The sequence below is a fragment of the Ottowia flava genome (assembly GCF_008017535.1).
GTDB classification, from domain to species: Bacteria; Pseudomonadota; Gammaproteobacteria; order Burkholderiales; family Burkholderiaceae_C; genus Ottowia; species Ottowia flava.
Map to the genome: position 1 here is coordinate 1 of NZ_VRUA01000015.1, position 57,242 is coordinate 57,242.

At 67.3% G+C, this 57,242-nt stretch carries 44 protein-coding genes, 2 tRNA genes and 2 pseudogenes (1 of these 48 running past the window's edge); 9 read left to right on the forward strand and 39 right to left on the reverse strand.

The genetic code is table 11. The features are described 5' to 3' along the window. Positions 1-100 precede the first annotated feature (100 nt). A pseudogene (locus FVQ98_RS14195) lies at positions 101-208 on the forward strand (IS481 family transposase); the annotation flags it as partial. Positions 209-779: 571 nt separating this feature from the next. Here FVQ98_RS14195 and FVQ98_RS14200 read toward each other — a convergent pair. The 4 genes from FVQ98_RS14200 to FVQ98_RS14215 all read right to left on the reverse strand — a co-directional run bounded on the left by FVQ98_RS14200 (position 780) and on the right by FVQ98_RS14215 (position 4,046). After that, positions 780-869, reverse strand: a tRNA-Ser gene (locus FVQ98_RS14200). A 78-nt stretch (positions 870-947) separates the two neighbouring features. After that, positions 948-2,297, reverse strand: coding sequence for a serine--tRNA ligase (gene serS, locus FVQ98_RS14205; protein ID WP_147914116.1), 1,350 nt, complete (start codon positions 2,295-2,297; stop codon positions 948-950). Positions 2,298-2,532: 235 nt separating this feature from the next. Beyond that, positions 2,533-3,513, reverse strand: coding sequence for a 4-hydroxy-3-methylbut-2-enyl diphosphate reductase (ispH, locus tag FVQ98_RS14210; RefSeq protein WP_147914193.1), 981 nt, complete (start codon positions 3,511-3,513; stop codon positions 2,533-2,535). Positions 3,514-3,602: 89 nt separating this feature from the next. Then, positions 3,603-4,046: an FKBP-type peptidyl-prolyl cis-trans isomerase gene (locus tag FVQ98_RS14215; RefSeq protein WP_147914117.1), complete on the reverse strand. Its 444-nt coding sequence runs from the start codon at positions 4,044-4,046 to the stop codon at positions 3,603-3,605. Positions 4,047-4,102: 56 nt separating this feature from the next. On the opposite strand from FVQ98_RS14215, the gene radC reads away from it, so the two are divergent. Further along, positions 4,103-4,780, forward strand: coding sequence for a RadC family protein (gene radC / locus FVQ98_RS14220; protein WP_147914118.1), 678 nt, complete (start codon positions 4,103-4,105; stop codon positions 4,778-4,780). A 41-nt stretch (positions 4,781-4,821) separates the two neighbouring features. Then, positions 4,822-5,421: a Smr/MutS family protein gene (locus tag FVQ98_RS14225; protein WP_147914194.1), complete on the forward strand. Its 600-nt coding sequence runs from the start codon at positions 4,822-4,824 to the stop codon at positions 5,419-5,421. 66 nt (positions 5,422-5,487) lie between these two features. On the opposite strand, the gene FVQ98_RS14230 is transcribed toward FVQ98_RS14225, so the two are convergent. From FVQ98_RS14230 to metC, 20 genes are all read right to left on the reverse strand, one after another. After that, positions 5,488-6,741, reverse strand: coding sequence for an MFS transporter (locus tag FVQ98_RS14230; protein WP_255507791.1), 1,254 nt, complete (start codon positions 6,739-6,741; stop codon positions 5,488-5,490). Beyond that, the gene (locus tag FVQ98_RS14235) at positions 6,731-7,141 is read right to left on the reverse strand and encodes a group II truncated hemoglobin (RefSeq protein WP_255507792.1); all 411 of its coding nucleotides are present in this window, start codon (positions 7,139-7,141) and stop codon (positions 6,731-6,733) included. Before FVQ98_RS14235 ends, FVQ98_RS14230 begins: the two co-directional genes overlap by 11 nt. A 108-nt stretch (positions 7,142-7,249) precedes the next feature. After that, on the reverse strand, positions 7,250-8,470 hold the full coding sequence (locus FVQ98_RS14240; RefSeq protein WP_370512964.1) for a patatin-like phospholipase family protein: 1,221 nt from the start codon (positions 8,468-8,470) through the stop codon (positions 7,250-7,252). Between the two features lie 266 nt (positions 8,471-8,736). Next, positions 8,737-10,860, reverse strand: a complete 2,124-nt coding sequence (locus tag FVQ98_RS14245; RefSeq protein WP_370512965.1) for a bifunctional 2',3'-cyclic-nucleotide 2'-phosphodiesterase/3'-nucleotidase — start codon at positions 10,858-10,860, stop codon at positions 8,737-8,739. A 385-nt stretch (positions 10,861-11,245) separates the two neighbouring features. Next, complete coding sequence (locus FVQ98_RS14250; RefSeq protein WP_147914122.1) at positions 11,246-13,768, reverse strand: ABC transporter permease; 2,523 nt, start codon at positions 13,766-13,768, stop codon at positions 11,246-11,248. Between the two features lie 111 nt (positions 13,769-13,879). Further along, a complete protein-coding gene (locus FVQ98_RS14255; RefSeq protein ID WP_147914123.1) occupies positions 13,880-14,737 on the reverse strand; it encodes a formate dehydrogenase accessory sulfurtransferase FdhD in 858 nt (285 codons plus the stop codon). Positions 14,738-14,826: 89 nt separating this feature from the next. Further along, positions 14,827-15,261 carry a hypothetical protein gene (locus FVQ98_RS14260; RefSeq protein ID WP_255507793.1) on the reverse strand — a complete coding sequence of 145 codons (435 nt, stop codon included), beginning with the start codon at positions 15,259-15,261 and terminating at the stop codon, positions 14,827-14,829. A 14-nt stretch (positions 15,262-15,275) separates the two neighbouring features. After that, positions 15,276-16,508 carry a formate dehydrogenase subunit gamma gene (locus FVQ98_RS14265; protein ID WP_147914196.1) on the reverse strand — a complete coding sequence of 411 codons (1,233 nt, stop codon included), beginning with the start codon at positions 16,506-16,508 and terminating at the stop codon, positions 15,276-15,278. Positions 16,509-16,527: 19 nt separating this feature from the next. Beyond that, positions 16,528-16,767, reverse strand: coding sequence for a hypothetical protein (locus FVQ98_RS14270; protein WP_147914124.1), 240 nt, complete (start codon positions 16,765-16,767; stop codon positions 16,528-16,530). Continuing rightward, positions 16,764-17,387 carry a formate dehydrogenase FDH3 subunit beta gene (gene fdh3B / locus FVQ98_RS14275; RefSeq protein WP_147914125.1) on the reverse strand — a complete coding sequence of 208 codons (624 nt, stop codon included), beginning with the start codon at positions 17,385-17,387 and terminating at the stop codon, positions 16,764-16,766. The genes FVQ98_RS14270 and fdh3B overlap by 4 nt, the downstream gene beginning before the upstream one ends. Positions 17,388-17,397: 10 nt before the next feature. After that, the gene (locus tag FVQ98_RS14280) at positions 17,398-20,370 is read right to left on the reverse strand and encodes a formate dehydrogenase subunit alpha (RefSeq protein WP_147914126.1); all 2,973 of its coding nucleotides are present in this window, start codon (positions 20,368-20,370) and stop codon (positions 17,398-17,400) included. Positions 20,371-20,394: 24 nt separating this feature from the next. Further along, complete coding sequence (locus FVQ98_RS14285; protein WP_147914127.1) at positions 20,395-20,607, reverse strand: formate dehydrogenase; 213 nt, start codon at positions 20,605-20,607, stop codon at positions 20,395-20,397. A 211-nt stretch (positions 20,608-20,818) separates the two neighbouring features. Next, entirely contained in the window at positions 20,819-21,436 is a 618-nt protein-coding gene (locus tag FVQ98_RS14290) for a TorD/DmsD family molecular chaperone (protein ID WP_147914128.1), read from the reverse strand. Then, on the reverse strand, positions 21,433-23,541 hold the full coding sequence (locus tag FVQ98_RS14295; RefSeq protein WP_147914197.1) for a 4Fe-4S dicluster domain-containing protein: 2,109 nt from the start codon (positions 23,539-23,541) through the stop codon (positions 21,433-21,435). The genes FVQ98_RS14290 and FVQ98_RS14295 overlap by 4 nt, the downstream gene beginning before the upstream one ends. Further along, positions 23,501-24,289 carry a DUF3306 domain-containing protein gene (locus tag FVQ98_RS14300; RefSeq protein ID WP_147914129.1) on the reverse strand — a complete coding sequence of 263 codons (789 nt, stop codon included), beginning with the start codon at positions 24,287-24,289 and terminating at the stop codon, positions 23,501-23,503. The genes FVQ98_RS14295 and FVQ98_RS14300 overlap by 41 nt, the downstream gene beginning before the upstream one ends. After that, positions 24,279-24,815 carry a DUF3305 domain-containing protein gene (locus FVQ98_RS14305; RefSeq protein WP_147914198.1) on the reverse strand — a complete coding sequence of 179 codons (537 nt, stop codon included), beginning with the start codon at positions 24,813-24,815 and terminating at the stop codon, positions 24,279-24,281. The genes FVQ98_RS14300 and FVQ98_RS14305 overlap by 11 nt, the downstream gene beginning before the upstream one ends. A gap of 156 nt (positions 24,816-24,971) precedes the next feature. Next, the gene (locus tag FVQ98_RS14310; RefSeq protein ID WP_187265747.1) at positions 24,972-25,709 is read right to left on the reverse strand and encodes an enoyl-CoA hydratase/isomerase family protein; all 738 of its coding nucleotides are present in this window, start codon (positions 25,707-25,709) and stop codon (positions 24,972-24,974) included. Positions 25,710-25,806: 97 nt separating this feature from the next. After that, the gene (locus FVQ98_RS14315; protein ID WP_187265748.1) at positions 25,807-27,930 is read right to left on the reverse strand and encodes an acetate--CoA ligase family protein; all 2,124 of its coding nucleotides are present in this window, start codon (positions 27,928-27,930) and stop codon (positions 25,807-25,809) included. A 15-nt stretch (positions 27,931-27,945) separates the two neighbouring features. Further along, positions 27,946-28,935, reverse strand: coding sequence for a Bug family tripartite tricarboxylate transporter substrate binding protein (locus FVQ98_RS14320; RefSeq protein ID WP_147914132.1), 990 nt, complete (start codon positions 28,933-28,935; stop codon positions 27,946-27,948). Between the two features lie 48 nt (positions 28,936-28,983). Next, complete coding sequence (metC, locus tag FVQ98_RS14325; RefSeq protein WP_147914133.1) at positions 28,984-30,177, reverse strand: cystathionine beta-lyase; 1,194 nt, start codon at positions 30,175-30,177, stop codon at positions 28,984-28,986. A 121-nt stretch (positions 30,178-30,298) separates the two neighbouring features. Between metC and FVQ98_RS14330 the strand changes: the two genes are divergently transcribed. Next, entirely contained in the window at positions 30,299-30,757 is a 459-nt protein-coding gene (locus FVQ98_RS14330) for an Lrp/AsnC family transcriptional regulator (protein ID WP_147914134.1), read from the forward strand. Positions 30,758-30,770: 13 nt separating this feature from the next. Here FVQ98_RS14330 and FVQ98_RS14335 read toward each other — a convergent pair whose 3' ends face one another. The 5 genes from FVQ98_RS14335 to FVQ98_RS14355 all read right to left on the reverse strand — a co-directional run bounded on the left by FVQ98_RS14335 (position 30,771) and on the right by FVQ98_RS14355 (position 37,994). Beyond that, positions 30,771-31,760 (reverse strand): Bug family tripartite tricarboxylate transporter substrate binding protein, encoded by a 990-nt coding sequence (locus FVQ98_RS14335; RefSeq protein WP_147914135.1) that lies wholly within the window; start codon positions 31,758-31,760, stop codon positions 30,771-30,773. Positions 31,761-31,887: 127 nt separating this feature from the next. After that, on the reverse strand, positions 31,888-32,715 hold the full coding sequence (locus FVQ98_RS14340) for a hypothetical protein (RefSeq protein WP_147914136.1): 828 nt from the start codon (positions 32,713-32,715) through the stop codon (positions 31,888-31,890). Between the two features lie 57 nt (positions 32,716-32,772). Next, positions 32,773-33,207 carry a hotdog fold thioesterase gene (locus tag FVQ98_RS14345; protein WP_147914137.1) on the reverse strand — a complete coding sequence of 145 codons (435 nt, stop codon included), beginning with the start codon at positions 33,205-33,207 and terminating at the stop codon, positions 32,773-32,775. Positions 33,208-33,216: 9 nt separating this feature from the next. Further along, a complete protein-coding gene (gene fdhF, locus FVQ98_RS14350; protein WP_147914138.1) occupies positions 33,217-36,147 on the reverse strand; it encodes a formate dehydrogenase subunit alpha in 2,931 nt (976 codons plus the stop codon). Next, positions 36,144-37,994 carry an NADH-ubiquinone oxidoreductase-F iron-sulfur binding region domain-containing protein gene (locus tag FVQ98_RS14355; RefSeq protein ID WP_147914139.1) on the reverse strand — a complete coding sequence of 617 codons (1,851 nt, stop codon included), beginning with the start codon at positions 37,992-37,994 and terminating at the stop codon, positions 36,144-36,146. Before FVQ98_RS14355 ends, fdhF begins: the two co-directional genes overlap by 4 nt. Before the next feature lie 308 nt (positions 37,995-38,302). On the opposite strand from FVQ98_RS14355, the gene FVQ98_RS14360 reads away from it, so the two are divergent. Beyond that, complete coding sequence (locus FVQ98_RS14360; RefSeq protein WP_370512966.1) at positions 38,303-39,214, forward strand: transporter substrate-binding domain-containing protein; 912 nt, start codon at positions 38,303-38,305, stop codon at positions 39,212-39,214. A 37-nt stretch (positions 39,215-39,251) separates the two neighbouring features. Here FVQ98_RS14360 and ureG read toward each other — a convergent pair. Beyond that, positions 39,252-39,682, reverse strand: a pseudogene (gene ureG / locus FVQ98_RS14365) (urease accessory protein UreG); the annotation flags it as partial. A 218-nt stretch (positions 39,683-39,900) separates the two neighbouring features. On the opposite strand from ureG, the gene FVQ98_RS14370 reads away from it, so the two are divergent. Then, the gene (locus FVQ98_RS14370; RefSeq protein WP_147914140.1) at positions 39,901-41,451 is read left to right on the forward strand and encodes an NAD(P)H-hydrate dehydratase; all 1,551 of its coding nucleotides are present in this window, start codon (positions 39,901-39,903) and stop codon (positions 41,449-41,451) included. Between the two features lie 40 nt (positions 41,452-41,491). Here the strand turns inward: FVQ98_RS14370 and FVQ98_RS14375 are convergent, their stop codons facing one another. Further along, positions 41,492-42,256 carry an SDR family oxidoreductase gene (locus FVQ98_RS14375; protein WP_147914141.1) on the reverse strand — a complete coding sequence of 255 codons (765 nt, stop codon included), beginning with the start codon at positions 42,254-42,256 and terminating at the stop codon, positions 41,492-41,494. 150 nt (positions 42,257-42,406) lie between these two features. After that, positions 42,407-44,725: a ribonuclease R gene (gene rnr, locus FVQ98_RS14380; RefSeq protein ID WP_147914142.1), complete on the reverse strand. Its 2,319-nt coding sequence runs from the start codon at positions 44,723-44,725 to the stop codon at positions 42,407-42,409. Between the two features lie 36 nt (positions 44,726-44,761). Here rnr and FVQ98_RS14385 point away from each other — a divergent pair. Further along, positions 44,762-44,846 (forward strand) — tRNA-Leu (locus FVQ98_RS14385). 421 nt (positions 44,847-45,267) lie between these two features. Here FVQ98_RS14385 and rimO read toward each other — a convergent pair. The 4 genes from rimO to FVQ98_RS14405 form a co-directional block, all read right to left on the reverse strand. Beyond that, a complete protein-coding gene (rimO, locus tag FVQ98_RS14390; protein WP_147914143.1) occupies positions 45,268-46,689 on the reverse strand; it encodes a 30S ribosomal protein S12 methylthiotransferase RimO in 1,422 nt (473 codons plus the stop codon). A gap of 51 nt (positions 46,690-46,740) precedes the next feature. Continuing rightward, positions 46,741-47,325: a polyhydroxyalkanoate synthesis repressor PhaR gene (phaR, locus tag FVQ98_RS14395; protein WP_147914144.1), complete on the reverse strand. Its 585-nt coding sequence runs from the start codon at positions 47,323-47,325 to the stop codon at positions 46,741-46,743. A 229-nt stretch (positions 47,326-47,554) separates the two neighbouring features. Beyond that, positions 47,555-48,751, reverse strand: coding sequence for an FAD-dependent monooxygenase (locus tag FVQ98_RS14400; protein ID WP_147914145.1), 1,197 nt, complete (start codon positions 48,749-48,751; stop codon positions 47,555-47,557). Between the two features lie 117 nt (positions 48,752-48,868). Beyond that, positions 48,869-51,781 (reverse strand): aconitate hydratase, encoded by a 2,913-nt coding sequence (locus FVQ98_RS14405; protein WP_147914146.1) that lies wholly within the window; start codon positions 51,779-51,781, stop codon positions 48,869-48,871. 311 nt (positions 51,782-52,092) lie between these two features. On the opposite strand from FVQ98_RS14405, the gene trhP reads away from it, so the two are divergent. Further along, on the forward strand, positions 52,093-53,481 hold the full coding sequence (gene trhP / locus FVQ98_RS14410) for a prephenate-dependent tRNA uridine(34) hydroxylase TrhP (protein ID WP_147914147.1): 1,389 nt from the start codon (positions 52,093-52,095) through the stop codon (positions 53,479-53,481). A 308-nt stretch (positions 53,482-53,789) separates the two neighbouring features. After that, positions 53,790-54,623, forward strand: coding sequence for a zinc ribbon domain-containing protein (locus FVQ98_RS20325; protein WP_222707612.1), 834 nt, complete (start codon positions 53,790-53,792; stop codon positions 54,621-54,623). 56 nt (positions 54,624-54,679) lie between these two features. Here the strand turns inward: FVQ98_RS20325 and FVQ98_RS14415 are convergent, their stop codons facing one another. The 3 genes from FVQ98_RS14415 to FVQ98_RS14425 form a co-directional block, all read right to left on the reverse strand. Continuing rightward, positions 54,680-55,693 carry an NADP-dependent oxidoreductase gene (locus FVQ98_RS14415; RefSeq protein ID WP_147914148.1) on the reverse strand — a complete coding sequence of 338 codons (1,014 nt, stop codon included), beginning with the start codon at positions 55,691-55,693 and terminating at the stop codon, positions 54,680-54,682. Further along, the gene (locus FVQ98_RS14420; protein ID WP_147914149.1) at positions 55,690-56,619 is read right to left on the reverse strand and encodes an amidohydrolase family protein; all 930 of its coding nucleotides are present in this window, start codon (positions 56,617-56,619) and stop codon (positions 55,690-55,692) included. Before FVQ98_RS14420 ends, FVQ98_RS14415 begins: the two co-directional genes overlap by 4 nt. A 100-nt stretch (positions 56,620-56,719) precedes the next feature. Further along, positions 56,720-57,242, reverse strand: partial view of a Bug family tripartite tricarboxylate transporter substrate binding protein gene (locus FVQ98_RS14425; RefSeq protein WP_147914150.1) — the 3' portion only. The gene runs 458 nt beyond the window's last position; 523 of the gene's 981 nt are visible here — the last part of the coding sequence; its start codon lies beyond the right edge, outside the window — the gene reads right to left on this strand; its stop codon occupies positions 56,720-56,722.

A 57,242-nucleotide genomic window follows, 5' to 3' on the forward strand; every position in this document is an offset into this window, starting at 1 on the left:
GAGGCAAACTACTACCGGTGACTCGCCAGTCAGGCCACTGCGGTGATGGCCTGACTTAAACCAAACAGCCTCCCCGAATCCCGGGGCGATTCAGCAGCGCTGGAATCATCACTACAACTGACATCGCCCGCATCAGGGTATCAGAGGCGTTGCCCCGATGACCAGACTTAACAGATCAAGAAATAACCTCTTGACGCTTCACGCCTAGCACTTGAGCGGGTGGGACATGCAGCTGACTTCTGTCGTACCAACTGGTCGCGTATGAATCGATGACTTATTCGGCTCGAACGGTTCGTGGACGGGTGCTTACTCAAAACGCTGCGCGAGATCGACGAGTGCGCAAGCGAATTCCTAGTCAGCCGAGCTGCTATCGGCTTTATTCGATGCACCTGATCTTGACGCTGTTCCTAGCTCAAGCGCATCTGCGGCAAACGCGAACATATTCAGTCCCAATCTCGGCCTCTCGGCAACCTTGAGCCGGGCGGAGAAATGACCTCACCTCGCTTCGACAATCGGCCAGCCCTGCCGTCCGTCTCGACTGAGTGTCCCACCGAGATCTATTGCCGATGGCCGAGCTGTCCCAAAGCAACAGCTACTGGTGCATTCGGATTAGGCGACTTCGCGCGCAATGGGAATCGGAGGACGTCTGACCTTTAGGCACCATCACACGCCGTGAAAAAAAGCCACTGCCCGTGACGGACAGTGGCTTTGTTTAATGTGGGATTCAATGTGGGACAAATCCCAAATATCTTCCTAACTTATTGATTTCATTGGGCAACTGGCGGAGAGGGAGGGATTCGAACCCTCGGTAGGGTCGCCCCTACGCCTGATTTCGAGTCAGGTACATTCGACCACTCTGCCACCTCTCCGCAAATTCGTGTCGAACGGGGGATTCTAGCAGGCTTGCAGTCGCCGTTTGCGCTGATCGGCGGAAATTTGCAGCCTGCTTAGGCGCGCAGGACGTCGACGCCACCCAGGTACGGCCGCAGCGCCGCAGGCACGTTGATCGAGCCATCGGCGTTCTGGTGGTTTTCCAACACGGCGACCAAGGCGCGGCCAACCGCCAGGCCGGAGCCATTGAGGGTGTGCACCAGCTCGTTCTTGCCGGCCGCGTTCTTGAAGCGCGCCTGCATGCGGCGCGCCTGGAAGGCTTCGCAGTTGCTGACGGAGCTGATCTCGCGGTAGGTGTCTTGCGCGGGTACCCACACTTCCAGGTCGTAGGTCTTGGTGGCGCCAAAGCCCATGTCGCCGGTGCACAGCAGCACGACGCGGTAGGGCAGCTCCAGCGCCTGCAGCACGGCTTCGGCGTGGCCGACCATGGCTTCAAGGGCGTCGTAGCTGTGGTCGGGGTGGGCGATCTGCACCATCTCGACCTTGTCGAACTGGTGCTGGCGGATCATGCCGCGCGTATCGCGCCCGGCGCTGCCGGCTTCGGAGCGGAAGCACGGCGTGTGCGCCGTCATCTTGATGGGCAGATCTGCCTCGGGCACGATCTCGCCAGCCACCACGCTGGTCAGCGTGACTTCGGACGTGGGGATCAGGTACAGCGCTTCGCCCTCGCCTTCCTGGCCACCCTTCTTGGCGGCGAACAGATCCGCCGCAAACTTGGGCAGTTGGCCCGTGCCCTTCAAGGTGTCGGCGTTGACGATGTAGGGCGTGTAGCACTCGGTGTAGCCGTGCTGTTGGGTCTGCAGGTCCAGCATGAACTGGGCCAGCGCACGGTGCAGGCGGGCGATGGGCCCGCGCATGAAGGTGAAGCGCGAGCCGGCGAGCTTAGCGCCGGTTTCAAAGTCCAAGCCCAGCGGCTCGCCCAGGGCCACGTGGTCCTTGATGGGGAAGTCGAAACTGCGCGGCGCCAGGCCATGCGGCGCCCAGCGGCGCACTTCCTGGTTGGCGCTTTCATCGGCCCCCAAGGGCACGCTGGCGTGCGGCAGATTGGGCACGCTCAGCAACATGTCGTTCATCTCGGCCTGCAGCGCGCTCAACCGCTTCTCAGATACATCTAACTCGAGATTTATCTTCGTGACTTCGCTTTTGGCATGTTCGATGAGAGATTCCGCATTGTCATGATCCTCCGTCGCACGTAGTCGAGCCGCTTGGCCCATAGCAATGCCTACCTGCTTGGACGCCTTATTGCGCTGCGACTGCAGCTCTTCGGTGCGCGTCTGCAGCGTCTTGCGCTCGGCTTCCAGCGACTGGAAAGCGGTGACATCCAAGAAGGGTTGCGGGTTCTTGCGGGCCTGCAGACCAGCAACCACACGGTCCAGGTCTTTGCGAAGGAGAAGGGGATCAAGCATGGCGCCAATTGTAGGTGGCGCCGTGGGCGGGCGCGCCGCGCGGCACGGGCGCAGGCGGGGCTACCGAGCCAACCGCCATCGCGCGCCAGGACCACGCAAGCTGCGCACAACTGCGCACGCCCACACAACTTAATTTCAAATGAAATCGGCCTCTGGCCCTGCAAGGGATTGCGCGGTCAGCTTCTCTATTGATAGCGCTTCGCCGCGCATGGTGACTTGCGCGAAGGCACGCCCGTCAGCGCAGATGTTCCAGATTCACCTCGGCCGCGCCGTCCAAGCGCAGGCCTTTCGGCAGAGGGAATTTCACCGTCTCTTCGATCCCCGCGAGCGACCGGACCGACACCGCGCCCAGCGCGCGCAGCCGCTCGATCACCTGGCGCACCAGAATGTCTGGGGCCGACGCGCCCGCCGTGAGGCCAATGTGGCGCGCACCTTCGACCCATTCGGCCTGCAGCTCATCCGCGCTGTCGATCATGTAGGCGGCGGTTCCCAGCTTCTTGGCGACTTCACGCAGGCGGTTGCTGTTGCTGCTGGTCGGGCTGCCGACGACGATGACCACGTCGACCTGTGGCGACAGCAGCTTGACCGCGTCCTGACGGTTCTGGGTGGCGTAACAAATGTCTTGCTGCTTGGGCTCGCGCACCTGCGGAAAGCGCGCCTTCACGGCGGCGGTGATCTCGGCTGCGTCGTCCACGCTCAGCGTGGTCTGCGTCACCACGGCCAGCAGCGCCTCCTGGGCGGGCTGGATCCGTGCCACGTCTTCCACGTCTTCGACCAGGTGGATGCCGTCGTCCAGCTGGCCCATGGTGCCTTCAACCTCGGGGTGGCCCTTGTGGCCGATCATGATGAATTCGTAGCCTTCACGGCGCAGCTTGGCCACTTCGACGTGCACCTTGCTGACCAGCGGGCAGGTCGCATCGAACACCTGAAAGCCGCGCGCCTCGGCCTCGCGTTCGACGGCCTTGGGCACGCCATGCGCGCTGAACACCAGCGTGGCGCCCGGCGGCACGTCGGCCAGCTCTTCGATGAAGATCGCGCCCTTGGCCTTCAGGTCGTTGACGACGTAGGTGTTGTGCACGATCTCGTGGCGCACGTAGATCGGCGCGCCAAACTTGGCTAGCGCGCGTTCGACGATTTCGATGGCGCGGTCCACGCCGGCGCAGAAGCCGCGCGGCTCGGCCAAAACAATGTCTGCACCCGCCCCCACGCTCCGCATTGGCGTGTCTGCGCTGCCCCCCGCGGGGCCTGCCTTCGCCTTGGGGTGGTCCGGCGGCGAAGGCGGGAAGTTGGTCGCGTCTGACATGTTCACAGCACCCCGATGATCTGCACTTCAAACGTCACCGGCTGGCCGGCCAGCGGGTGGTTGAAGTCCAGGCGCAGCGCGCCGTCGTCGCGCACGGCCTGCACCACGCCGGCAAACTGGCCTTGGCCGTCGGGCGTGGGCAGTTGCACCACGTCACCGATCTCGTACCGCTCGTTCGGATCGCCCATGCTGTCCAGTTCGCGGCGGGCTAACCACTGGACCATGTCCGGGTTGCGCTCGCCAAAGGCGGCGCCGCCCGGCAGGTCAAAGCTGGCGTGGGCGCCCTCTTCCAGGCCGATCAGGCGCTCTTCCATGGCGGGCGACAGCTCACCCGCACCCAGTGTCAGCGTGGCCGGTTTGCCGCCGAAGGTGCTGACGACATCGCCCTGTGGGCCGGCCAGACGGTAATGCAACGTGAGAAAGGAGCCCGGTTCGACGGTGGTCATAAACGTCCCAGATAAACTGCTCCGGATTGTAGGAAACCCCCGGCGTTGACCCGGTCATGACGTTGAAAGACCTTCCGCCCGACGCGCGCCCGCGCGAGAAGCTGCTCGCGCGCGGTCCCGGCGCGCTGTCCGATGCCGAGCTGCTGGCGCTGCTGCTGCGCACCGGCACGGCGGGGCGCGGGGTCTTGCAGATGGCGCAGGAAGTGTTGGACGCCTTTAGCGGCCTGGCGGGCCTGCTGCACGCCAGCGCCAACGATCTCAAGCGCGTCAAGGGCCTGGGCGGCAGCGCCAAACGTGCCGAATTAATGGCGGTGCTGGAACTCGCCCGCCGCGCGCTGGCCGAGCAGCTGCGCACGCGCCCGGTGTTCGAATCGCCCACCGCGGTCAAGGACTACGTGCAGCTGCACCTGGGCCAGCGCCCGCACGAGGTGTTTGCCGTGCTGTTTCTGGACAGCCAGCACCGGCTGATTGCGCTGGAAGAGCTGTTTCGCGGCACGCTGGGCCAAACCAGCGTGTACCCGCGCGAAGTCGCCCTGCGCGCCCTGCACCACCACGCCGCGGCCGTCGTGCTGGCGCACAACCACCCCAGCGGCAGCGTCACGCCCAGCCGCGCCGACGAGGTGCTGACGCAAACGCTTAAGACCGCGCTGGCACTGCTCGACGTGCGCGTGCTGGACCACGTCATCGTGGGGCCAGGCCAGGCGCTGTCGATGGCGGAGCAAGGCCCGTGGTGAAGGCGCGGTCACTGCAGGACCTGAAGCTGATCAAGGCGCAAATGGCGCAGGCGCGCGAGCAGGCCGCGGCCGAAGCCGCGCGCCGCGCCCAAGCCGAGCGCCAGGCACGTGCCGAACAGACCCTGTTCGCGCGCGCCGTCGGTCCTACCCAGCCGCTGCGCGCCCACGGCCGCGTACTGCACACGCCGGCGGCAACGCCGCCTGAACCACGCCAGCGCCAGATCGACGAACAGGCCGTGTTGCGCGAGTCGCTGTCCGATGAGTTTGACACCAGCACACTGTTGCACGTCGATGGCGACCTAAGCTACAGCCGGCCAGGCGTTGGCCCGGACGTGACAGCCAAACTGCGGCGCGGACACTGGGCGGTGCAGCGGCAGATCGATCTGCATGGGTTGCGCACCGACGAAGCACGCGAGGCGCTGGGCCAGTTCCTGCGCGAGGCGCAGCGCGCAGGCGTGCGCTGCGTGCGTGTGGTGCACGGCAAGGGCCTGGGCTCGCCCGGGCGCACACCGGTGCTCAAAGCCAAGGTCCACGGCTGGCTGATCCAGAAAAAGGAGGTGCTGGCCTTCGTGCAGGCCAAGCCGCTGGAAGGCGGTGCGGGCGCCGTGCTGGTGCTGCTGGCGAGTCCTGGGCGGACGTAGCTTGTCCCTGCGTTCATTCAAGAAAATAGTGGCTGTAGCCCATGCGCAGCAAGCGCAGAGAGCTCTCTATTTGGGAGCAATTTCGTTCTTGATGAAGGTTTCTCGCCGCACCTGAAGTGCGCGCCAGATCAGCAGGATCAGCGCCAGCGCGGCCGGCACGGTCAGCGCGGCGAAGGCGATGCGGTAGCTGCCGGTGGCCGAGGCCATCGCGCCGAAGGCGGGCGCGCCGGCCACCACCCCGAAGAAGGTGAACATCAGCGTGCCGCCGGTGGCCACGCTGGCCTGCCCGGGCGGCGCCTGGCGCGCCACTGCCGCCAGGTACACGCCGTTCCAGCCGATGCCTGATGCGCCCAGCAGCGCCACCACGGCCCACACTGCCAGCGTGGGCCACCCGGTTTGCAGCACGGCCACACCCACGCAGCTGAGCGTCATCAACGCCGACAGCAGGATCAACGTGTTGCGCGGGCCCAGGCCGCGGTCGGCCACCACACCCCAGCCGACGCGTGCGAACACCCCCGCGAACTGCGCCACCGCCAGCGCGGCACCGGCGGCGAGGAGCGTCATGCCCAGCACGTCGTGCAGGTAGGTGACGAGGTAGGACGTGGTCGAAATCTGCACCGCCGAATACAGGAACGACACCGCCGCCAACACCGTCAGCGAGCGGTGGCGCGCCACCAGGCGCAGCGGCTCGAACAGCGTGGCCAGCACCAGCGGGCGGCCGGGTTGCCGGTCGGTATCGAGCGGTGCGCGCAACGGCTGCGCCAGCAGCGCACAGCCAGCGCAGGCCAGCGCCACGAAGACCAGCGTCATCTGCCAGCCTGCCGCCAGCGCCGAGCCCGGCACCAGCGCACCGGCCAGCATGCCGCCCAGCGGCACGCCCGTCTGCTTGATGGAAAACACCAGCGACATGCGGTGCGCGGGCGTGGTGCGCGCCAGCAGGTGCGAACTGCCCGGGTTGATCGGCCCGTAGCCCGCGCCCAGCAGGAGCGCGCCCGGCACCAGCAGCGGCAGCCAGCCGCTGGCGCTGAGCAGCAGGCCTGCCGTGCTCATCAACAGCCCGACCTGGCTGGCGCGGATGGCGCCCATGCGCTGCACCATCGGCCCGCCCAGCAGGCTGAAGACCATCGCCGCCAGATAGCACAGCGCGACGTAGACGCCCACCAGTGCGCTCGACACGCCCAGCGCGCCGGCCGCCGCGGGCGCCATGGCGGGCAGCGTGAACATGCCCATCGACGCGATGGCCTGGATGGCGGTGGTGACGATCAGGGTCCACAGCGCACTGGGCGCTGCCGGCGCGGCGGCGGGCGCCTCAGACGCCACGGTTGCGCATCCAGTCCGCCGTCTGGAAGAAGCTGCCGCGCAGCCGTTCGCGCAGCGGCGCGGGCACATCGGTTTCGCCCATGGCTTGGTCCATGCAGGCCAGCCACTGGTCGCGCTCCAGCACGCCAATGGAAAACGGCATGTGCCGCATGCGCAGGCGCGGGTGGCCGAAGCGCTCGACATAGTGGTCGGGCCCGCCCAGCCAGCCGCACAGAAACCAGAACAGCTTTTGCCGCGCATCGGCCAGCGTGCTGCCGTGCGTGGCACGCAGCGCGGCGTAGCCGGGCTCCAGGTCCATCAGGTCGTAAAAGCGCTCGACCAGCGCGTGCACGGCGGGCTCGCCGCCGATCTGCTCGAACGGCGTGAGCTGCTCTGTCGCTGCACCAATTTCCTCAGACAAATCCGCCTCCAGCCCTTGATGGATCAGCGCAATCAGCTACTCAATGCATAGCATGTGCGCAAAGCCTTCATTCTAGGCGTCGGGCGCGTCCTTGCCCGCCGCGCGGTCTTAGCCACCGTCACCGCGGGGCCCATGTGCGCTGGAGGCGGCCTGCGTGGCCGCATCGGCCTCGCGCGCGGCGTCGGCCTGGGCTTCTGGCGTCCAGCGAAAGCGTGTCAGATCGGGCGCCGGCTCGACAGGCTCGGCAACGGGCGCTTCAGACTCCTCATCGGGCATCTCGAAGTCCAGTTTCAGCGGATCGCCGTAGTCGCGGTGCAGGTGGACGGTGCTGCGCTCGCCCACCGCGTCCAAGTGCTTGCGCAGCCACCGCGTGGCGCTTTCCTGGCCGATGGCGAACAGCTGCTCCAGCGTGGCCGGTTGGGGCGTGATCTTGCTGGCCGCGGGCATGTCGGCCAGCACCTTGCCACCGTCGATGCGGTGCACGTGGATCGGCTTGAGGCCCGGGCGCGCGATGCCGCTGGCCACCATTTCATTGACCAAGGCAATGGTGCGCATCTGGGCGATCAGACTGGCGTTGAAGGTCAGGTCGTTCACGCGGTCGGTGATCTCGGCCATGGTGGTGGGCTTGCCCGGGCGGCGCAACGGGTTGATCTGCACCAGCAGGATGTCCTGGCTTTCACCCGATTCCACCAACGGGCCCAGTGCCGGGTTGCTGGCGTAACCGCCGTCCCAGTACAGCTTGCCGTTGATCTCCGGCGCCTGAAACAGCTGCGGCAGACAGGCCGACGCCATCACCGCCTGCGCCGTCAGGCGCCGGCCGCTGAAGATGGCGGCGCGCCCCGTCTCGACGTCGGTCGCGGCGACAAACACGCGCGGCGACTTGAGCCGGCCAATCCGGTCGAAGTCGATCGTCTCGGCGATCAGCTGGCGCAGCGGGTTGATGTCCAGCGGGTTGGTCTGGTAGGGCGAAAAGCGTCCCCACGCGCTGGGCAGCGCGCCCATCACGAGCCGCGCCATACGCGAGGCGCTCTCGCTCATCGCGCCCATGCCCATCACTTTGCGCCACACGTGCGCCAGCGCCGCGCGCGCGCCTTCGGCCGGGTCGTCACCCGCGGCCAGCGCCGTGGCCCAGCCGTGCGCCAGTGCGACGGCGTTGACGGCGCCTGCACTGGTGCCGCTGATGGCGCCAAAGCGCACGCGCCCGTCCAGCAGCAAGGTATCGAGCACGCCCCAGGTGAACGCACCGTGCGCGCCGCCGCCTTGCAGGGCCAGTTGCAGCGTCTTGGTGTTGTCCGAATCGGCCATCCGCCAAGTGAACCACAGCACCATGACGCTGCCCGCCCCGTTGGTCGCGGACGCGGTCCCGACCTACAGAGTGCGGACTCTAATTTGGGGGCAACGCCCCTCTACCGCTGGTTGCCCAGGCCGTGACCTGATTTCAAGCAAAAATCGGCTGTCGCGCTACATCCATCTGCGCAGACAGCTTCTTTTTTTGTAGCGCGACAAAGTTCAACGCAAGCTGCCGACGTCGTGCGTCCGCAGCTTCCCGGGCAGCCAACGCACGGCGCAGCCGTTCCAGCCGCGCCCGCGCGAGCTCACTTGCCCAGGTCGATCCGGTACACCGAATAGCTGCCGGTGCCGCCGTTGATGCCGGTGTCGTCGGCCTTGTCCAAGCTGATGTTGGCCAGGCCTGCGTCCTGCGCCACCTGCAACTCGGCCTTGCCGGACTTGAACAGCACCTTGCCCGCCGTCGTGGCCTTGGCGAAACGCCAGCTGCTGGTGCTGCCGTTGGCCGCGCGCGTGACGTTCTTGCTGGCCTTGGCGAAGTTCAGCACCACCTCGCGGTTGGCGTCGGGCGAAGCCCAGACGATGTCGAAGGTCTTGCCCGTGCCCAGGATGTAGGGCGCGCTGCTGTTGGCACGGTAGTTGTTGGTAGCGACGATGAATTGCTGTGCCGGGTCGATCGGCTGGCCCTTGTAGGTCAGGTTTCTGATGCGCTCTTCGCCCGCCACCGGCTGGTTGACGTTGTACTTCGGCTTGGTCACGTCGATCTCGTACGCGATGTCGGGCGAGGTGAACACGTCGAAGTTGTAGCCCGGGAAGGCGCTGCCGGGTTGCACGCCGGTCTTGCTGTCGTTGATCAGCCACTGGTCCTCGGTCTTGGCCGGGTCGATCCGGTTGAAGCGGTTGGCCGCGTTCTCCAACCACAGCTTGATCTGCGCGCCGTTGACCTTGACAGCGTTGATGGTGTTGTTGTCGTACAGGTACAGGTCGGCCGCGGCGGCCACCGTCAGCTGACCGGCCTTAACGTCGGTGTAATCACTGGCGTTGCCGTAGCCGGCCTTGAACGGCGCGGTGACGGACAGCACCGGCAGGTCCTTGTACTGCGGCAGGTTGGCCTGCACGTAGCGCGCCACGTGGTCCTGCTGCGCCTGGTTGACGATCTGCAGCGCGCCCACGTCGCCCACGTCGGCGAACAGCGAGCTCAGGCGAAAGTCGCTGCTGCCGATGGGCGAGGCGACGTAGGCGCGGGTCTTGTCGTGCAATGCCTGCACGGCGGCGACCACGGCCGCGTCCGGGGCGACGAACTGGCCCTGCCCGGTCTGGGTGGTACGCACCTGCACGTCGGTCTTGGCGCGGTCGATCGACCACTTCTTGGTGCCGGCGTTCCACTGCAGCGCGTAGTTGATGACGCCCAGCGCCTTGCCCCACGAGCTGGCCATGACGGCCGGCACGCCATTGACGGCGCCCTTGGCGTTGTCGGCACCCGCGAACTTGTAGGCCGGTGTAGCGCCGCGGTCGGGGAAGGTGTTGTGCTCATGCCCCATGACGATGCCGTCGATGCCTGGCACGTCCTTGGTGATGTAGAAGCCCGGGTTCTCCATGCCCTGCGAATAGCCGTTGGCGCTCATGCCGCCGTGCAGCAGTACGAAGACCAGGTCAGCGCCCTTGGCACGCACCTCGGGCACGTATTTCCTGGCGGTTTCCACCCCGTCCTGCGTGCTGACCTTACCGTCCAATTTGTCCTTGTCCCAGTTCAAGATGCCGGGCGTGGTGATGCCGATCACGCCGATCTTGATCGGCAGCGTGCCGGGCTTGCCGTCGGCCTGGGTCACGGTCAGCTTGCGCTCCAGGATGACGTAGGGGTCGACCAGCGGCTTGCCCGACTTCAGGCTGGTGACGTTGGCCGTGACGATGGGAAAGCCCGGGCCTTTGTCCTTGCTGCCGATCTTCGGATCGACACCGGCCACATCCAGGCCGCCGCCCAGGATCTGGCTGAGGTACGGCAGCCCGAAGTTGAATTCGTGGTTGCCCAGCGTGCCCGCGTCGTACTTCAGCGTGGCCATCGCCTTGTACATCGTCAGCTGCTGCGAGGCGGGAATCGGCGCGACCTGCGCCTCGTACGTGCCCAGCACCGTGCCCTGGATGGTGTCGCCGTTGTCGACCAGCAGCGTGTTGGCGAACTCCTGGCGCGCCTGGTGAATCAACGTGGCGGTGCGCTCCAGGCCAACGGTGTTGTCGGCCTTGTCCGAGTAGTAGTTGTAGCTGCGCGCGTAGTAGTGCAGGTCGGTCGTTTCCAGCAGCGCCAGCTGCGCCGTGGCGTTCTGGGACGAGCCGGACGAATCGTCGTCGTCACTGCCGCCACACGCAACGAGGCCAATGGCCAGCAGGCTGGCCAGCGCGAGACGGCCGAGAGAAAAAGAAATCAGCTGTGACATGCGACACGCATCCATGGTTTGAAGCAACCGCAGGATGCTGGACGGGCCATGTGACAGCGCGTTGAAACGGCGCAGCGACCGTGTAACCGGTGATGACACGTGCGTCGAGGCGCTGGTCTGCGGTCTTGCTTCTGCACCGAATGGCGCGCGTCGGCGCGGCCACCCTCACGCGCCTCTAAAAGCGATTGGAAATAAAAACAGCGTTCGCCCTACAACCACCTACGCGCATAGCTATTTATTCGTTAGCTTCAGATGGGCTGAACAGAACAACCCGGCTTGGCGAGCCGCGGCGTGCCCGGGAGGGTCAGGGCGCCGACTCCCGCCAGGGTGCGAACACGCCACACCGCGCACGGCGCCCCAGTGATCGCAGCTGGGGCGCCGCCGGCTATTCCGCGGCTTGCCGGAGGGTTTCCACCACCGGCCGGCGCAACACCTCGCGTAGCCCCCACCAACCGGCGCCCAGCGCCAGCACCGCGCCAACCACGCTGCCGGCCAGCGGCACCCAGGGCGAGGCGTGCCATTCAAAGTCGAAGGCGTAGCGCGCCATGGCCCAGCCCACGGCCACCGCGACCACGCTGGCCAGAAAGCCGGCCAGCAGGCCGACGCCGACCAGCTCGGCCCGCTGCACCTGACGCAGCAGTTGGCTGCTGGCGCCCACCGCGCGCATGATGGCAAATTCGCGTGCGCGTTCCTCGCGCGTGGCGCTGACGGCGGCAAACAGCACGATGAGGCCCGCCACCAGGGTGAAGCCGAAGAGAAATTCCACCGCGCGGATCACCTGGTCCAGCACGCGCTGGACCTGGGCGATGGTGGCGCTCATGTCCACGTTGGTGATGTTGGGGAAGTCGCGCACCAGCGCGTTGTCGAAGCCCGGTTGGTTCGGCGCGCGGTAGGCCGCGATGTAGGTCACGGGCAGATCGGCCATGGCCGCCTGCGGGAACATGACGAAGAAGTTGACGTGCATCGACGCCCAGTCCACCTTGCGCAGGGAGGTGATTCGGCCTTCGAGCGGCATGCCGCCGACGTCGAAGCGCATGCGGTCGCCCAGCTTCAGGCCGAGCGTCGTGGCCAAGCCTTCTTCTACGCTGACGGCATCGGCCTCGCCCGGCTGCCAGCGGCCGCCGACGACCTCGTTGTGTGGCGGCGCTTCGGCCGCGTTGGACAGGTTGAACTCGCGGTCGACCAGGCGCTTGGCGCGCTCCTCGGCGTAGTCGTCCATCGAGACGGCGCGCCCGTTCACCGCCACCAGCCGCCCACGGAACATCGGGTACCAGTTGAGCCGCTGCACGCCGGCCTTGTCCAGCGCGGCGCGGAAGGCCTCGCTCTGGTCGGGCATGACGTTGATGACGAAGCGGTTGGGCGCGTCGGCCGGCGTGGCGGCGCGCCAGCTGCTGATCAGGTCGGTGCGCAGCAGCACCAGCAGCACCAGCGCCAGCAAGCCCACGGCCAGGCTGCTGACCTGCACCACCGCATACGCCGGCCGTGCCGAAATCTGGCGCGTGGCCAGTGCCAGCCAGCGCGGGGCGCGCGCTTCATTCACAACGCGACGCAGCAGTTTGACGGCGACCCAGGACAGCGCGGCAAACACCGCCACCGCGCCGGCAAAGCCGCCCACGGCGATCAGCCCCAGCTTCAGGTCAGCGCTGACGGCCAACAGCAGGGCGGCAAAGCCCGCCACGCCCAGGCCCAGCACGGCAAGCGATGCGGCCTTCAGCCCGCCAACGTCGCGCCGGATCACGCGCAGCGGAGGCACTTGCGCCAGCTGCAGCACCGGCGGCAGGCCGAACGCCATCAGCAGCGTGAGCCCGATGCCCACGCCGAACAGCACCGGCCAGAAGCTGGCACCGGGCAACGCAGCTTCGACCAGCCCTGCCAGCAGCCATACGAAGACGTAATGCACCGCAAAGCCGATCAGCACGCCCAGCAGGCTGGCCGCCAGGCCGATCAGCAGGAATTCGACCGTGTACGCACCCGCGATGGCGCGCTGCGGCAGGCCGAGCACACGCAGCATGGCGCAGTCGTCCAGGTGCCGCGCCGCAAAGCCGCGCGCAGCCAGCGCCACCGCCACCGCCGACAGCAACGCCGCCAGCAGCGCGACCAAGTTGAGGAATTTCTCGGCCCGGTCCAGCGTCTGGCGCATTTCGGGGCGGCCGCTTTCCAGCGATTCCAGCCGCACGCCGTGCACCTCAGGCTTTTTCAGCTCGGCCTCGGCCCAGGTCTGATAACGCTTGACGGCCTCGGGCGCGCCGGCCACGGCCAGGCGCCAGGTGATGCGGCTGGCGGGCTGCACGAGGCCCGTGGCGGGCAAGTCGGCCTCGTTGATCAGCACCCGCGGCGCGAAGCTCATGAAGCCGGAGCCTCGGTCCGGCTCCTGCGCGATCAATTGGCCGATGCGGAAGTCGGTGTCGCCCAGCAGCACGCTGTCGCCCAGCTTCAGGCCCAGTGCCTCCAGCAACGCGGCATCGACCCAGGCCTGCTTGGGTTGCGGAATGGTGCTGACCGGTGTGCCGACCAGGTCGCCCGTGGCCTGCGTCAGCCGCACCTGGCCACGCAGCGGGTAACCGGCCCCGACAGCCTTGAGCGCAACGAGCCGGGTCGCGCCGCCTTGCGCATCCGCCGCGCGGCCCATGGTGGGGAAGCTGAGCGTCTGCGCCGTTTGCAGGCCCAGGGTGCGCGCCTGCGCGGCCCATTGCGGGGTGGGCGCGTTGTCGCTGACGATGACGGCGTCGCCGCCCAGCAGCTGGCGCGCGTCGCGCTGCAGACCGCCTTGCAGCCGGTCGGAGAAAAAGCCGACCGCCGTCAGCGCAGCCACGGCCAGCGTGACGGCGACCATGACCAGGCGCAACTCGCCCGAACGCAGGTCGCGCCACAGCGTGCGCCAGCCCAGGGTCCACAAGGAAATGTTCATGCACGCACCTTAGCGCAAGCCGGCTGGGGCATGGCCATGGAATGGGCTCGGCTGGCCGGCAGAATTTTGAATAAAACAGCGCTTCTGCCCTACACCCACCTGCGCAAGCAGCTACTCTTTCAATAGTGCATCGTGGGCGGGTACCGCGTCCCACACCAAGCGCTCAGGTGCGCTGTAGCAAAGAAAGCGCTTGTTGATGGCCCGCCCGATGGCGCACAGACCCAGGCGCTGGGCGACTTCCAGCCCCATCTGCGTGATCCCGCTGCGCGAGACGACCAGGGGCACGCCCATCTGCGCCGACTTGATGACCATCTCGCTGGTCAGCCGGCCGGTGGTGTAGAACAGCTTGTCGCCGCCCTGCTGCACCGCCGGCGGCTGCAGCCACATCCAGCCAGCGATGGTGTCGATGGCGTTGTGGCGGCCTACGTCTTCGACGAAGAGCAGCATCTGATCGCCCTGGAACAGCGCGCACGCATGCACCGAGCCGGCCGACTTGTAGGTGCTTTCCTGCAGGCGGATGGCGTTCAGCACCGCGTACAGCGTGGTCTGCGTCAGCCGCGCATCGCCCAGGCAGATCTGGTCGACGTTGGCCATCAGGTCGCCAAACACGCTGCCTTGCCCGCAGCCCGTGGTCACCACCCGCTTGGCGGTGCGCTCTTCGATGTGTTCGATGCCGCCGCGCGTTTTGACGGCGGCGGCGCCCACCTCCCAGTCGACGGTGATGGATGCGATGTCGTCCAGCGAAGCCACCAGGTGCTGGTTGCGCAGGTAGCCCAGCACCAGCCATTCGGGGTGCGCGCCCAGCGTCATCAGCGTGACCAGTTCACGCTTGTCGACGTAGACGGTCAGGGCGCGTTCGGCGGGGATCGAGGCGTCCTGCTCCTCACCCCGTTCATTGACGGCGCGGATGTCCTGCGTCAGCAGGGATCGCGCGTGGCTCAGGTGAGGCAATCGGGAATTCGGTGACATGCGTGCTGGCCACAAAATGACAGGCCGCCCCGGCAATGCCGACGCGGCCTGACGGTGCGGATGGGTCGCAGTCTAGCGCCGAACGCGGCTCACTTGGTGGTGGATGACGCGGACGCGGGAGGAGCCACGCTGGCCGGCGCAGACGCCGCGTTGGCCACCTCGGCCTGCGTCTGCGGCGTGGTGACGGGAGGCGTGCCGACCGCCGCCGCCGACGAGTGCGCACCGGCCGCTTCCAGCGGCTTCGGCGCTTCCGGCGTGTAAACGAAAGGACCGGGGTCGGTACACGGCGGTGTGGTCAGGGCCGGCTGCACAGTCTTGCCGGCGGCCGCCGCACCGGCGCGGTACTTGGCCGCCACGCGGTCCTGGGCATTGCACAGCTGAAAGCCGTCCACCTTGGCCTGCCAGGCGGACTTGGCGGCGGCTTCGGCCGCCTTGGCCTTGGCCTCGGGTGTGGGCGCGGGCAACTTGGCCCACGCACTGGCGCACAAGGCCGTGGCAGCGATCGCGGCGAGGTACTTGGTCATGGCTACTGCTTCCTTCAAGTCGTCGATCCGGCAGGCGTCGGCGGCACCGGGTCCGGCGCACTCTGACCCGAGCGCTGCGCGGGGATCTTGCCGGCAACGATGTCGTCGTACCAGAGCTGGTGGTGCTCACGCGCCCATTCCTCACTCACGTAGCCGGTCTTCATGGCGGAATAGGCGCCGTACATGCCCACGGTGCCCATGTAGATGTGCCCGATCATCAGCGCCATCATGAACAGGCCGGCGGTCAGGTGGATCATGTGGGCGATCTGCATGTCGCCGCGCAGGTATTCCAGCCCCGGCACCAGCTTGTTCAGCACCAGGCCCGACGCCACGACGATCAGGCCGGGAATGGTCACGGCCCACCAGAAAATGCCCTTCTCGCCGGCGTTGAAACGGTGCGACGGCACCTGCTCGTGGGAGAACATGCCGCCCAGCTTGCGCAGCCAGGTGAAGTCGGCCAGGCTGGCGAAGTTGTCCTTGATGAAGGTCAGGATCACCACCAGCAGCGATACGGCGAACGCTGGCCCGACAAAGTTGTGCACGTACTTCAGCGCATAGGTCAGCCAGCCGGCCAGATGCAGGCCGAGCACCGGCTGAAGAAAGAACTTGCCGAACGCCATGGTCAGGCCCGAGATCGCCAGCGCCACAAACGCAGCGGCGTTGACCCAGTGCGCGGCGCGCTCGAACGGCGTGAAGCGCTCGATCGGGCGTGCCGTGTCTTTGGGCTCCTTGTGGCCCAGCGGCCCCGAGGTGAAGAACAGGATGGCCAGGGCCAGCACCACGATGCCCAGCAACGCCGCGCCGTAGGGCAACAGCCAGTGGTTGCGCACCTGTCGCCAGGCCTCGCCCGCGCTGGTGAACCGCGAACCGGGGTACTGCACCATCGGCTGGATCAGGTTGCCCGCTTCGGGCGCTTCGGATTTCGGCAGGCTGCTGTAGCCGGTGACCCCACCGCCGACCGCGCGCCACATGGGCGCGTTGTTGCCGGGTTGCACGCGGTTGCGCTCGCCGTTGGTCTGGTTCGCGTAACCGGGATCGGCTGCGGCATCCGGTCCGATCTCGAAGATGTTGGCGCTTTTCACGCCGGGCATGGCGGGTGCTGCGGCGGTCGCTGGCGTCGATGCGGGTGCCGCACTTTCGACAGCCGGTGCCGCCGCCGGTGCAGACGCTGCCTCAGGCGCGCTTTGCGCCCACGCCGCGCCCACGCACCCAAGGCTCAGCAAGGCTGCGCGCAGGAGCGAGAGCATTCTCATGGCTTTCCTCCGATCAGGGCTTCACGACGCGCGTGTAGTCGTTCTGACCATATTGGCCGCGGGCGCGCAGTTCCTGCTGCCAGCTGTTGACGTCACCCGGCTTCCAGCCGGGCGCGGTGAACGCGGCCACGCCGGTGCCATCGAACGCTGGCTGGTCCAGCTTGGCGCCGGAGCGGTTGTCCTGCGGCTTCTCGCCGCAGGCGGCCAGCGCGACGACCGCCGCAGCGGCGATCCAAACCCAGGGACGGCTCATGACTTGCCTCCTTGCGTGCGCTCGCGGTTCTGATGCTGGTTGCCGTAGGCCGTGCCCCAGCCCCAGACTTCAGCGCCCTTGCCGCGTGCGACGACGCGGGTACGGAAGATGTCGGCCACCATGTCGCCATCGCCGGCCAACAGCGCCTTGGTCGAGCACATCTCGGCACAGGCCGGCAGCTTGCCTTCGGCCAGACGGTTGCGGCCGTACTTCTCGAACTCGGCCTGGCTACCGTTCTTTTCAGGGCCACCGGCGCAGAACGTGCACTTGTCCATCTTGCCGCGTACGCCCCACTCGCCCTTGCTCGGGAACTGCGGCGCGCCGAACGGACAGGCGTAACTGCAATAGCCGCAGCCAATGCAGACGTCCTTGTCGTGCAGCACCACGCCTTCATCGGTGCGGTAGAAGCAGTTGACCGGACAGACCGCCATGCAGGGCGCGTCCGAGCAGTGCATGCAGGCCACCGAGATCGATTTCTCGCCCGGCACGCCATCGTTGAGGGTCACCACGCGACGGCGGTTCACGCCCCACGGCACCTCGTTCTCGTTCTTGCAGGCGGTGACGCAGCCGTTGCACTCGATGCAGCGCTCGGCGTCACAGATGAATTTCATTCTTGCCATGACGTTTGCCTCACGCTTTCTCGACGTTGCAGATGGTGGTCTTCGTTTCCTGCATCATGGTGACGCTGTCGTAGCCGTAGGTCGTACCCGTATTGACCGCCTCACCGCGCACGATCGGATGTGCGCCCTCGGGGTAGTACTCGAGCAGATCCTTGCCTTCCCAGCGGCCCGAGAAGTGGAAGGGCATCCAGGTGGTGTCGGGCGCCACGCGCTCCGTCACCAGCGCCTGCACATTCAGGCGTGCGCCGGTGGGGGTCACCACCCAGCAACGGTCGCCGTTGCGGATGCCGCGCTCGCTGGCGGCCTTCGGGTTGATCTCGACGAAGCACTCCTGCTGCAGTTCAGCCAGCCAAGGGTTGGAGCGCGTTTCCTCGCCGCCGCCCTCGTACTCGACCAAGCGGCCGGAGGTCAGGATCAGCGGGAATTTCTCGTACATCTTCTCGGCCACGTTCCGGTCCTGCACCGTCTTGAACAGCGTCGGCAGCCGCCAGAAGGTCTTCATGTCGTTGTGCGTCGGGTACTTGGCCACCAGATCCGGGCGCGTGCCGTACAGCGGTTCGCGATGCTGCGGAATCGGGTCGGGGAAGTTCCAGACCACGGCGCGCGCCTTGGCGTTGCCGAACGGGTGGCAGCCGTGGTTCTTCATCACCACACGGATGATGCCGCCAGACGAGTCGGTCTTCCAGTTCTTGCCCTCAGCCGCCTTCTTTTCGGCCTCGTTCAACTCGTCCCACCAGCCCAGCTTCTTGAGCAGGATGTGGTCGAACTCGGGGTAGCCGGTCGTGATGTCGGAACCCAACGAGTGCGAGCCGTCCTCGGCCAGCAGGTTGACGCCGTCGCGCTCGACGCCGAAGTTGGCGCGGAAGTTTCCGCCGCCGTCCATGACGTGCTTGTGCGTGTCGTAGAGGTTGGGCGAGCCGGGGTGGCGGAATTCGGGCGTGCCCCAGCACGGCCAGGGCAGACCGAAGTAGTCGCCGGTCATGTCGACGCCCGTCTCCTTGTCCTTGACGGTGCCCTTGGCCTTGAGCGTGCGCACGTCGAACGACGCCATGTTCTTCATGTGGGCCTTCAGGCGCTCGGGGCTCTGCCCCGTGTAGCCGATGGTCCAGACGCACTTGTTGATCTCGCGCAGGATGTCATCGGGCAAGGGCTCGTCCATGCCCTTGATCTTCTGCATCTTGTAGTTCTTGACCAGTTCCTTGTCGAAGCCCAGCTTCTGCGCGAGCTGGTACATGATCATGTGGTCACTGCGGCTTTCCCACAGCGGGTCGATCACCTTCTCGCGCCACTGCAGCGAGCGGTTGGATGCGGTGCAGGAGCCGCTGGTCTCGAACTGGGTGCAGGCCGGCAGCAAATAGACCGCGCGGTTCGGGTTCACCTGGCCATCCTTGGCCGGCGGCATGGCGGCCATCGCCGCCGTGGCCGACGGGTATGGATCGACCACGACCAGCAGATCCAGCTTGTCCATGGCCTTCTTCATTTCGAGGCCGCGGGTCTGCGAGTTGGGCGCGTGGCCCCAGAAGAAGACGGCGCGCAGGTTATGGTCCTGATCGATCAGGTCGTTCTGCTCCAGCACCCCATCGATCCAGCGGCTGACGGTGATGCCGCTCTTGCCCATCATCGCGGGGCTGGCGTACTGCTTCTTGATCCACTCGAAGTCCACGCCCCAGGTGTTGGCGAAATGCTTCCACGAACCCTCGGCCAAGCCGTAATAGCCTGGCAGCGAATCCGGGTTGGGCCCCACGTCGGTCGCGCCCTGCACGTTGTCGTGGCCGCGGAAGATGTTGGCGCCGCCGCCCGAGACCCCCACATTGCCCAAGGCCAGCTGAACGATGCAGGAGGCCCGCACCATCGCATTGCCAATGGTGTGCTGGGTCTGGCCCATGCACCAGACCAGCGTGCCGGGGCGGTTGTCCGCCATCATCTTGGCCACGCGGGCCATCTGCTCTTCCTTGACGCCGCAGGCCTCTTCCACCTTGTCGGGCGTCCACTTGGCCAGCACGTCTTCACGGACCTTGTCCATGCCGAACACGCGGTCGTTGATGTACTTCTTGTCTTCCCAGCCGTTCTTGAAGATGTGGTACAGCAGGCCGAACAGGAAGGGAATGTCCGTGCCCGAGCGGATGCGCACGTATTCGTCCGCCTTGGCCGCCGTGCGCGTGAAGCGCGGATCGACCACGATCATCTTGCAGCCGGTTTCCTTGCTGTGCAGCATGTGCAGCATCGACACCGGGTGCGCCTCGGCGGCGTTGGAGCCGATGTACAGCGCGACCTTGCTGTTCTGCATGTCGTTGTAGCTGTTGGTCATCGCGCCGTAGCCCCAGGTGTTGGCCACTCCGGCCACCGTGGTGCTGTGGCAGATCCGCGCCTGGTGGTCGCAGTTGTTGCTGCCCCACAGGCTCATCCACTTGCGCAGCAGGTACGACTGCTCGTTGCTGTGCTTGGACGAGCCGACCACGTACACGCTGTCTGGGCCGCTTTCCTTGCGCAACGCCAGCATCCGCTCGCTGATTTCCTTGAGCGCGTCGTCCCAGCTCATGCGCTGGTACTTGCCGTTCACCAGCTTCATCGGGTAGCGCAGGCGGTATTCGCCGTGGCCGTGCTCGCGGATCGATGCCCCCTTGGCGCAGTGCGCGCCCAGGTTGATGGGCGAGTCGAACACCGGCTCCTGGCGCACCCAGACGCCGTTTTCGACCACCGCGTCCGACGCGCAGCCGACCGAGCAGTGCGTGCACACGGTGCGGCGCACTTCGACCTTGCCGCTGCCGTCGACCGACTTGGCGCCCTCGGCCGCACCGGCCTTTTTGACCAGCGCGAGTTGTGACGCGGCCAGACCCGCGCCCACGCCCAGACCCGAGCGGCGTAAGAACGCGCGACGGTCCATGGTGGGGACGGCCTGCGACAGGCCATGGCGCAGGCGGTGAACAAACGAAGAAGCGATCGGGGCACCTGCGCCGACGCCGGATTTCTTGGTAAGCAACATGGTGGGAGCCTTTGTGTCAGCGCATCAGATTCGGGTGGTCTTGTAGTAGCGCTGCACGTGCTCGCTCAGCGTGTAACCGCCGCCGCGCTCGGGCGCTGGCTTGGCGGGCGCCGCGGCGACCGGCGCCTGTGGCTTGACCAGGGGAAGCGCAGACGACACCGCGGCAACCGCCCCTGCGGTGCCCACGCCGGCAAACACCGCACGGCGCGACAGTTGCGAAGAGGATTTGGACTTCATCGTGGACACCTCCTGAAGGCCGAATAGGAATTTGTTTGCATAGGTTACTCTCGAATGATAACGGTGCAACCCCATACTCACTGGGGGGTTATCCCGACAAGCACGGTGCGGCATTCGCGCACTGCTCCCATCGACCCCCATTTACTCTTATTTTTATAGCTTGCTGCGCTGTCCCCTGTAGGGAGCAAGCCTGAAAACGCTCTAAGCCGAATCATTCGACCAGGTCGAACCCCTGGGCTTCAACCTCAGCGAACGCATACAGGAAATCCCCTACGGCCTGGTAGAAGGGCGCGGCCGGGCGTTCCCGCAGTTGCTCGGCCAAGCGCCCAATCCACGGTTGCAGGTGCCGCGTATAGAAGTGCTGTTGCTGCGCCAGGTTGGCGACAGCGACGTCGTCGCCGGCGATCAGGTAGCGCATCACCTCGCACAGGTAGGCGATGTGGTCTTCCGTGTTGCCCGTGGCCTCGTCACGCCCCAGACCGAGCTGGGCCAGATCGGCACGCAACTGGGCCAGTGGCTTGTCGTTGAGAAAGCCGCTCATGAAGTGCGAGCCGTAGGGCAGGACGTCCGGCTTGCCCACGCCGCCAAACAGCGCGTCGTACTCGGTGGCGATCTCGGCATCGGTGCGTGCGCGGGCCGCGCCCACCAACTGGCGGAAAGGCTCTTCCAGAAACGCGCCGGGCACGGGCGCTTCGGTCACGGCCAGGCGCAGGTTGGCCAGCAGCTCAGGGGACGGCGGCGCCTGGAACAGCAGCGCCAGCAGGCCGTAGACCTCGGCACGCGCCACTTCTTCGTCCAGACCGTCATCGGTCAGTCGCAGTTCGCTCATGGTTTCCACCCTCCGGGGCCAATGCGGTCGGGCACCTGGTCGATGCGCACTTCCTGTGCATCGGTGTAGATGTCGACCACGCGGCAATCGGCGCACATCTCCAGGCGCTCGAGTGCCGCGCCCTGGAACATGGCGTGTCCGGCCAGCCGGCCCAGCATCGCCTCGACCGCCTGCACGGTGCCAAACGGCTTGCCGCAGCGAATGCAGCCCCACGGCTGCGCCGCGTTCAGCTCGCGCGCCTGCTTGCGCTCGGGCGCCAGCGACAGGCGCGGCTGCAGCGTGATGGCGTCTTCGGGGCAGGTCGTTGCGCACAGGCCGCACTGCACGCAGTTGGCTTCGATGAAGCGCAGCTCGGGCCGCTCGTGGTTGTCCAGCAGCGCGCCGGCCGGGCAGGCGCTGACGCAGGACAGGCACAGCGTGCAACGGCCTTTGTCGACCTGCACGGTGCCCAGCGGTGAAGCGGCCGGCAAGGCAATCGCCTCGGGCAGCGGATCGGCCAGCGCCTGCGCCACCAGGTGGTCCAGCGCGAGCGACAGGTTGGCGCGCTTGTCGGCCTGCGGCGCGAAGGTGGCGGCGCTGGCCGGGCGGCGCTGGCGCGTGTGGGCCAGCTCCTGCAGTTCGGCGTCCAGATCGGTCGGCGTGCGCGCCTGCACCAGCTTGAAATGCGTGCCGGTGTAGCCCAGGCCGGCCAGCAGCGTCTGCGCCACGTCCATCTGCGCGCGCAGGCCGTCCAGGTACTGCGGCGCTTCTTCGTCGGTGGTCAGCACCACCACCTGCTGCGCGCCCCAGGCGATGGCGCTGAGCCACAGCTCGATCCCCACACTGGCGGTGTGCCACAGGCCGAGCGGGACCACGTGCGCGGGCACGCCATGGGCCACGCGCAGTTGCGCGGCGCGGCCCAGTTCTTCGACCAGCGCCCTGCCCTGGTTCTGGCTGTGCAGCAGCAGCGTGGCCGCTTCGCCCTTGCCCGCCGCGACCTGCGCGTACGTGCCCAGCAGCGAGCGCAGCTGCGCGCCCATGTCGGTCGCGCCCGGGTAGGCGTAGGTCAGCGCGCCGGTCGGGCACACCGTGGTGCAGGCGCCGCAGCCCACGCACAGGTGCGGGTTGACGTGGATGCGCTGCTCTTGCTTGCGGCTGCTGATGGCCTCGGCCGAACAGATGTCGATGCAGGCCTGGCAGCCCACTTGCTCGTTGCGCGCGTGGGCGCAGATCGACGGCTTGTAATGGAAGAAGCGCGGCTTTTCGAATTCGCCCACCAGCTCGCGCAGCGTCAGCAGCGCCTGCGCATCGCGTCCGTCCCAGCGCACGTAGCCCTGCGGCAGCGCGTGTTGCAGGAAGGTGGGCGTGGCGTGGGCTACGCGCAGGTCCAGCACCAGGTCGAAGCGCTCGGTCTGCGCCTCGGCCACGCGGTCGAAATTGATCGCCCCGGCGCTGCCACAGGCGGCCACGCAGGCGCGGTGGTTCTGGCAGGCCGCCAGGTCGATCTGGTAATCCAGGCCGATGGCGTTTTCCGGACAGGCGGCGATGCAGGCGTTGCAGCGCGTGCACAGGTCCAGATCGATCGGGTTGTTGGCGCGCCAGCCGATGTCAAACGCGCCCAGCCAGCCGGTGAGCGACTGCAACTGCCCCGCCAGCACCGGCCAGCGGCGGTCCTGCGCGCCACCGGCGTTGCCGGCGCCGGTGCTGAACACGGTGACGTCCAGCACGTCCTGCACCAGCGCCGCAGCGCGCTCGGCCGCGTCGACGGGGCCGATGATCAGCAACCGCCCCGCGCTGCGGTAGGTCACGGTGGCCACCGGCTGCGGTGCCGGCAGGCGCGCGGCCGCCAGCAGCGCGGCCATCTTGGGTGTGGCCTGCGCGGCATCGCGGCTCCAGCCGCCGGTTTCACGGATGTTGACGAAGCGGATGGGCACGCCGGCCGCCGCGCCTTCGGTCTGTTCGGCCAGTTCGCTGAACAGGCGCTGCTCCTGCGTGCAGGCGACGGTGACAAGTTCGCCGCTGGCCAGCGCGCGCTGAAAGTCGGGCGCCTCGCGCCGGCACAGGGTGCTGTGCGGCGTCAGGCTTTCATTCAGTGCCTGGCCGATGCGCCGGGCGTCCAGCGGCATCGTGCTGTTGCAGTCGCAGATCAGCGTCGGCATGGGCGCCCCCGGCAGGCGCCTGCGGCGCAGCGGCCTCGGGCAAGGTAGGTAAATCGTTGCATAGGACCGATGGTGCCACACCGGGGGCCTCAACGGCCGCTTCACCTGTGCGTTCCCGTCCTGTCAACGGGGTGGTCGCCGCAGCTTGCGAATTTTCAACAGAATTGGCCTCCAGCCCTACACCCATCTGCGCTGGCAGCTCCTCTTTTTGAAGCTTTTCAGCGCCATCCCCGCCGCGCAGCTGGCCCGTGTCAACCTCGCCTTCGGGCGCGTCAACCAGGTTCATGAAGCGTGCGCTCGCCAGCTGACCCAGCATGCTGGCGGGCATTGGCGTCGGGTTGGAGTAATCGTCGATATAGATATCGAGCCCGTCCATCACGTTGAAGTGCGGGTCGGAAAACAGCTTGCGCATCGCCGCGTTGCGCACCTCGGGCGAAACCGAGCGCGCCACGAAGGCGCTGTAATCCGACTCGCGCGTGAGCTTCGCCACGTCCTGCCGCGTCAGTTCGGGCGGTGCCTCGGCCGGTGGCGCATCTGCAGCGGGCGCCGCCGGCGTCAGCGCCGCGACCGCGCCGTCATCAGGGCGCTGTCCGACTGCTGGCACGGCAGGCGCGGCGGTTGCGGGTTCAGCACGCGCCGGCTCCTGCAGCACCTGCCCTTCACGCGCGCCCTGCTTGCGCCGCGACCAGCGACCCAGAAATCCTTCATCCGCCATGCGAAGCCCCTCCACTGCCGCCGCCACCACGGCGCTTTTCGCCAGTGGACACGCGCGCCGGGTTGCCAAAGCGGTCCTGCAGCGGCTGAAAGCTTTGCGGCCGCGCGCGGCGCTTGGGCTCGGCCTGGTAGTGGGCCCGCGCAAACGCGCTGATCCAGTCCACCACGTCGGGGGTTGCCGGCACCTGCTCGACCGTTTCCTGCGCGTCCAGCCAGCGGCCCGCGTCGTGGTAACTCAGGCTCACCGCCTGAGGCTGCGGGAAGGGCTCGCCGTCCGGCCCGTCTTCCATGCGCCACATCACGAACCAGCCGGGCGCGGGCGACGAGGCGTTCAGGTAATAGCCTTCGGCGTCGTCGCGGTAGAGCGTGACGCAAAAGCCCGGGAAGACCCAACTGGCGCCGCTGTCGTTGTCCACCAAAAGGCGCGGTGCGTCGCCGTGCTGCGGCTGCTGGGGCACCACATCGTCCAGCACCCAGCGCCACGCCTGCCACCGCGCGGCAGCGCCATGGTTGGCCACGCGGCGCATCAGCACCGAGACGTTAACGGTGGGGCGGCCCGGGGTGTTCGTGGCCGCGAGGGCTTGATCTGGCAATGTCACCAGACCATTATCGGCCGCGGCGAATGCATCGGCCCGGGTGGGTGTTTGTGCCTGCGCGCGCGCTGAGTGCGCAGGCGTGGCGACTCAACGGCCCTTGAAGTCCGCTTTGCGCTTTTCCTTGAACGCGGCCACGCCCTCCTTGTAGTCGTCGCTTTGGGCGATCTCGGTCAGGTAGCCCATTTGCGGGTAGGCGATCTCGGCCGGTGACTTGGGCAGGGTTTCCAGCGTGGCGCGCTTGATGGTCTGGATCACCAGCGGTGCGGCGTCCGCGAGGCGTTCGGCCCACTCCAGCGCAGCCGCGTGCGCGCCGCCCTTGGCCGTCACGCGGTTGACCAGGCCGACCTCGTAGGCACGCGCTGCGGGCAGCGGCTCGCCCAGCATCAGGAATTCGAGCGCGACCTTCTGTGGGATGCGCGACACCAGGCCCGCCGTGATGCCGCCGAACAGGCCAAGCTTGGCCTCTGGGAACATGAACTGCGCGGTGTCGTCGACGATGCACAGGTCGCTCATCATGGTCAGCGTGAAGCCCGCGCCCACCGCCCAGCCTTGCACGGCGCTGATCAACGGCTTTTCCAGCTTGACGCCGACGTTGGGCACGCCTTTCCAGGCTTCCTTGGACGGGTCGCTGACGTCCACGCCGGCACAGAAATGGTCGCCTTCGGCGCTCAGCAGCGCGACGCGCTCATCGCTGGCGGCAAAGCGCAACCAATATTCATTGAGCAGCGAACTCATCTCGGCGTTGAGCGCGTTGCGGCGCTCAGGCCGGCGCAGCGTGATGTGGGCGACGCGGCCCCTGGCTTCGTAGGTGATCGGAAGTGTCATACGGTGATGTCCAGTCGATGCAATGGTTTTGATAGCTGGCCGCGCAGATCCCCGTAGGGCCAGCGGCCGATTTCGTTCAAATTTGGTGCAATTCCGATCAGGCTGCGGCTTGCCACACGGCGCGCGCATCGGCCACAACGACCGTATCGCCCCGCGCCATGACGGGGTTGGCCTCGCACTCCGCCAGACGCGGCCCCAGCAGCGTGGCCAGCTGACCGAAGCGCAGCGCCAGATCGACCAACGCGTCCACGTTGACGGGCGGCTTGCCACGGTAGCCCGTCAACAGCGGGTACAGGCGCAAGCCCTCGATGGCGCGGCGGATCGCTTGCGGCCCGGCATTGGCCGGCAGCAGCGCGGTGTCCTTCAGCAGCTCGACCAGCGTGCCGCCCAGGCCAATGGTCAGCATGGCGCCGAACTGCGCGTCCCAGTGCGTACCGATCAACAGCTCGGCATCGGCGCGCACCTGCTGCTGCACCAGCACGCCGTCGAACTGCGCGCCGGGCACGCGGCCCGTGGCCTGCTCCAGCGCGACGAACTGCTGGCGCACCGCGGCCTCGTCGGCCACGCCCAGCACCACGCCGCCGACGTCGCTCTTGTGGCTGATCTGCGCGGACATGAGCTTCATGACCACCGGGTAGCTGATGGCGGCGGCGGCACGCACGGCGTCGTCGGCGCTGCGCACCCACTCGCCGCGCGTGGTCGGGATGCCGGCCGCAGCCAGCAGGCGCTTGGCCTCGAATTCCGACACCAGGCCGTCGGGCCACGCCGCCACGGCCTGCTGCACCGCGGCTGCGTCAAAGCGCAGCGCGGCCGGCGCTTCGTTCGTTGCGCTGGCGTAGGCGAGGCGGTTGCGCAGGTAGGCCAGCGCTTCCTTGATGTTGGCAAAGTTGACCAGCCCTTGCGCCTTGAGCACAGCGCCGGCTTCGGTGCCGGCGCTGCTGGCCGCGTTGACGAAGGCCACCGGCTTCGACGACTCGCGGTTGATGTCCACCACGGTCTGCGCCGTGGGCACCATCTCGGGCATCGTGGTCATCAGGAACAGGCCTGCGCCCACGTTGGGATCGCTCAGCATGGTGTCGAGCACCTTGCGCAGCCACTGCGGGTCGCCCGCGCGCTGGGGCGCAGGCACCGCCCCCAGATCGAACGGCAGGCGCGCGCCGGCTTCGGGCATGAGCGCGAGCAACTTCTGCACCGTCTCGCTGCTCAGCGTGGCGGCTTCCAGCCCTGCTTCGCCGACCAGATCGCTCGCCACGGCACCGCCGCCACCGGAGCCCGACAGCACCGCCACCTGCGGGCCGCTGGGCGCAGGCAGTCGACCCCAGGCTGCGGCCTGGGCGACCAGCTCCAGAAAATCGTCCACCAGCACCGCTCCCGCGTGGCGCACGCTGGCTTCAAAAGCGCCGAATTCACCGGCCAGGCTGGCCGTGTGCGACTGCACCGCCTTCTGGCCCAGCGCCGTTCGGCCTGCCTTGACCACCAAGACCGGCTTGCCCGCCACGCGGGCAGCGCGCAGCAGTTCGAGAAAGCGGGCGCCGTCCTTGACGCCTTCTACGTAAAGCGCGATGACCTGGGAGTTTCGGTCGGCGATGGCGTATTCGAGGAAGTCGCACACCTCCAGATCCGCCTGGTTGCCTAGCGACACGCAGAAGCTGAAGCCCGCGCCCAGGTCGTAGGCTCGTGCCAGCATGGCGCCGGCCAGCGCGCCGCTCTGACTGATCAGCGCGATATTGCCCTTGATGAGGACGTCGTTGCGCATCAGCGCCTGCGCGTTGAGCAGGCACAGGTCGTTGTGGCTGCTGAAGTAGCCCATGCAGTTGGGGCCGATGATGCGCATGCCCGCGCGCCGAGCCACCTGCAGCAACTGCTCCTGCAGCGCCGCGCCTTCCGCACCACTTTCGGCGAATTGCGAGGTGACCATGAGCACCACCTTCACGCCCGCCTTGGCGCAATCCTTGAACGCGGCCAGCGTGAGCGCCTGCGGCACCACGATGACGGCCACATCCACAGGTTGACCGATCGCGCTCACGCTCGGGTAGGCCTTGAGGCCCTGCACGGTGTCCGCGCGCGGATTGACGGGGTAGATCGCTCCGGGGTACTTGAACTTGCGCAGCAGATTCAGGATGCTGCCGCCCCACTTCATCACGTCGTCCGACGCACCCAGAATCGCCACACCTCGGGGGTCGAGGGCGCAGCGCACCGCCTCGATCGAGGGGGCGGTCACGGCTTGCTCCATGTCTCAGTTCTCCAGTTTGATGTTCTGTTCGCGGATGACCTTGCCGTACTGCGCGTAGTCGTGGTCCCATTGCTTCTTGAACGCCGCCGGGCCGGCGTACGCGGGCTCCATGGCGTAGGGGTGCATGCGTGTGGCCACATCCGGCTGTTGAAGGGCGGCCTCGAACGCGGCAGACAGCTTGTCGACCACCGGCGCCGGTGTGCCCTTGGGCGCGAAGGCCCCGAACCAGGTGCCGCCGGTGCCCGGACTGGGCACGCCCGATTCGACCACCGTGGGCACGTTCGGGAAGTCGGGCAGGCGCTTCGGGTACTGCACCGCGAGCAGGCGTGCGCGGCCACTCTTCACGTACTGCAGCATCGTCACGTCGATGCTCATGTCCACCCGCCCGGCCAGCAGGTCGGTGGTGATGTCGGCCGCGCCCTTGTAGGGCACGTGCGTCATCTTGATGCCCCAGTTCTTCTGCAGGATTTCACCGGCCAGGTGCACCTGAGAGCCAACACCCGACGAGGCGAAGGTCACCTTGCCCGGATGGGCCTTGGCGTAGGCGATGAACTCGGGCAGCGTCTTGACCGGCAGGCTGTTGGCCACGATGTAGACGCTGTTGAATTCGGACAGCTTGGCCACCGGAATCAAGTCCTTTTGCGCGTCGTAAGGCAGCTTGCGCAGTTGCGGCGTGATCGCCATGATGCCGACCGGCCCGACGAACAGCGTGTAGCCGTCGGGCGCGGCGGTGGCGGCGGCGTTGGCGGCGATCGACCCACCGGCACCCGTGCGGTTGTCGACGATCACCGGCTGGCCCAGCGTGCGCTGCATGTGCTCGGCCATGCTGCGCAGCACCACCTCCATCCCGCCGCCCGGCGAGAAGGGGTACATGATGCGGATCGGCTTGTTGGGAAAATTGTCGGCGCCCTGCGCCCAGGCCGAAGGCCCCAGCAGCGCCATGCCGGCAGCGGCGCCGGCCACCAGCGCAGTTCTGCGCGAAAAGTAAGTCATCTTGTTCTCCTTTTATGGGAATGAATGCAGGGCATGGGCCCGCGCGGATCAGCCGTGTCGGCGCATGAAGTCCAGCGCCTGGCCCATGTCGCGCATCAGATCGTCGCAGTCCTCCAGCCCCGCGTGGATGCGGATCAGAGGTCCTTCAAAAGCCCATGGGCGTATCGTACGCAGCGGTGCGTCCATCGGCAGGGCAAGGCTTTCAAACCCGCCCCAGGACAGGCCTATTCCGAACAGCTCAAGCGCATCGAACAGTTGGCACAAGGCGTCGCGGCCGACCGGCTTCAGCACGATCGCGAACAGCCCGCTGGCGCCGGTGAAATCGCGCGTCCACAGGGCGTGACCGGGGTCCGATGGCAGCGCCGGGTGCAGCACCTGGGCGACGGCCGGGTGCGACTGCAGGAACTCAGCCAGACGCAGCCCGCTTTCAGCATGCTGGCGCAGGCGGACCGACAGGCTGCGCAGCCCGCGCAGCGCCAGATAGATATCGTCGGCGCCGGCGGTCTGGCCGAAATCGTGCGCAGCGTTCTTCAGCAACGGCCAGGCACGCTCGTTCGCCGTGGCAGCGCCGAGGAGCGCGTCTGAGTGGCCCACGATGTACTTGGTGGCCGCCTGGATCGACACGTCCACGCCATGTTCGAACGCGCGAAAGTGCAGCGGCGTGGCCCAGGTGTTGTCCATCAGCACCAGCGCATCGACCGTGTGGGCGGCATAGGCGATGGCCGGCACGTCCTGCACCTCGAAGCTGACGGAGCCCGGCGATTCCACGTACACGACGCGCGTGTTGGGCCGCAACTGGCGCGCGATGCCCGCGCCAATGCACGGGTCGAAATACTCCACCGCAACGCCCAGCCGCGTGAGCACCCGGTCCGCAAAGGCGCGGGTCGGGCCGTAGACGCTGTCGCTCAGCAGCACGTGGTCGCCGCTGCGCACCATCGCCAGCAGGCTGTGGGTGCAGGCCGACAGCCCGGAGGGAAACACGATCGACTGGTAGCCCCCTTCGAGCCGAGCCAGCGCCGATTCGAAGGCGCGCGTGGTCGGCGTGCCGAATCGGCCGTAGGAAGCCATGGGGTTGTCGGGCTGCTTGCGCGACTCCCATTCCTCGAGCGAGTTGGACAGGATGGTCGAGCCACGAAAGATGGGCGTGTTGACCATGCCCGAATGCGCTCCTGGGTCACGCCCAGCGTGGATCAGCAAGGTGTCGTGGGAACGCTTGGGGGTGGATGAGGTGGTGCGGAGCATGCAGAAAGTCTAGGCATTCATCCGCAGAAAAAAGTCCTAAACTTTCGCTTGATTGCTCCCAAGATTGGAATTATTTTCCAATCTTTCACTTGAAAATAGAAACCACCCTCTGGCCGACGCCATGGACAAGATCGACAAAGCCATCCTGGCCATCCTTCAGGACGACTGCACCACCCCGGTCAGCGATATCGCCGAGCGCGTGGGACTGACCACCACGCCCTGCTGGCGCCGCATCCAGCAGCTTGAGCGCGCTGGCGTGATCGAGCGGCGCGTGGCCCTGCTCAACCCCGCCCGCCTGAATGTGGGGGTGACGGTGTTCGTCGCGGTGCGCACCAGCGAGCACAGCGAGGCCTGGTTCCGCAAGTTCGCCAGCGTGGTGGCCGCCATTCCGCAGATCGTCGAGTTCTACCGGATGAGTGGCGACACGGACTACCTGCTGCGCGTGGTGGTACCCGACATCGCCGCTTTTGACGGCGTGTACAAGCGCCTGATCCGCGACGTGAAGCTGTCGGACATCAGCTCCAGCTTCGCCATGGAGCAGATCAAGTTCACCACGGCGCTGCCCCTGGACTACGCTTGACCAGCGCGCGCGTTCACTGGTCGATCTTGATGCCCAATTCCTTGATGACCCGGCCATAGGAGGCGTAGTCCGCCTCCCACTGCTTGCGGAAGGCTGCCGGTCCGGCGAACGCGGGCTGCATGGCAAACGGCCGCATCTTGGCAGCCACCTCGGGCAGTTTGAGTGCCTTGTCGAACTCCGCCGCCAGCTTGTCCAGTACCGCCTGCGGTGTCCCCTTGGGCGCGAACGCGCCGAACCAGGTGCCGCTGCTCGTGCCGGACCTGGGCACGGGCAGTTCGGACACGGTGGGCACGTCGGGGAAGTCGGGCAGGCGCTGCGCATAGTCCACTGCCAGCAGGCGGGCCTTGCCTTGCTTGACGTACTGCAGCATGGTCACGTCGGCCGTGAAGTCGACCCGGCCGCCCAGCAAGTCGTTGGTGATGTCGGCAGCGCCCTTGTAGGGCACATGCGTCATCTGAATGCCCCATTCCTTCTGCAGCATTTCGCCGCGCAGGTGGCCTTGGGAACCGATGCCCGAGGTTGCGAAGGTCACCTTGCCCGGGTTGGCCTTCGCGTAGGCAATGAATTCCGGCAGCGTCTTCACCGGCAGGTTGTTGGCCACCGTATAGGCCGAGTGAAATTCCGACAGCTTGGCCACGGGCTGCATGTCCCGCAGCGTGTCGTAGGGCAGCTTGCGCAGGTGCGGCGTGATCGCAGAGATGCCCACCGGCCCCACGAACAGCGTGTAGCCGTCCGGCGGCGCCGTGACCATCGCGTTGACCGCGATGGCGCCGCCTGCGCCGGTGCGGTTGTCGACGATGAAAGCCTGGCCGGTGGAGCGCTGCATCTGGTCAGCCATCACACGCAAGACGAGCTCCATGCCGCCGCCCGGAGAGAAGGGGTACATGATGCGCACCGCCTTGGCCGGAAAAGCGTCCTGGGGCCACGCGGCCAGCGGCGCCAGCAGCGCGGCCCCGCCGAGACCTGCCAGCAGCGCACGGCGCGGCATCCTCGTTGCATGCATCAATCGACTCTCCTCAGTGGGTGGTGACACGGGGCACAGTACCGGCCCATTGTGCGGGTGGCTTGCGGTGCAGGCAATGCGGGACCGCACCGATGCGTTCACCTGCGCGACAGGCGTAGCGCCAAGCTCAACCGCCCGCTGGCCCGCCGGACCCGTGCACGCCCTCGTCGGGCGCTTCCAGTGACTGCTGCGCCATCTCCTCTTCGCCGACCCACGGCGTGGCGCGTGCCAACGCCATCCAGGTACCAAAGGGCAGCCGCTCGATGGCGCGCTGCGGCGCGCGGCGCAAGGCGTGCAGGCGTTCGCCGTCCCATTGCAGCACGCCGCATTCGGGCGGTACTTCTTCGGGCTGGGCGATCGGGCGGCCGCGCGCGTCCAGGCCCAGCACGTACCAGCAAGCGCCACCCATCTGCAGGTAGGCAGCGCGCTTGTGCGGGCGCCGCAGGTCGCCCAGCAGGTCGGCGCGGCTAACCTTGATCTCGTGCACGACGGGCTCCAGGTACGCCTCGACGCTGGTGTGGCGCACGGAAAAAACGTCGGGCTGCGCCACCACCCAGCGCACGGGTGCTGCGTCCGGCGTTGCCTCAATCACTGTATTTTCAATAGCTGTCTGCGCAGATTCATCTAGGGCCGGCGCCACATTTTCTTCAGATTTTGGCAAAGGCACGCGCAACGCAATGCCGCGCCACACCAGACGCCCCGCCGCACACTGGGCCTGCGCCACACGCTGCACCAGCGCTTCGTGTGCGCTGAGCGCCTGCCGGTTGCCCACCGCGCCGTCGCGGATCGCGCGCAGGCCAGCGTCGGTCACACGCAGCGTGTCGCCACCTTGCGCGGCGGGCATGCGCTCGAGCAGCCCTGCCGCCAGCAACTCGACCTCCAGTACATCCTGAAACGGCCATCCGGCCGACCGGTACATGGCGCGCAGGCGTTGCTGGTGGCGACGGGTAAGCATGGTGGTGAGAGCGGTGGCGCCAACGCGCGCAGCGCACGGTTCAGCCGCGGCGCGGCGTCAGTAACGCCCCGGCGTCTTCAGCACAGCCATGGTGACGCGCGACACGCAGGTCAGGCGGTCGGCCTCGTCGGTCAGGCGCACGTCCCACACGTGGCTGGAGCGGCCCAGGTGCAGCGGCCGCGCCACGCCGTAGACCCAGCCGTCGGGCACGGCGCGCAGGTGGTTGGCGTTGATCTCCTGGCCGACGCAGTGGTACTGGGCCGGGTCGACCACGTAAGCCGACGCCCAGGATGCCAGCGTTTCGGCCAGCACCACCGACACGCCGCCGTGCAGCACGCCCGCCGGCTGGCGCGTGCGCGCGTCCACCGGAATGCGCCCGCGCAGGAAGTCGTCGCCCGCGTCCAGCAATTCAATGCCGAGGTGGCCGTTGGCACAGCCCTGGCTGCGCTCGTTGGCAGAAGCGATAGGAAAGGCGGTATGCCAGATGGACATGCGGCGACCTCAGTGCGCGAACGTCGCGGGCTGCGGCGGCATATGGCCAGCAGGCAGCACACGCACCGCGCAATACTTGAACTCGGGAATCTTGCCGAACGGGTCCAGCGCGGCGTTGGTCAGCAAATTGGCCGCCGCCTCGCGGTAGGCAAACGGGATGAACACGCTGCCGACCGGCGTGCCGTCGTCGCGGCGCACGGTCAACGTCACCTCACCACGGCGCGACTGCACGCGCGCCTGGCCACCCGCCGTCAGCCCCAGGCGCGCCAGGTCGTCGCCATGCATCGACACCGTGGGCGACGGCTCCAGCGCGTCCAGCACGCTGGCGCGCCGCGTCATGGCGCCGGTGTGCCAGTGCTCCAGCTGGCGGCCGGTGATCAGCACCATGGGGTAGTCGGCGTCGGGCCGCTCGGCCGCGGGGATGATGTCGGCCGGCACCAGCTGCACACGACCGTTGGCGGTGGGCACGCCGTCGGTGAAGACGATCGGCTGGCCCGGGTCGGCCTCGTCCAGGCAGGGGTAGGTAACGCTGCTTTCGCGCGTCAGTCGGTCCCAGGTGATGCCGGCAATCGCGCCGTGCATGGCGCGCCGCATCTCGTCGTACACCGCGGCCACGCCGTGGTACGTGGGCGATGTGGTTTCAAGCGAAATCGGCTTCTGACCCTCACCCAGATTGCGCAGCCAGCTACTGTTTTCATAGTCCCATGGCAGACCCAGGCGCGTGGCCAGCTGCTGGATGATCCACAGGTCGGCACGCGCCTCGCCCGGTGGCTGCAAGGCCTGCAGGCCCAACTGCACCATGCGGTCGGTGTTGCTCACGGTGCCGGTCTTTTCGGGCCAGGCGCTGGCCGGCAGGATGACGTCGGCCAGCCAGGCGGTTTCGGTCAAGAAGATGTCTTGCACCACCAGGTGCTGCAGGCTGGCCAGCGCGTGGCGCGCGTGGTTCAGGTCGGGGTCGCTCATGGCCGGGTTCTCGCCCATGATGTACATGCCGCGCACCTTGTGCGGGTCGCTGTCGTCGGCCAGCGCCTTGTGCATGATTTCAACGACGGTGTAGCCGGGCGTCTCGTCCAGCTTCGTGTCCCAAAAATCCTCAAACCACGCGTGCGCGGCACCGTTGTCCACGCGCTGGTAGTTGGGGAACATCATCGGGATCAGGCCCGCGTCGCTGGCGCCTTGCACGTTGTTCTGGCCGCGCAGCGGGTGCAGGCCGGTGCCCGGGCGGCCGATCTGGCCGGTGCAGGTGGCCAGCGCGATCAGGCAGCGCACGTTGTCGGTGCCGTGCACGTGCTGGCTGACGCCCATGCCCCACAGGATGATGCTGCTCTTGGCCGTGGCGTAGGCGCGCGCCACTTCGCGCAGCGTGGCGGCCGGAATGCCGCAGATCGGCGCCATGGCTTCCGGGCTGTAGCCCTGCACGTTGGCGACCAGCGCCGCGTAGTTGTCGGCGCGCTCGCGGATGAAGGCTTCGTCCACCAGCCCCTCTTCCACGATGACGTGCAGCAGCGCGTTCAGCATGGCGACGTCGGCGCTGGGCTTGAAGGGCAGCACGCGCCAGGCGTGGCGCGCGATATCGGTCACGCGCGGGTCGGCCAGCACGATCTTGGCGCCGCGCTGCGCCGCGTTCTTCATCCACGTCGCGGCCACCGGGTGGTTGGCCGTAGGGTTGGAGCCGATGATGAAGATCAGCTCGGCCTCTGCCACGTCGCGCACCGGGTTGCTGACCGCGCCCGAGCCCACGCCTTCCAGCAGCGCGGCCACGCTGCTGGCGTGGCACAGGCGCGTGCAGTGGTCGACGTTGTTGCTGCCAAAGCCGGTGCGCACCAGCTTCTGGAACAGGTAGGCCTCTTCGTTGCTGCCCTTGGCGCTGCCGAAACCGGCGAGCGACTTGGGGCCATGCGACGTTTTCAGATCGCGCAGGCCACCAGCAGCCAGGTCCAGGGCTTCTTCCCACGTGGCTTCGCGGAAGACCTCGCGCCAGTCGGGCGCGGCTTCGCAGTGCGCCACGTCTTTCGGCGCATCGGCGCGTCGGATCAGCGGGCGCGTCACGCGGTCGGGGCTGGCCACGTAGTCGAAGCCGAAGCGCCCTTTGACGCACAAGCGACCTTCGTTGGCCGGGCCGCCGCGGCCGCTGACGCTGACGATGCGCTCGTCCTTCACCTTGTAGGTGATCTGGCAGCCGACGCCGCAGAAGGGGCAAACCGAATCGACCGCGCGGTCCACGCTTTGCGCACCCAGTTGCGTCTTGGGCATCAGCGCGCCGGTCGGGCAGGCCTGCACGCACTCGCCGCAGGCCACGCAGGTGCTGGCGCCCATCGGGTCGTCCAGGTCGAACACGATGCGCGCGTGGCTGCCGCGGCCGGCGTAGCCGATCACGTCGTTGACCTGCGCTTCGCGGCAGGCGCGCACGCAGCGCGTGCACTGGATGCAGGCGTCCAGGTTGACGGCCATGGCGGGATGGCTCAAGTCGGGCGCGGGTTCTTCGCGGCGCAGCGCCGCCAGCGCCGGGCGCACCTGCACGCCTTCGCGCGCGGCCCATTGGCTCAGCTCGCCGTGCGGCTCGGCGGGGTTGTCGTCCAGCCATTTGTGGCCTGCCTGAGGGACGTCGGCCAACAGCAACTCGATCACCATCTGCTGGCTGCGGCGCGCGCGTTCGCTGCTGGCGCTGACCTTCATGCCCGGCTGTACCGTGCGGCAGCAGCTGGGCGCCAGCGTGCGCTCGCCCGCCACCTCGACCACGCAGGCGCGGCAGTTGCCGTCGGGGCGCAGGCCGTCGGTGAAGCAAAGGCGCGGGATGTCGACGCCGTGGCGCTCGGCCGCTTTCAGAATGGTTTCGCCCGCGTGCGCGTGCACGGCGCGGCCATCGAGTTCAAATTCGATAGCTGGCTGCGCGTGTGGCTGTAGGGCTGCAGGCTGATTTTGTTCTAAAACGCTGCTCATGCGCCCTGCTCCTGTGCGCCGCCGACTTCGTGCGCGAAATAGCGTTGCACACTGCGCACCGGGTTGGGCGCAGCCTGGCCCAAGCCGCAGATGGAGGCGTCGGCCATCACGGTGTTCAGGTCTTCCAACGTAACGTTGTCCCACTGCGGCGACTCCATCAGCAGCGCCGCCTTCGCCGTGCCGACGCGGCAAGGTGTGCACTGGCCGCAGCTTTCGTCGGCGAAGAACCGCATCATCGACAGCGCCGCGTCGCGCGCGCGGTCCTGGTCGCTGAGCACGATCACCGCCGCACTGCCGATGAAGCCGCCGTGCGGCTGCAGTGTGTCGAAGTCCAGCGGCACGTCGGCCAGGCTGGCCGGGAAGATGCCGCCGCTGGCGCCGCCGGGCAGGTAGGCGTAGAGCTGGTGGCCCTCGGCCATGCCGCCGCAGTGTTCGTCGATCAGCTCGCGCAGCGTGATGCCGGCCGGGGCCAGCTTCACGCCCGGCTCACGCACGCGCCCGCTGACGCTGAAACTGCGCAGGCCTTTGCGCCCGTGGCGGCCGTGGCCGGCAAACCAGTCCGGCCCCCGCGTCAGGATGTCGCGCAGCCAGTGCAGCGTTTCCATGTTGTGCTCCAGCGTGGGGCGGCCGAACAGGCCGATCTCGGCGATGTAGGGCGGGCGCAGGCGCGGCTCGCCGCGTTGGCCCTCCACGCTTTCGATCATGGCGCTTTCTTCACCGCAGATGTACGCCCCCGCGCCGCGCCGCAGCTCGATCGGCGGCACCGGCAGGTCCAGCGCGGGCGCGGCGGCCTGCAAATCCGCAATGGCGCGGCGCAGGATGGCGTGGCATTCGGGGTATTCGTCGCGCAGGTAGATGTAGATCGCCTGGCAGCCCACCACCTGCGCGGTGATCAGCGCGCCTTCCAGAAAGCGGTGCGGGTCGCGTTCCAGGTAGTAACGGTCTTTGAAGGTGCCGGGCTCGCCTTCGTCGATGTTGATGGCCAGCACGCCGAAGGCGCCGGGCGCGGCGCCAGACGGCGTGATGGGCCAACCCGGCAGTGGCGCGACCGGCTGCTGCGCGTGCCGCTCGGCGAGCGCCCGCACGAAATCGCGCACGATGCGCCACTTGCGCCCGGTGGGAAAGCCTGCGCCGCCCAGACCGCGCAGACCGCCGTGGTCCAACGCTTGCAACACGGCGTCGTGGCCCAGCTCGCCGCGCGCCACGCGCTGCGCGGTGGCGTAGCCGCCGTCCGCTTGGTACGCCGCCATCGCTATCACATCAGGAGCTGGTTGCGCAGTTGCAGCACCGGCTGCAGCCGCTTTCTTTACCAAATCCTCCAGAACGGCGGCACTGGCATGGCCGATGCCTTGGGTCTGTCCGTCCACCGTCAGCAGCGCGGCGGGCGCCTGCTCGCAGCGGCCCATGCAGGGGCCTCGCAGCACCCGCACGTCTTTCCCGGCATCGGCGCCCAGCGCGTCGGTCAGGCGCGCGATCAGCGCTTCGGCACCCGCCAACTGGCAGCTGAGCGAATCGCACACGCGCAGGGTGACGCGCGCGGGCGTGGCGTCGTCCTTCAGCACTTCAAAGTGGTGGTAGAAGGTCGCGACCTCGTACACCTCGGCCATGCCCAGGCGCATCAGCGCGGCCAGCGCAACCAGGTGGCGTTCAAACAAGCCGCCATGGCGGTCGTTCAACCGGTGCAGGTATTCGATCAGCAGGTCGCGGCGGTAGCCTTCCGCGGGCGGCTCGCCGATCAGCGCGACGACGTCTTCGCGCGCGGCATCCGTCGGCTGGCGCCCCTTGAGCTGGTGGCGCGGGCGTCGCGGATGAATTTTGATGCTTGTCTCCGTGGGCATGACATGCATTATTGTGCAAATAAGCAGGTAGTGGTGGGATTTGCGCGACGGTCCGCTCGTTTCCCAAGGCAGGGCTCGCAAGATGACTGTACCGAGGACGCTCGCAACGGGCTCAGGGTACCGGAACGAAGAGCCTTCGGTGCGCCATGCCGAGAGAAATGGTCACGCGTTGGCCGCACCGCCACCTTTTCGCCCAGCCGAAGTGAGCGCCAGCGCCTCCAGCGCGCCGCAACCGGCGCAAGGATGCCCCGCGACGGTCCGGACGGCCGCTGCGACAGGTCATACTGGCATCTCCCACAACACCGAGGAGACAAGCCATGAACCGAACGCTAGGCGTCAGCCCCATGAAATGGATCGCCGCCCTGTGTCTTTCCGCACTCGCCGTCGGTGCACACGCGCAGGGCGCGGGCGGCACGCTGGAGAAGATCCGCAGCAGCGGCAAGGCCGTGATCGGCGTGCGCGAAGCTTCGCCGCCCATGGCCTATGCGCTGGGCGCGCACGAGAAGTTCACGGGCTACCACGTTGAACTGTGCGAGCGCATCCTGCGCAAGCTGGCGCCGCAGGCCAAGTTCGAATACTTCGCGATGACGCCGCAGAACACCATGCCGCTGGTGCAGAACGGCACCGTGGACATCGGCTGTGGCCCGGCCACCAACACGCTGGTGCGTCAGCAGCAGGTGGCGTTTGCCGTCACCACCTACATCAGCCAGGTCCGCATGGCCGTGCGCGCCGACTCCGGCATCACCGAATGGAAGCAGCTGGACGGCAAGACCGCGTCGGCCACCACCGGCACCACCGCCGTGCAGCTGCTGCGCAAGCTGGAACGCGACCTGAACATCAAGGTCAACGTCGCGCAGCAGAAGGACAACATCGAAAGCCTGCTATCGGTGGAGACCGGCCGCGCGGTGGCCTTCGTGCTGGACGACAACCTGCTGGCCGGCATCGTGGCCAACTCGCGCGACCCCAAGCAGTTCCGCCTGGTCGGCACCTCGCTGCAGTCCGAGCCCATCGCCATCCTGTTCCGCAAGGACGACCCGGCTTTCAAGCAGGCGGTGGACGCCGAGCTGAAGGCCATGACGGCGTCGGGCGAGATGGCCAAGCACTACGACAAGTGGTTCATGCAGCCCATCCCGCCGCGCAACACCAGCCTGAACCTGCCGCTCAGCGACGCCCTGAAAGCGCTGTTCGCCAAGCCCAACGACGAGCCCCTGGAAAGCTACAACAAATAGAGCTGCCAGCGAAGGTGGCTGTAGGGCCTGCGGCCGATCAGGCTTGCAGCAGGCCTTTCTGCTCGATGAACTGGATGACCTCCTGCAGACCACTCTGGGTCTTCAGGTTGGTCATGACGAAGGGCTTCATGCCCTGCGGCGTGCTGCGCATGCGCTCGGTGTCGCTCTTCATCACGTCGAGGTTGGCGCCCACATGCGGCGCCAGGTCGGTCTTGTTGATGACGAACAGGTCGCTCTTGGTGATGCCGGGGCCGCCCTTGCGCGGAATCTTCTCGCCCGCCGCGACGTCGATCACGTAGATCGTCAGATCGCTGAGTTCCGGGCTGAAGGTGGCGGCCAGGTTGTCGCCGCCACTTTCGACGAAGACGATGTCGGCATCGGGAAACTCGCCCAGCATGCGGTCGATGGCCTCCAAGTTGAGGACGCGTCCTCTCGAATCGCCGTGTGCGGGCAGCCGCCCATTTGCACGGCTGCGTGTTCATCCAGGGAGTGCTGAAGCAACCGGTTTGGCTTGACAACCTCCATCTTGCTTCGACATGCTCCTGGTCCCAAACAGGCACTCATCATGCCGGGCGCGCTGTTCCCAAACGGTTCGAAATCCTTGGATAGGGTCACTGACCATCTGCATCCCCATTCTGATCGCAGCCACCTCACGCGCTACGCCGGCCGCCATGCACAATCCCTGAATGCCCTACCGCCTGGACCTGAACTGCACGCAACCGCTGTTCGACGTGGCGGCCACGCGCCGCTTGGAACAGGCGGCCATGGCGGCGCTGCCGGCAAACACGCTGATGCAGCGCGCAGGTCTGGCCGTGGCGCGGCTGGCGCTGGCCGTGGCGCCGCACGCGCGCACGGTGTGGATCGCGTGCGGGCCGGGCAACAACGGCGGCGACGGGCTGGAGGCGGCCCTGCACCTGCAGCGCTGGGGGAAGGCGCCTTGGGTTACCTGGGCCGGCGACCCGGAGCGCGCGCCAGCAGACGCACGCGCGGCCTGGGCGCGGGCACAGGCGGCCGGTGTGCGGCTGGCCGATGCGCCGCCGCCTTTGTCGGCGCTGGGGCCGCAGGACTTGTGCGTGGACGCGCTGCTGGGCATTGGCGCGGCGCGGCCGGTAAGCGGACGGATGGCCGAGTGGCTGGCGCACATGGCGGCCAGCGCGGCGACGCGCCTGGCGGTCGATGTGCCGAGCGGATTGAACGCCGACACGGGCATATTCTCCGCACCGGATACTCCTGAAATCGTAGCTGTCTGCGCAAGCAGCACTAGGGCCATCGGCATTTTTGATTCATATTCTCGGCGCCACACGCTGAGCCTGCTAACGCTCAAACCCGGCCTGTTCACCGCCGACGGGCGAGACGCTTGCGGACATCTGTGGCACGACGACCTGGGCGTCGCTGCCGACGAAGCGCCAACGGCTTGGCTGAACGGCGCGCCGGCCGCCGCCGTGCGGCCGCACGCCAGCCACAAGGGCACGTTTGGCGACGTGGCGGTGATCGGCGGTGAAGTGGACGCCGCCGGTGGCATGGCGATGGCGGGCGCTGCCCTGCTGGCTGGCCGCGCGGCGCTGCACGCGGGCGCGGGGCGCGTTTACGACAGCCTGCTGAATCAGTCACCGCACGGTGCCGCGCCGCTGCTGGACGTGACGCAGCCCGAATTGATGTTCCGCTGCGTCGAATTGCTGGACCTGCCGCACCTCACCGTCGTCTGCGGCTGTGGCGGCGGTGACGCAGTGGCGGGCGTGCTGCCGGCCGTGCTGGCGCAGGCCGCGCGCCTGGTGCTGGACGCCGATGGCCTGAACGCCGTGGCGGCCGACGCGGCCCTGCAGCGCGCGCTGCGCGAGCGGGCGGCGCACGCCCATCAACCCACCGTGCTGACCCCGCACCCGCTGGAGGCCGCGCGCCTGCTGGCCACCACCACCGCCGACGTGCAGCGCGACCGACTGGCGGCGGTGCAGGCCTTGGCCAAGCGCTTTGGCGCGGTGGTCGTGCTGAAGGGCAGCGGCAGCGTGATCGCCGCGCCGGGCACCGCGCCTCGCATCAACCCCACCGGCAACGCGCGTCTGGCCACCGGCGGCACGGGCGACGTGCTGGCTGGCCTGGTCGGTGCGCGCTTGGCGGCGGGCGCGGACGCTTTCGGCGCCGCTTGCGCGGCCGTGTACCAGCACGGCGCGGTGGCGGATGCGTGGCCAGTGGGTCAGACCTTGACGGCCAGCGCGCTGGCGCAAGCGCTGAAGGCGTGACGCGATGGCGGCAAGGCCGCCGCGGCCGCCTACCAGCCCATCAACCGCGCCCGACGAAGGGCATCTTGGTCGCCATGACGGTGTGGAACAGCACGTTCACGTCCAGCGGCAAATTGGCCATGTGCAGCACCGCCTGGCCGACCTGCGCCACGTCCATCATTGGCTCGACGGCGATCTCGCCATTGGCCTGCGGCACGCCCTTGGCCATGCGCGCGGCCAACTCGGTCATGGCGTTGCCGACGTCGATCTGGCCCACGGCGATGTCCCACCGGCGTCCGTCCAGCGCGGCGGTCTTGGTCAGGCCTTTGACCGCGTGCTTGGTCGCCGTGTAAGCGGCCGAGTTGGGCCGCGGCGTGGTGGCCGAGATGGAGCCGTTGTTGATGATGCGGCCACCCTGCGGCGTTTGCGCCTTCATGGTGCGAAAGGCCTGCTGCAGGCAGAAGAACATGCCGTTCAGGTTGACGTCGACCACGCCCCGCCATTGCTCGGGCGTCCAGTCTTCAAACGGGCCGGGCGGGTTGTTGACGCCCGCGTTGTTGAACAGCAAATCGACCCGGCCAAAGCGCGCCACGGTCTGGTCGAACAGCGCTTTCACTTCGGCCGGCTGGCTGACGTCGGTCGGCACGGCCAACGCGCGGTCGCCCGCGCCGGATTCGGCCGCCACGGCCTGCAGCGGCTCGGCCCTGCGCCCGGCCAGGGCGACTTGCCAGCCGTCGTTCAGCAGAGCCAGCGCCGCCGCGCGGCCAATACCGCTGCCGGCGCCCGTCACGATGGCCACGCGGGCCGGGGGCGAAGTCGTGTTCATGAAACCCTCATTTCAAGCAAAAACGGCCTGCAGCGCTACAACCACCTGCGCGACCAGCTACTCACTTCATAGCGAAACGTGTCGCCATCCAAGCGACGCTGCAGCGGCCAGCGGCCCAGCGATGCACCGCACGGCGCGCGCCACCGTACCTTAACGGCGCGACTTGCGCGACTTGGCGCTGCCCTTCGCACTGGGCTTGCCAGCGCCGCCCTTGGCGCGCGCCGCGGCCTTCTTGACCGAGGCGCGCAAGGCGTCGATCGGCGACGGCGTGGGGCGCGAGCGGTCGTTGCCGCGCTCGGCATCGCGCGCCTTGCGGGCGGCGCGCTTGGCCGACTGCTTGGCGGGGGCGCCCCGTTCACCGGCGTTGCCGCCAGCGTTCTTGCCCTGGCCGGTGCGCGTGCCCAGCTCGTCGCCTTCGTTGACCAGGCGGAAGTCGATCTTGCGACCGTCCAGGTCGACACGGCTGACCTGCACGCGCACCTTGGTGCCGATGGCGTAGCGGATGCCGGTGCGTTCACCGCGCAGCTCCTGACGCACCTCGTCGAAGCGGAAGTACTCGCCGCCCAGTTCGGTGATGTGCACCAGGCCTTCGACGTACAGGTCGCCCAGCGTAACGAACAGGCCGAAGCTGGTCGCGGCCGACACGGTGCCGTTGAACTCTTCGCCCAGGTGCTCCTTCATGTACTTGCACTTAAGCCAGGCCTCGACGTCGCGGCTGGCCTCGTCGGCGCGGCGCTCGTTGGCGCTACAGTGCAGGCCTGCGGCTTCCCAGGCCAGCATCTCTTCGGACAGGCGCTTGGGCGGTTGGTCGTCGTCTTGGCGGCGCGCGGCGCTCTGCTTTTGCAAGCGGCGGCTGAGCTTCTCATGCGCCTCGCCGGGCGTCGGCAGCGCGGGCAGCTGGTACTTCTGCTTGCCCAGAATCGCCTTGATGACGCGGTGCACCAGCAAATCGGGGTAGCGCCTGATCGGGCTGGTGAAATGCGTGTAGGCCTCGTAGCCCAGGCCGAAGTGGCCGCTGTTGACGGGCGTGTAGATCGCCTGGCTCATCGAGCGCAGCAGCATCATGTGGATCTGCTCGGCGTCGGGCCGGTCCTTGGTGGCGTCGGCGATGCGCTGGAATTCGCCCGGGTGCGGATCGTCACTGATCGACAGGCCCAGGCCCAGCACCTTCAGGTAGGCACGCAGGATGTCCTGCTTTTCGGGCGTGGGGCCTTCGTGCACGCGGTACAGGCCCGGGTGCTTGCTGCCCAGGATGAAGTCGGCGCTGCAGGTGTTCGCGGCCAACATGCATTCCTCGATCAGGCGGTGCGCGTCGTTGCGGGTGCGCGGTTCGATGCGTTCGATGCGGCCGGACTCATCACAGACGATCTGCGTTTCCACGGTGTCGAAGTCCACCGCGCCGCGTGCGTGGCGCGCCTTGAGCAACGCGCTGAAGACGTCGTGCAGGTTCAGCAAATCCTGCACGCGGTCCTTGCGGCGCGCCGCTTCGGGGCCGCGCGTGTTGGCCAGGATGGCGGCGACTTCGGTGTAGGTGAAGCGCGCGTGGCTGTGCATCACCGCCGGGTAAAACTGGTAGGCGTGCACGTCGCCCTTGGCGGTGATCAGCATGTCGCACACCATGCACAGGCGGTCGACGTCGGGGTTGAGCGAGCACAGGCCGTTGCTCAGCTTCTCGGGCAGCATGGGGATCACGCGGCGCGGGAAGTAGACGCTGGTGGCGCGGTCGTACGCATCGATGTCGATCGGGCTGCCGGTCTTGACGTAGTGGCTGACGTCCGCAATGGCCACCAGCACGCGCCAGCCATTGGGCTTCTTGCCGCGGCCGGTGACGACGGCGGGCTCGCAGTACACGGCGTCGTCAAAGTCGCGCGCGTCTTCACCGTCGATGGTGCACAGCGGCACATCGGTCAGGTCGATGCGGCCGCCCCAGTCGCCCTTTTGCACGGTGTCGGGCAAGGCGCGCGCCTCGGCCAGCGCGCCGGGCGAGAACTCGTGCGGCACGCCGTACTTGCGCACGGCGATCTCGATCTCCATGCCGGGGTCGTCGATGTCGCCCAGCACTTCGCGCACGCGGCCGGTGGGCTGGCCGTACAGCGCGGGCGGCTCGGTCAATTCGACGACGACCACCTGCCCCGTCTTGGCCGCGCCGATGCCCGCCTTGGGAATCAGCACGTCCTGCCCATAGCGCTTGTCTTCGGGCGCCACCAGCCAGATGCCGCCCTCGTTCAGCAGGCGGCCGATGATCGGGTGCGGCGGGCGTTCCACGATCTCCACCACGCGGCCTTCAGGGCGCCCGCGGCGGTCGTAACGCACCACGCGCACCTTCACGCGGTCGCGGTGCAGCACCGCGCGCATCTCGTTGGGCGGCAGGTACAAATCGGGCGAACCATCGTCGGGCGTCACGAAACCGTGCCCGTCCCGATGGCCTTGAACCACTCCCTCAATTTCTTCTAACAACGTATTGCTCATATGGATTTTTTTGGTATAGAATCTCGGATTCCTGATGCCCAGGTGGCGGAATTGGTAGACGCACTAGTTTCAGGTACTAGCGGGTAACTCCGTGGAGGTTCGAGTCCTCTCCTGGGCACCAAAATTTGATGAGGGTCTGCACTGCAAGGTGCAGACCCTTTTTCAATGCTGCCGCCTTGTTCTGACGAACGGGGCGGCTTTTTTTTGCCACGCGCGGCGACGTCGGCAGCGACAACACAGACAGGCAAATGGTGGCGCTGCGGCGCCAAACAAGAGCGGCGCCCCAACCGCAGGGTATGTTCAAGCCGCGGCCGGACAACGTGGTCATGCAGCGCACGGCGGCGGGGCGGTCATCGGTGGACGCATGCCGACAAGGGTACACGATCGCGTTGGGCGCCTCGAAAAAGATAGCGCCGGGCCAGCGCGCTGAAAATGTCGAGCGATTGGCGTGTGCGCGCGCCCGTCGAGCGCACATTGGGGTGTCGGCGCTGCGCGTCCGCGGTATCCGCGCAGCGCAGTCTGGCGATAAACGCGCGCGCGCCTCAGATCGGCACCGCCACCAGGTCGTGCCCTTGCGTGCCGACGATGCGCGCACGGGTGAATTCGCCTACCTTCATTTGCTTGCTGAGCTTTTCGGGCGGCAGCAGCTGCACCACGCCGTCGATCTCCGGTGCGTCGGCGTAGCTGCGCCCGACTCCGCCCTTGCGGCCCTGGGCCGGTGCCGAATCGACCAGCACCTGCATCGTCGCGCCGACACGATCGCGCAGCTTGGCGGTGGACACGGCTTCGGCCACTTCCATGAAGCGGGCGCGGCGCTCTTCGCGCAGCTCGGCCGGCAACATGCCGGGCAAGTCGTTCGCGGTGGCGCCTTCAACGGGCGAATAGGCGAAGCAGCCGGCGCGGTCGATGCGGGCTTCGCGCACGAAGTCGAGCAGGTGCTCAAACTCGGCTTCGGTCTCGCCCGGAAAGCCGGCGATGAAGGTAGAGCGCACGACCAGCTCAGGGCAGATCTCGCGCCAGCGCGCCAGGCGCTCCAGGTTTTTCTCGCCGCTGGCCGGGCGCTTCATGCGGCGCAGCACGTCGGGGTGGCTGTGCTGAAAGGGCACGTCCAGGTAAGGCAGCACACGGCCTTCGGCCATCAACGGCAGGATCTCGTCGACGTGCGGGTACGGGTAAACGTAGTGCAGACGCACCCAGGCGCCGTGCGGCTCGGCCAGCTCGGACAGCGCTTGCACCAATTCGAGCATGCGCGTCTTGACCGGGCGACCGTCCCAGAAGCCGGTGCGGTACTTCACGTCGACGCCGTAGGCCGAGGTGTCCTGGCTGATCACCAGCAGCTCTTTCACGCCGCCTTCAAACAGCGCGCGCGCCTCCTTCAGCACATCGCCGATCGGGCGGCTGACCAGGTCGCCGCGCATCGACGGGATGATGCAGAAGGTGCAGCGGTGGTTGCAGCCCTCGCTGATCTTCAAATAAGCGTAGTGGCGCGGCGTGAGCTTCAGGCCCGCTTCGCCAAAGGCGCCAGGCACCAGGTCGATGAAGGGGTCGTGCGGCTTGGGCAGGTGCTGGTGCACCGCGTCCATCACCTCCTGCGTGGCGTGCGGGCCGGTGACGGCCAGAACGGACGGGTGCAGGCTGCGCACCAGATTTTCATCGTCTTTTTGTCGTTCCGCCCTAGAACCATCAGCGCGACCAGCTATCGTTTTTGCACCAAGGCAACCGGTGACAATGACTTTGCCGTTGACCGACAAGGCCTCGCCGATGGTGTCCAGGCTTTCCTTGACGGCCTCGTCGATGAAGCCGCAGGTGTTGACGATGACGAGGTCAGCGCCTTCAAAGGTCTTGCTGGTGGCGTAGCCCTCGGCCGACAACTGGGTCAGGATCAGTTCGGAGTCGGTCAGCGCTTTCGGGCAGCCCAGGCTGACAAATCCGATGCGCGGGGCCGGCGTGGTGGTTTCACTCATCCCGCGATTGTCGCAGCCTGGGCCCCGCTGCGCTGCCGCTGGTGCGAGTCTTCAGCGCTTGAGGCCGAAGGCGCCCCACATCTGCTCGGTCTGCTTGGTCATTTGCTCCTGCATCTGCAGGAACATGTTCTTGGACTGTTCGAGGTAATTGCCCATCACGCCCTGCATCAGCGGCGACTGCATGCGCATGAACTGCGACCACAGTTCGGGTGACAGGCCTTGCGACTGTTCGGACAGCTTGGCCTGGATCTCGATGAAGGACTGGATGTTCTTTTCGAGGTACGAGCCCATGAAGCCCTGCAGCGCGTGGCCGTAGAAGCGGATGATGCTGGACAACATGGTCTCGGTGAACATCGGCGCGCCGCCGGCTTCTTCTTCCAGGATGATCTGCAGCAGGATGCTGCGCGTGAGGTCTTCGCCGCTCTTGGCGTCGCGCACCACGAAGAGTTCGCGGTCCATCACCAACTGGCGCACCTGGGCCAAGGTGATGTAGCTGGAGCTGGCGGTGTCGTACAGGCGCCGGTTGGGGTATTTCTTGATGACGCGCAAGCCGTCGTCGGCTGGCTGCGCGGGAGGCTTGGAAGCCTTGCCGCTTTTTGGGTTCGGCGCGGCGGCAGGGGAGGAACTACGGCTCATCTGGGGGCGTCGTGCTGCATTGCGATTCATTCTAGACGGCCAACCCCAGCCGCCTCGCCATGGCTAACCCTGATGTTAAAAGTGCTGAAAGTACGCGCAGTTGCGTGATTTTCAGTTGCGATGAGGCGCCCCAGCAAGGTAGGTCAACGCCCCGACAGCCTCGCCGCTTGCTGCGCCGCACACGGTCGCAGCCTTCCGGCGAGGGCTCGCCCAGCGACCGGGCCATCGCTCAACCGCCGTACAGCCAAGGGACGTCGAGCAGCCGCTCGCCGAGCAGGCGCATGGAGGCATCTCTGCCCACGCGCACCAGACCCGTGGAATGAAAGATCTGACCGTTGCGCCAGGCCCGCGCCTGAACACGGGCCACGCGCTGCCAGCGCGCGAGGGCGTAGCGCTGCAAGCGGGTCGGTACGTCGACCGCATCGATGCCGATCGCACGCGCGAGTTCGGCTGCATCCTCGATCGCCATGCCCGCCCCCTGCGCCAGGAACGGCACCATCGGATGCGCCGCATCGCCCAGTAAAACCGCGCGCCCGCGCACCAACTGGTTGGTTGCCCTCACTGGTGGTCTGCCCGCCAGCGCCCACAGGCGCCAGACATAGGGATTCACGCTCGCCTCTGGCGCGGCATCGATCAGCGCCCGCAGAGGCGCACACAGAGGGCCCAAGGCACGCGCCAGGTCGGCAGCGTGGCCGCCGTGGTCCCAGTCCTGCGCATTGGCAGGCGGCGACCCCAGCACAATGGCCACCACGTTCACCCACGCGCCACCGCGCACTGGGTACTGCACCACATGCAAACGAGGGCCAAGCCAGGCGGTCACCTCGTTGCCGCGCAGGCCGGCCGGCAAGGCGTCGCTGCGCAGCATGGCGCGGTAGGCCAGATGGCCTGTCAGGCGCGGCGGTCCATCGTGCAGCAACTGCTCGCGCACAGCGCTCCAGACGCCGTCGGCACCCACCAGTACGTCGCCCTCGACATCGACGCCACGCGAGGTGCGCAGGGTCACTGCGTCTGCGTCGACGGCGCAGCGGACAACTGCATGGTCCAGGCACAGATGCACACGCTCCTGCTGCAAGAGAGCACGCGTCAGCACCTCGTGCAGATCGGCGCGATGGACCGTGGCGTAAGGCGCGCCATAGCGCGCCGCCATGCGCGCGCCCAGCGCCAAGCGACCCAACTCAGCCCCGCTTGCCGCGTCGCGCACCCGCAGGGCTTCAGGGAAGGCGGCCACGCCCTTCAGCGCATCGCCCAAACCCCACTGAATCAGCACCCGAGTGGCATTGGGGCCAAGCTGAATACCCGCCCCGACCTCGCTGAACACAGGAGCGCGCTCGTAAAGGCGCACCTCGCAACCGGCGCGCGCCGTGGCCAGCGCTGCCGCAACCCCGCCAATGCCGCCTCCCGCGACCAATACCTCCAACGCACTCATGCGCCGATTGTGCCGCCTGAACCACCGCGGCTGCGGTGCGCCATGGCGTCAGACATAAGAAAAACCCCGGCAGCGCATGCGCTGCCGGGGCATAGGCAAGGCGTGCCCGATGGCCCGTCAGGCCAACAACTGCCGCAGCACGTAGGGCAGGATGCCGCCGGCGCGGAAGTAGTCGACCTCGATCGGCGTGTCGATGCGCAGCGTCAGCGAAGCTTCGTCCTTGGTGCCATCGGCGCGCGTGATCACCAGACGCGCGTCGCTTTGCGGCGTCAGTTGCTCGTCGCAGACGATCTCAACCAGCTCGTCGCCCTTCAGCCCCAGCGATTCCCAGGATTCGCCGGCCTTGAACTGCAGGGGCAGCACGCCCATGCCCACCAGGTTGCTGCGGTGGATGCGTTCGAAGCTCTTGGCGACCACGGCCTTGATGCCCAGCAACTGCGTGCCCTTGGCGGCCCAATCGCGGCTGGAGCCGGTGCCGTACTCCTCGCCTGCGAACACCACCGTGGGCACGCCTGCGGCGATGTACTTCATGGCCGCGTCGTAGATGTACTGTTTGGTGCCCTGCAGCGCGCCGGGTTGCTGGAACAGCGTGAGGCCGCCCTCTTCGCGGCTGCCGCTTTCCAGCGGCGGCAGCATCAGGTTCTTGATGCGCACGTTGGCGAAGGTGCCGCGCATCATGACTTCGTGGTTGCCGCGGCGCGCGCCGTAGCTGTTGAAGTCGGCCTTCTGCACGCCGTGGTCCAGCAGCCACTGGCCCGCGGGCGAACTGTCCTTGATGCTGCCGGCGGGCGAGATGTGGTCGGTGGTGATGCTGTCGCCGAACAGCGCCATGATGCGGGCGCCGCTCACGCGATGGGCATCATTTTGGCCGCCAGCCCCTGTCAGATCTGCGCGGGCAGCTCCTGATTCGTTAGCAAAATCGGCAAAGAACGGCGGCTCGGCAATGTACGTGCTGGTGGGCCAGTTGTAGACCTGCCCGGTCACGCCCTCGATGCGCTCCCACAGCTTGCCCGGCTCGGTCGCGACCTTGGCGTAGTTCTCGCGGAAGGCCTTGCCCTTCATCGCGTACTTCAGCAGCTTGTTGATCTCGTCGCTGGTCGGCCAGATGTCGCCCAGGAACACATCCTTGCCGCCTTTGCCCTTGCCCACGGGCTGGGTCATCAGGTCGACCATCATGTTGCCGGCAATGGCGTACGCCACCACCAGCGGCGGGCTGGCCAGGAAGTTGGCCTTCAGGTTCGGGTGGATGCGCGCCTCGAAGTTGCGGTTGCCCGACAGCACGGCCGCGGCCACCAGTTCGTTGCGGGTGATGGCCTCGTTGATCTCGGGCGCCAGGTCACCCGCGTTGCCGATGCAGGTGGTGCAGCCGTAACCGGCCACGGCAAAGCCCAGCTTTTCCAGGTAGGGCAGCAGGCCGGTTTCGGTCAGGTACTCGGTGACGATGCGCGAGCCGGGGGCCAGCGAGGTCTTGACGTGCGGCTTGACGGTCAGCCCCGCCTGCACCGCCTTCTTGGCCAGAAGACCGGCGGCCAGCAGCACGCTGGGGTTGCTGGTGTTGGTACAGCTGGTGATGGCGGCAATCAGCACGTCGCCGTTGCCCAGCGAGTATTCGCTGACCGAGATCGGCTCGACCACATCGGCCTCGGCCAGCGCGGCGGCCAGCGTCGACTTGTTGGCCACCATTTCGACCATGGCGCGCGGCGCGCCCAGCGGCGTGGGCGCCTCGGCCGGTGCGCGCTCGTCCGCATCCGGCACGTTGTCGCGCGTGACGTGCACGCGGGTGTGCAGCAACTCGGCCGGGCGGTTGAAGCCGTTGTCGCTCATCGGCTTGGAGAACAGCTCGACAAACTGGCGCGAGACGTTGCCCAGCTCGATGCGGTCTTGCGGGCGCTTGGGGCCAGCGAGGCTCGGGGCCACGGTGCCCAGGTCCAGCGTGATGACCTGCGAATAGTCGATTTCGCCCGCCTTGGGGATGCCGAACAGCTTCTGCGCCTTGAAGTAGGCCTCGAACGCGTCGATCTCGGCCTTGGTGCGGCCCGTGCCCTGGAAGTACTCGATGGTGCGCTCGTCCACCGGGAAGAAGCCCATGGTTGCGCCGTATTCGGGCGCCATGTTGCCGATGGTGGCGCGGTCGGGCAGGCTGAGCGTGCGCGTGCCTTCGCCGAAGAATTCGACGAACTTGCCGACAACCTTGTGCTGGCGCAGGATCTCGGTCACCGTCAGCACCAGGTCGGTGGCGGTGCAGCCTTCGCGCAGGCGGCCTTTCAGCTCAAAGCCCACCACATCGGGCGTGAGGAAGTACACCGGCTGACCCAGCATGGCGGCTTCGGCCTCGATGCCGCCCACGCCCCAACCCACCACGCCGATGCCGTTGATCATGGTGGTGTGGCTGTCGGTGCCGACCAGGGTGTCGGGGTAGTACACGCCGTCGGCGCGCTTGTGCACGCCGCGCGCCAGGTATTCCAGGTTGACCTGGTGCACGATGCCGAAGCCCGGCGGCACCACGCCGAAGGTGTCAAACGCCTGCATGCCCCATTTCATGAACTCGTAGCGCTCGCGGTTGCGCAGGAATTCGAGCTTCATGTTCAGGTCGAGCGCGTTCTTCTTGCCGTAGTAGTCGACCATGACCGAGTGGTCGACCACCAGATCCACCGGCACCAGCGGCTCGATCTTCTTGGGGTCCTTGCCCATCGCAGCGGCGGTCGAACGCATCGCCGCCAGGTCGGCCAGCAGCGGCACGCCAGTGAAGTCCTGCAGCACCACGCGGGCGACGGTGAAGGGAATCTCGTCGGTGCGGGCGGCCTTGGGCTGCCAGTTGGCGAGCTGGGCGACGTGCTCGGCGGTGACTTTCTTGCCGTCGCAGTGGCGCAGCACCGACTCCAGCACGATGCGCAGCGACACCGGCAGGCGCTTGATGTTGGGGTACTTGCGGGCCAGCGCGGGCAGCGAGTAGAGCTGACCGGTCTTGCCGGAGCCGAGCTTGAACGGTTGGCGGGTGGAAGCGAAAGCGTGGGATTTTTGGGTAGCCATGACGTCTTTCCTGGAGTTGTGGGCGCTCGCCGTAGCGATCACCGCCCATTGTGTCAGCACTCTAAAAGCCCTGCCACCCGACAACATCTCGCCACTCATTTACAAGACAAATCGGACTCCCGCCCTACAACCATCTGCGCAGACAGCTCTCCATATGATAGCAAAAAGAAATTACTGGGCGATGCGCCCAGCCAAGGGACGCTGGCCCGGCGCCCCTGGCGCGATCGGCCGAGCCGCTGGCGGGACAACGGCGGCCCGCCAGCGCCTTGGTCTGCGCGGGAAAACGGCCGATGCGGGGACAATAGGCGCCCATGAAAGCCCCTGAATTGCTGCTGCCGGCCGGCAGCCTCGACAAGATGCGCGCCGCCTACGACTTTGGCGCCGACGCGGTCTACGCCGGTCAGCCGCGCTACTCCCTGCGCGCGCGCAACAACGAATTCCGCCTGGAGCAGCTCGCCCAGGGCATCAACGAAGCGCATGCGCGCGGCAAGAAGTTCTTCGTCACCAGCAACCTGATCGCCCACAACGACAAGGTGCGCACCTACCTGCGCGACCTGGAGCCGGTCGTCGCGCTCAAGCCCGACGCGCTGATCATGGCCGACGCGGGCCTGATCATGCTGGTGCGCGAGAGGTGGCCGCACATCCCGGTGCACCTGTCGGTGCAAGCCAACACCACCAACTGGGCGGCGGTGAAGTTCTGGCAGAAGATGGGCGTGGCGCGCATCATCCTGTCGCGCGAGCTGAGCCTGGCCGAGGTCGAGCAAATCCGCCAGGAATGCCCCGATATGGAGCTGGAGGTGTTCGTGCATGGCGCGCTGTGCATCGCCTACAGCGGCCGTTGCCTGCTGAGTGGCTACTTCAACCGGCGCGACCCCAACCAGGGCACCTGCACCAACGCTTGCCGCTGGAACTACAAGACGATGGACGCCGCGGTCGACCCCAACACCGGCGAGGCGCTCGCGCGCGGCGAGCAACTGGTCGGCTTCAACTTCGGGGCCGAGCAGGAACGTGCGGAAGACGCTGCGGGATCGACCTGCGGCAACGGCCAGCGCCATCCTTCTGCTGACAAGGTCTACCTGATCGAGGAAGAAGGCCGGCCGGGCCAGCTGATGCCGATCATGGAAGACGAGCACGGCACCTACATCATGAACAGCAAGGACCTGCGGGCGGTCGAACTGGTCGAAAAGCTGGCGAAGATCGGCGTCGATTCGCTCAAGATCGAGGGCCGCACCAAGAGCCAGTACTACGTCGCGCGCACCGCGCAGGTGTACCGCCGCGCCATCGACGACGCCGTGGCCGGCCGCGCGTTCAACCCGCAACTGATCACCGAGCTGGAAGGCCTGGCCAACCGCGGCTACACCAGCGGCTTTCTGGAGCGCAGGCCATCGCAGGACTACCAGAATTACGAGACCGGCCATTCGGTGGCCGCGCGCAGCCAGTTCGTGGGGGAAGTCAAGGCGCTGCAGGACGGCTGGGCCGAGGTCGAGACCAAGAACAGGTTTTCGGTGGGCGACTGGATCGAGATCATCCACCCCAGCGGCAACCGCACGGTGCGCCTGGACCGGATGAAAAACCCCGAGGGCGAAGCGATCGAGGTGGCGGCAGGCAACCCGCTGCGCGTCTGGATTCCGGTGGACGGACCGGCCGAGCACGCGCTGATCGCCCGCCTGAGCCAGGCGCCCGCCGAAGCGACAGCATGACCCGGCAGCACAGAAGCAGGCGCTCGGAAATTTCCAGCGAAATCGCGCCCCACCCCTACAACCACTTGCGCAATCAGCTTCTCATTTGATAGCGTTTCAGCGATGACTGCGCAGCGCCGCCAGCTCGGTTCCGGCGATGGGTGCCAGGATTCTTGACGCTGGCCGGACCCCGCAGCGCTGTGACGTGGCTTTGCCACGCGATTGCTGGGTCAACCCTGCGCAGATGTTTACACTTTGACATCAAATGGATCGCCTCGGCGCCCTGTGCTCCGACCTCTCCCGACCGAACCCTCGCACCACGCTTTCGCATGTCGCTGATCTGCCCCCAGTGTGGCGCCGAGAACCGGGCGCACGCCAAGTTCTGCCTCAAGTGCGCAAAACAGTTGGTGACGTTGCCCCCCACGCCGGAGGAACTGACTCGTGATGCGCGGCGCCGCAAGCGTCGCCGCCGCAGGGAAGCGCAAGCCTGGGCGGCAGACGCCGCGTCAGAATCCGCGCAAGCCATGGCAGACGCTCGAGCGCGGTCGCGTATGCGCTGGGGCGCGCCCGCGGCACTGGTGACGGCCGGTCTGGCGGCGCTGGCCCTCGCCGCCATTCTGTGGACGAACGCTCGTGACCGCGGTTCACCGCAGACCGATGCCGCGCTGACAGCCATCACTCCCGCGAGTGCAGCGTCGCCCGCCACAGCAGCGTCAGCGGAAAGTACTTCGTTGCGCGTCCCGGGCTCGGCTGAAGCCACCTCATCGTCCCCAGCTGCTGTGCTGGCCGCGGGCGAGGCAGCCTCAGCAGCCCTGAACGCCGCCCCCACGAGCGCCGGCGTTCGGCAGCCACCTGTCGCTGCGGTTGCGGCTGCGGCGCCTGCGCCGACCCGTCCCGCGTCCAAAACCAGCCGCCGGGCGCCGGAGCGTGCGCCCTCGGTCGTCGAAGTGGGCCCGTCCGCTGCGCCGACTGCTCCCGTTGCGCCTGGGCCTGCGCCCGCGGCTCCAACTGCGCCGGCCCCGTTGTGCGCCGACCGTGCCTTCATTTCGCGAGCGATCTGCCTGCAATCGGAATGCAACAAGCCCGCGCTGCGGCAGCATCCCAGCTGCATTCGCATGCGCGAGCAACAGGATGCCTTGAAGCACGCCAGTGGCGGGGGCTGAAGGCAAGGGCGCAACGTTCGCCGTGCGGGCGCGCTGCCCCCTCCCGCCTGCCGGTGTCAGGCGTTCTCGTCTGCGACGCGCACCAGTTGCTTGCCCAGGTTCTTGCCGGTCAGCATGCCCATGAAGGCCTCAGGCGCTGAACGCAGCCCGTGGGCGATGCTTTCGCGGTAGCGCACCTTGCCTTCCTTGATCCACTGCGCGATCTCGGCGAACGCGCCCGGCCAGTGGTCCATGTGTTCGCTGATGATGAAGCCGGTGAGCGAAGCGCGCTGGCGCACCAGCTCGAAAACCTCGAACCCGGTGCTGCGGCTGGCGGTGTTGTACTGGCTGATGGCCCCGCACAGCACGACGCGTGCGTGGGCGTTCAAACGCCCCATGACCATGTCCATGATCGGGCCGCCGACGTTCTCGAACGACACGTCCACGTAGTCGGGTGTGGCGGCAATGAAGCGCTCGACCAGATCGGGCGCGCGGTAGTCGAGGCAGGCGTCGAAGCCCAGTTCTTCGATCACGTAGCGGCACTTTTCGGGCCCGCCAGCGATGCCGACCACGCGGCACCCCTTAATCTTGGCGATCTGGCCAACCAGGCTGCCCACAGCGCCCGACGCCGCACTGACCACGACCGTGTCGCCCGGCTGTGGCTTGCCCAGCTGCGTGAGGCCGTAGTGCGCCGTGGCGCCGGGCATGCCGAGCACGCCGACCGCCGTTGAAACCGGGCCCAGTCCGCTGTCGATGCGGCGCACAGCGGCGGCGTCGAGGCTGGCAAATTCCTGCCAGCCGAAGCGTCCCGCGACATAGCTGCCCACAGGCAGAGCGTCCGAATCGCTCTTCAACACGCGACCGACGCCAAAACCCGGCATCAGGTCGCCCGGGTTCAAGTGGGGTACGTACGAACGCACCGGATCCATCATGGGGCGCACGTACGGGTCGAGCGACAGGTAGAGCTGTTGCGCCAGCAAGCCGCCCGGCGCCATGGTGGGCATGTCGGCCTCGACCACGCTGAAGTCGTCGGCACACAGCACGCGGTCAGGGTGGCGCGCCATGCGCACCTGCAGTTGCTTCGCGCTCATTGGGCTTCCTCCAGTTTCAGCAGGCGGGCGGCGTTGCCGTACATGTAGGCGCGCAAAGCGTCAGGTTCGATACCCAGCTCGAGTGTGCGACGCACAGGCGTTTCGATGCTCGAGAAGGCGTAGGCCGAGGCGTAGATGAAGCGCTCGGGCATCATGCGGATGCCCTCGACGAAGGCCGAGCCGCCGGGCGTGAACACGTATACGTCGGGCGACAGGTACACGTTCATCACGCCAGTCGCTTCGCTCTTGTAGGCCAGTGCAATCGCTTCGTTGACGTAGGGGTAGGCGCCGTGGCCCAGCACGACGGGCATCTTCGGAAAGCGGCGCGCGACGCGCTCGAAATGCACCGGGTCGGTGTAGGTGTTGTCGGGGCCGGAGAGCGGGCCCGACATGAACAGCAGGGGCACGCCCAGGTCGTTGACGCGCTGGTAGATGGGCATCAGGCTCTCGTCTTCGGCGTACATCGGCGTACGGGCAAAACCCGGTTCGATGCAGACACCGCGCATGCCCAGTACCTTGACGGCACGCTCCAGGCCGAGCAGCAACTCCTCCATCGGCAGGTCGAGGTCAACGCCCGCCAGCGACACCATGCGGCCGTGGGTTCGGCCCTCCAGTTCGTGCAGGTAGTCGTCGCCGATGTGCACGGGCACGGCGCGGTTGGGCGAATGGCGGCCATTCATGACGCCCAAGCGAACACCGGCGCGGTCCATTTCCTCGAACAACAGCTTGAGCGCGTGCTCGTCGGCATCGTCGCCGCCTGCCAGGCTCGCCGCATACGAGGCAGGCATGCCGTCATCGCCCCACATGCGACCCAGTCGCTCGACCAGCGCCGGGGTGAAGAAGTCGCGGTAAGGGCCGGTGGGCGGGCGCAGGCGGAAGTCAATGATCTTGCCGTGCAGATCTTCTAAGCGAAGGGGTGCAGTCATGTTGCGAACGTGGTTGAGAGAAGGGAAAGGAAGAGCCGCGCGCCCTGGATGGGGGCGCGTTGCGCGGGTGGAATGGCTGGGCGCTGGGCGCCGGGATCAATCAGTCGGGCGTCATGCGCGACTCGGTGACGATGGTTCGCCACTTGTCGCCTTCGGCCTGGAACAGCTTGGCGAACGCTGCGCGCGAAGGGCTGGCCGCCGGGATCGTGTGAAACAGCTTGGCCGACTGCAGATGCGCCTTGCTTTCCACGGCCTGCACGGCCGCGGCATAAAGCTTGTCGAGGATCTGCGGTGGTGTGCCCTTGGGTGCGAACAACGCCGTCCAGCTGTCGGCCAGGTAGATGTCGTCCTTGAAGGCTTCCGCCAGCGTGGGAACGTCGGGCCATTGGGGAAGGCGCTTGCTCGACGTGACCGCGAGCGGACGGACGTTGCCCCGGTCGATCTGCGCGGCGCCCACGCCCGTGACCGGCAGGGCAAACCCGATGTCACCGCGCGTGAGCATGGGACCGAGATCGGCCGTGAGCGTGCGCAGCGGAATGTGCGTCACATTCAGCTGGTTGCGCTGCCCGATCATGGCCGCCAGCAAATGCGAGGCCGAACCCACGCCGCCCGAGCCGTAGTTC

Excerpts from the sequence above, each read along its gene's own strand:
- FVQ98_RS14295 (WP_147914197.1), bottom strand. The coding sequence starts at position 23,541 with ATGCCGCTGGACGCCCGGCGCATCGGCCAGGCACTGAATGAAAGCCTG.
- phaR (WP_147914144.1), bottom strand. The coding sequence starts at position 47,325 with ATGAGCCGTAGTTCCTCCCCTGCCGCCGCGCCGAACCCAAAAAGCGGC.
- FVQ98_RS14310 (WP_187265747.1), bottom strand. The coding sequence starts at position 25,709 with ATGACACTTCCGATCACCTACGAAGCCAGGGGCCGCGTCGCCCACATC.
- rimO (WP_147914143.1), bottom strand. The coding sequence starts at position 46,689 with ATGAGTGAAACCACCACGCCGGCCCCGCGCATCGGATTTGTCAGCCTG.
- FVQ98_RS14215 (WP_147914117.1), bottom strand. The coding sequence starts at position 4,046 with ATGACCACCGTCGAACCGGGCTCCTTTCTCACGTTGCATTACCGTCTG.
- FVQ98_RS14405 (WP_147914146.1), bottom strand. The coding sequence starts at position 51,781 with ATGGCTACCCAAAAATCCCACGCTTTCGCTTCCACCCGCCAACCGTTC.
- FVQ98_RS14375 (WP_147914141.1), bottom strand. The coding sequence starts at position 42,256 with ATGAACACGACTTCGCCCCCGGCCCGCGTGGCCATCGTGACGGGCGCC.
- FVQ98_RS14370 (WP_147914140.1), top strand. The coding sequence starts at position 39,901 with ATGCCCTACCGCCTGGACCTGAACTGCACGCAACCGCTGTTCGACGTG.
- FVQ98_RS14290 (WP_147914128.1), bottom strand. The coding sequence starts at position 21,436 with ATGAGCGAACTGCGACTGACCGATGACGGTCTGGACGAAGAAGTGGCG.
- FVQ98_RS14245 (WP_370512965.1), bottom strand. The coding sequence starts at position 10,860 with ATGTCACAGCTGATTTCTTTTTCTCTCGGCCGTCTCGCGCTGGCCAGC.
- FVQ98_RS14265 (WP_147914196.1), bottom strand. The coding sequence starts at position 16,508 with ATGCTCTCGCTCCTGCGCGCAGCCTTGCTGAGCCTTGGGTGCGTGGGC.
- FVQ98_RS14285 (WP_147914127.1), bottom strand. The coding sequence starts at position 20,607 with ATGAAGTCCAAATCCTCTTCGCAACTGTCGCGCCGTGCGGTGTTTGCC.
- FVQ98_RS14300 (WP_147914129.1), bottom strand. The coding sequence starts at position 24,289 with ATGGCGGATGAAGGATTTCTGGGTCGCTGGTCGCGGCGCAAGCAGGGC.
- FVQ98_RS14260 (WP_255507793.1), bottom strand. The coding sequence starts at position 15,261 with ATGACCAAGTACCTCGCCGCGATCGCTGCCACGGCCTTGTGCGCCAGT.
- FVQ98_RS14250 (WP_147914122.1), bottom strand. The coding sequence starts at position 13,768 with ATGAACATTTCCTTGTGGACCCTGGGCTGGCGCACGCTGTGGCGCGAC.
- FVQ98_RS14330 (WP_147914134.1), top strand. The coding sequence starts at position 30,299 with ATGGACAAGATCGACAAAGCCATCCTGGCCATCCTTCAGGACGACTGC.
- FVQ98_RS14335 (WP_147914135.1), bottom strand. The coding sequence starts at position 31,760 with ATGCATGCAACGAGGATGCCGCGCCGTGCGCTGCTGGCAGGTCTCGGC.
- FVQ98_RS14400 (WP_147914145.1), bottom strand. The coding sequence starts at position 48,751 with ATGAGTGCGTTGGAGGTATTGGTCGCGGGAGGCGGCATTGGCGGGGTT.
- serS (WP_147914116.1), bottom strand. The coding sequence starts at position 2,297 with ATGCTTGATCCCCTTCTCCTTCGCAAAGACCTGGACCGTGTGGTTGCT.
- fdh3B (WP_147914125.1), bottom strand. The coding sequence starts at position 17,387 with ATGGCAAGAATGAAATTCATCTGTGACGCCGAGCGCTGCATCGAGTGC.
- FVQ98_RS14280 (WP_147914126.1), bottom strand. The coding sequence starts at position 20,370 with ATGTTGCTTACCAAGAAATCCGGCGTCGGCGCAGGTGCCCCGATCGCT.
- metC (WP_147914133.1), bottom strand. The coding sequence starts at position 30,177 with ATGCTCCGCACCACCTCATCCACCCCCAAGCGTTCCCACGACACCTTG.
- FVQ98_RS14225 (WP_147914194.1), top strand. The coding sequence starts at position 4,822 with ATGGCGCAGGCGCGCGAGCAGGCCGCGGCCGAAGCCGCGCGCCGCGCC.
- FVQ98_RS14320 (WP_147914132.1), bottom strand. The coding sequence starts at position 28,935 with ATGACTTACTTTTCGCGCAGAACTGCGCTGGTGGCCGGCGCCGCTGCC.
- radC (WP_147914118.1), top strand. The coding sequence starts at position 4,103 with ATGACGTTGAAAGACCTTCCGCCCGACGCGCGCCCGCGCGAGAAGCTG.
- FVQ98_RS20325 (WP_222707612.1), top strand. The coding sequence starts at position 53,790 with ATGTCGCTGATCTGCCCCCAGTGTGGCGCCGAGAACCGGGCGCACGCC.
- rnr (WP_147914142.1), bottom strand. The coding sequence starts at position 44,725 with ATGAGCAATACGTTGTTAGAAGAAATTGAGGGAGTGGTTCAAGGCCAT.
- ispH (WP_147914193.1), bottom strand. The coding sequence starts at position 3,513 with ATGCGGAGCGTGGGGGCGGGTGCAGACATTGTTTTGGCCGAGCCGCGC.
- FVQ98_RS14420 (WP_147914149.1), bottom strand. The coding sequence starts at position 56,619 with ATGACTGCACCCCTTCGCTTAGAAGATCTGCACGGCAAGATCATTGAC.
- FVQ98_RS14345 (WP_147914137.1), bottom strand. The coding sequence starts at position 33,207 with ATGTCCATCTGGCATACCGCCTTTCCTATCGCTTCTGCCAACGAGCGC.
- FVQ98_RS14255 (WP_147914123.1), bottom strand. The coding sequence starts at position 14,737 with ATGTCACCGAATTCCCGATTGCCTCACCTGAGCCACGCGCGATCCCTG.
- fdhF (WP_147914138.1), bottom strand. The coding sequence starts at position 36,147 with ATGAGCAGCGTTTTAGAACAAAATCAGCCTGCAGCCCTACAGCCACAC.
- FVQ98_RS14270 (WP_147914124.1), bottom strand. The coding sequence starts at position 16,767 with ATGAGCCGTCCCTGGGTTTGGATCGCCGCTGCGGCGGTCGTCGCGCTG.
- FVQ98_RS14340 (WP_147914136.1), bottom strand. The coding sequence starts at position 32,715 with ATGCTTACCCGTCGCCACCAGCAACGCCTGCGCGCCATGTACCGGTCG.
- FVQ98_RS14415 (WP_147914148.1), bottom strand. The coding sequence starts at position 55,693 with ATGAGCGCGAAGCAACTGCAGGTGCGCATGGCGCGCCACCCTGACCGC.
- FVQ98_RS14355 (WP_147914139.1), bottom strand. The coding sequence starts at position 37,994 with ATGCATGTCATGCCCACGGAGACAAGCATCAAAATTCATCCGCGACGC.
- FVQ98_RS14360 (WP_370512966.1), top strand. The coding sequence starts at position 38,303 with ATGAACCGAACGCTAGGCGTCAGCCCCATGAAATGGATCGCCGCCCTG.
- trhP (WP_147914147.1), top strand. The coding sequence starts at position 52,093 with ATGAAAGCCCCTGAATTGCTGCTGCCGGCCGGCAGCCTCGACAAGATG.
- FVQ98_RS14305 (WP_147914198.1), bottom strand. The coding sequence starts at position 24,815 with ATGCGCCGCGTGGCCAACCATGGCGCTGCCGCGCGGTGGCAGGCGTGG.
- FVQ98_RS14240 (WP_370512964.1), bottom strand. The coding sequence starts at position 8,470 with ATGGTGCTGTGGTTCACTTGGCGGATGGCCGATTCGGACAACACCAAG.